Origin of the sequence: Spirosoma aerolatum, assembly GCF_002056795.1 — a bacterium.
In the GTDB taxonomy this organism is placed as follows: Bacteria; Bacteroidota; Bacteroidia; order Cytophagales; family Spirosomataceae; genus Spirosoma; species Spirosoma aerolatum.
Genome location: NZ_CP020104.1, coordinates 346,028 through 403,698, shown reverse-complemented (window position 1 = coordinate 403,698; position 57,671 = coordinate 346,028). Strand labels below are relative to the sequence as shown.

56 protein-coding genes and 1 pseudogene (2 of these 57 running past the window's edge) are annotated in these 57,671 nt (G+C 48.5%); 41 read left to right on the top strand and 16 right to left on the bottom strand.

Annotation, left to right across the window (positions count from 1 at the left end; translation table 11 throughout):
• A protein-coding gene (locus B5M13_RS01690; protein WP_080054015.1) for a S46 family peptidase crosses the window boundary here: on the bottom strand, window positions 1-949 show its beginning. Its footprint begins 1,187 nt before the window's first position; the window shows 949 of its 2,136 coding nt (coding positions 1-949); it begins with the start codon at window positions 947-949; the stop codon falls past the left edge of the window.
• Between the two features lie 533 nt (window positions 950-1,482).
• On the opposite strand from B5M13_RS01690, the gene B5M13_RS01685 reads away from it, so the two are divergent.
• Window positions 1,483-2,310: a hypothetical protein gene (locus B5M13_RS01685; RefSeq protein WP_245859681.1), complete on the top strand. Its 828-nt coding sequence runs from the start codon at window positions 1,483-1,485 to the stop codon at window positions 2,308-2,310.
• A gap of 52 nt (window positions 2,311-2,362) precedes the next feature.
• Here the strand turns inward: B5M13_RS01685 and B5M13_RS01680 are convergent, their stop codons facing one another.
• A complete protein-coding gene (locus B5M13_RS01680) occupies window positions 2,363-3,703 on the bottom strand; it encodes an NAD(P)/FAD-dependent oxidoreductase (RefSeq protein ID WP_080054013.1) in 1,341 nt (446 codons plus the stop codon).
• Between the two features lie 221 nt (window positions 3,704-3,924).
• Here B5M13_RS01680 and B5M13_RS01675 point away from each other — a divergent pair, with 221 nt between their 5' ends.
• The 4 genes from B5M13_RS01675 (at window position 3,925) to B5M13_RS01660 (ending at window position 10,730) form a co-directional block, all read left to right on the top strand.
• A complete protein-coding gene (locus B5M13_RS01675; protein ID WP_080054012.1) occupies window positions 3,925-6,303 on the top strand; it encodes a TonB-dependent receptor in 2,379 nt (792 codons plus the stop codon).
• Window positions 6,303-7,274: a DUF4249 domain-containing protein gene (locus B5M13_RS01670; protein ID WP_080054011.1), complete on the top strand. Its 972-nt coding sequence runs from the start codon at window positions 6,303-6,305 to the stop codon at window positions 7,272-7,274. Before B5M13_RS01675 ends, B5M13_RS01670 begins: the two co-directional genes overlap by 1 nt.
• A 64-nt stretch (window positions 7,275-7,338) precedes the next feature.
• Window positions 7,339-9,777, top strand: a complete 2,439-nt coding sequence (locus B5M13_RS01665) for a TonB-dependent receptor (RefSeq protein ID WP_080054010.1) — start codon at window positions 7,339-7,341, stop codon at window positions 9,775-9,777.
• A 2-nt stretch (window positions 9,778-9,779) separates the two neighbouring features.
• Window positions 9,780-10,730 (top strand): DUF4249 domain-containing protein, encoded by a 951-nt coding sequence (locus tag B5M13_RS01660; RefSeq protein ID WP_080054009.1) that lies wholly within the window; start codon window positions 9,780-9,782, stop codon window positions 10,728-10,730.
• Between the two features lie 99 nt (window positions 10,731-10,829).
• Here B5M13_RS01660 and B5M13_RS01655 read toward each other — a convergent pair whose 3' ends face one another.
• Window positions 10,830-11,933 carry a chorismate mutase gene (locus B5M13_RS01655; protein ID WP_020600888.1) on the bottom strand — a complete coding sequence of 368 codons (1,104 nt, stop codon included), beginning with the start codon at window positions 11,931-11,933 and terminating at the stop codon, window positions 10,830-10,832.
• Window positions 11,934-12,204: 271 nt separating this feature from the next.
• Here B5M13_RS01655 and B5M13_RS01650 point away from each other — a divergent pair, with 271 nt between their 5' ends.
• On the top strand, window positions 12,205-13,431 hold the full coding sequence (locus tag B5M13_RS01650; RefSeq protein WP_080054008.1) for a proline dehydrogenase family protein: 1,227 nt from the start codon (window positions 12,205-12,207) through the stop codon (window positions 13,429-13,431).
• 173 nt (window positions 13,432-13,604) lie between these two features.
• The gene (locus B5M13_RS01645) at window positions 13,605-14,420 is read left to right on the top strand and encodes a lipoprotein signal peptidase (RefSeq protein ID WP_080054007.1); all 816 of its coding nucleotides are present in this window, start codon (window positions 13,605-13,607) and stop codon (window positions 14,418-14,420) included.
• A 133-nt stretch (window positions 14,421-14,553) separates the two neighbouring features.
• On the opposite strand, the gene B5M13_RS01640 is transcribed toward B5M13_RS01645, so the two are convergent.
• Window positions 14,554-15,438, bottom strand: coding sequence for an OmpA/MotB family protein (locus B5M13_RS01640; RefSeq protein WP_080054006.1), 885 nt, complete (start codon window positions 15,436-15,438; stop codon window positions 14,554-14,556).
• Window positions 15,439-15,703: 265 nt separating this feature from the next.
• Between B5M13_RS01640 and B5M13_RS01635 the strand changes: the two genes are divergently transcribed.
• Window positions 15,704-16,831 (top strand): lactonase family protein, encoded by a 1,128-nt coding sequence (locus B5M13_RS01635; RefSeq protein ID WP_080054005.1) that lies wholly within the window; start codon window positions 15,704-15,706, stop codon window positions 16,829-16,831.
• An 80-nt stretch (window positions 16,832-16,911) separates the two neighbouring features.
• On the top strand, window positions 16,912-17,511 hold the full coding sequence (locus tag B5M13_RS01630) for a 3-keto-disaccharide hydrolase (protein ID WP_080054004.1): 600 nt from the start codon (window positions 16,912-16,914) through the stop codon (window positions 17,509-17,511).
• A 60-nt stretch (window positions 17,512-17,571) separates the two neighbouring features.
• Here B5M13_RS01630 and B5M13_RS01625 read toward each other — a convergent pair whose 3' ends face one another.
• A complete protein-coding gene (locus tag B5M13_RS01625) occupies window positions 17,572-18,669 on the bottom strand; it encodes an SMP-30/gluconolactonase/LRE family protein (RefSeq protein ID WP_080059753.1) in 1,098 nt (365 codons plus the stop codon).
• 73 nt (window positions 18,670-18,742) lie between these two features.
• Between B5M13_RS01625 and B5M13_RS01620 the strand changes: the two genes are divergently transcribed.
• Both B5M13_RS01620 and B5M13_RS01615 read left to right on the top strand, forming a co-directional pair.
• Window positions 18,743-19,573 (top strand): 3-keto-disaccharide hydrolase, encoded by an 831-nt coding sequence (locus tag B5M13_RS01620; RefSeq protein WP_080054003.1) that lies wholly within the window; start codon window positions 18,743-18,745, stop codon window positions 19,571-19,573.
• Window positions 19,574-19,709: 136 nt separating this feature from the next.
• On the top strand, window positions 19,710-20,357 hold the full coding sequence (locus B5M13_RS01615; protein ID WP_080054002.1) for a hypothetical protein: 648 nt from the start codon (window positions 19,710-19,712) through the stop codon (window positions 20,355-20,357).
• Between the two features lie 83 nt (window positions 20,358-20,440).
• Here B5M13_RS01615 and B5M13_RS01610 read toward each other — a convergent pair whose 3' ends face one another.
• From B5M13_RS01610 to B5M13_RS01595, 4 genes are all read right to left on the bottom strand, one after another.
• A complete protein-coding gene (locus tag B5M13_RS01610) occupies window positions 20,441-20,932 on the bottom strand; it encodes a DUF6265 family protein (RefSeq protein WP_080054001.1) in 492 nt (163 codons plus the stop codon).
• Window positions 20,933-20,977: 45 nt separating this feature from the next.
• Window positions 20,978-21,463, bottom strand: a complete 486-nt coding sequence (locus B5M13_RS01605) for a PIN domain-containing protein (protein WP_080054000.1) — start codon at window positions 21,461-21,463, stop codon at window positions 20,978-20,980.
• Entirely contained in the window at window positions 21,453-22,235 is a 783-nt protein-coding gene (locus B5M13_RS01600) for a hypothetical protein (protein ID WP_080053999.1), read from the bottom strand. The genes B5M13_RS01605 and B5M13_RS01600 overlap by 11 nt, the downstream gene beginning before the upstream one ends.
• Before the next feature lie 75 nt (window positions 22,236-22,310).
• Entirely contained in the window at window positions 22,311-23,123 is an 813-nt protein-coding gene (locus B5M13_RS01595; protein WP_080053998.1) for a LytR/AlgR family response regulator transcription factor, read from the bottom strand.
• Between the two features lie 386 nt (window positions 23,124-23,509).
• Between B5M13_RS01595 and B5M13_RS01590 the strand changes: the two genes are divergently transcribed.
• The 7 genes from B5M13_RS01590 to B5M13_RS01560 all read left to right on the top strand — a co-directional run bounded on the left by B5M13_RS01590 (window position 23,510) and on the right by B5M13_RS01560 (window position 31,901).
• Window positions 23,510-23,920, top strand: coding sequence for a T9SS type A sorting domain-containing protein (locus tag B5M13_RS01590; RefSeq protein WP_080053997.1), 411 nt, complete (start codon window positions 23,510-23,512; stop codon window positions 23,918-23,920).
• Between the two features lie 170 nt (window positions 23,921-24,090).
• Window positions 24,091-25,071, top strand: a complete 981-nt coding sequence (locus B5M13_RS01585) for a c-type cytochrome (protein ID WP_080053996.1) — start codon at window positions 24,091-24,093, stop codon at window positions 25,069-25,071.
• Between the two features lie 148 nt (window positions 25,072-25,219).
• A complete protein-coding gene (locus tag B5M13_RS01580; protein ID WP_080053995.1) occupies window positions 25,220-26,260 on the top strand; it encodes a sensor histidine kinase in 1,041 nt (346 codons plus the stop codon).
• Between the two features lie 142 nt (window positions 26,261-26,402).
• Window positions 26,403-27,935 carry a PKD domain-containing protein gene (locus tag B5M13_RS01575; protein ID WP_080053994.1) on the top strand — a complete coding sequence of 511 codons (1,533 nt, stop codon included), beginning with the start codon at window positions 26,403-26,405 and terminating at the stop codon, window positions 27,933-27,935.
• Window positions 27,936-28,048: 113 nt separating this feature from the next.
• Entirely contained in the window at window positions 28,049-29,392 is a 1,344-nt protein-coding gene (locus B5M13_RS33920; RefSeq protein WP_245859678.1) for a sensor histidine kinase, read from the top strand.
• A 109-nt stretch (window positions 29,393-29,501) separates the two neighbouring features.
• Window positions 29,502-30,650 (top strand): FAD-dependent monooxygenase, encoded by a 1,149-nt coding sequence (locus B5M13_RS01565; RefSeq protein ID WP_080053993.1) that lies wholly within the window; start codon window positions 29,502-29,504, stop codon window positions 30,648-30,650.
• Window positions 30,651-30,785: 135 nt separating this feature from the next.
• Window positions 30,786-31,901 carry a sensor histidine kinase gene (locus B5M13_RS01560; protein ID WP_080053992.1) on the top strand — a complete coding sequence of 372 codons (1,116 nt, stop codon included), beginning with the start codon at window positions 30,786-30,788 and terminating at the stop codon, window positions 31,899-31,901.
• Window positions 31,902-31,976: 75 nt separating this feature from the next.
• Here B5M13_RS01560 and B5M13_RS34570 read toward each other — a convergent pair whose 3' ends face one another.
• A complete protein-coding gene (locus B5M13_RS34570; RefSeq protein WP_394334326.1) occupies window positions 31,977-32,069 on the bottom strand; it encodes a hypothetical protein in 93 nt (30 codons plus the stop codon).
• A 242-nt stretch (window positions 32,070-32,311) separates the two neighbouring features.
• Complete coding sequence (locus B5M13_RS01555; RefSeq protein ID WP_155297159.1) at window positions 32,312-32,488, bottom strand: hypothetical protein; 177 nt, start codon at window positions 32,486-32,488, stop codon at window positions 32,312-32,314.
• Window positions 32,489-32,711: 223 nt separating this feature from the next.
• Between B5M13_RS01555 and B5M13_RS01550 the strand changes: the two genes are divergently transcribed.
• The 4 genes from B5M13_RS01550 to B5M13_RS01535 all read left to right on the top strand — a co-directional run bounded on the left by B5M13_RS01550 (window position 32,712) and on the right by B5M13_RS01535 (window position 35,688).
• Window positions 32,712-33,617, top strand: coding sequence for a DnaJ C-terminal domain-containing protein (locus tag B5M13_RS01550; RefSeq protein WP_080053990.1), 906 nt, complete (start codon window positions 32,712-32,714; stop codon window positions 33,615-33,617).
• Window positions 33,618-33,628: 11 nt separating this feature from the next.
• Window positions 33,629-33,931: a chaperone modulator CbpM gene (locus B5M13_RS01545; RefSeq protein WP_080053989.1), complete on the top strand. Its 303-nt coding sequence runs from the start codon at window positions 33,629-33,631 to the stop codon at window positions 33,929-33,931.
• Window positions 33,932-34,025: 94 nt separating this feature from the next.
• Window positions 34,026-34,505 (top strand): hypothetical protein, encoded by a 480-nt coding sequence (locus B5M13_RS01540; protein ID WP_080053988.1) that lies wholly within the window; start codon window positions 34,026-34,028, stop codon window positions 34,503-34,505.
• A 106-nt stretch (window positions 34,506-34,611) separates the two neighbouring features.
• Window positions 34,612-35,688 (top strand): DmpA family aminopeptidase, encoded by a 1,077-nt coding sequence (locus tag B5M13_RS01535; protein WP_080059751.1) that lies wholly within the window; start codon window positions 34,612-34,614, stop codon window positions 35,686-35,688.
• Window positions 35,689-35,694: 6 nt separating this feature from the next.
• On the opposite strand, the gene B5M13_RS01530 is transcribed toward B5M13_RS01535, so the two are convergent.
• From B5M13_RS01530 to B5M13_RS01520, 3 genes are all read right to left on the bottom strand, one after another.
• Window positions 35,695-36,255: a hypothetical protein gene (locus B5M13_RS01530; protein WP_080053987.1), complete on the bottom strand. Its 561-nt coding sequence runs from the start codon at window positions 36,253-36,255 to the stop codon at window positions 35,695-35,697.
• A 103-nt stretch (window positions 36,256-36,358) separates the two neighbouring features.
• Window positions 36,359-38,422 (bottom strand): OPT family oligopeptide transporter, encoded by a 2,064-nt coding sequence (locus B5M13_RS01525; protein ID WP_080053986.1) that lies wholly within the window; start codon window positions 38,420-38,422, stop codon window positions 36,359-36,361.
• An 81-nt stretch (window positions 38,423-38,503) separates the two neighbouring features.
• Complete coding sequence (locus B5M13_RS01520; protein ID WP_080053985.1) at window positions 38,504-39,172, bottom strand: AlbA family DNA-binding domain-containing protein; 669 nt, start codon at window positions 39,170-39,172, stop codon at window positions 38,504-38,506.
• A 191-nt stretch (window positions 39,173-39,363) separates the two neighbouring features.
• On the opposite strand from B5M13_RS01520, the gene B5M13_RS01515 reads away from it, so the two are divergent.
• Window positions 39,364-39,822 carry a sterol desaturase family protein gene (locus tag B5M13_RS01515; protein WP_080053984.1) on the top strand — a complete coding sequence of 153 codons (459 nt, stop codon included), beginning with the start codon at window positions 39,364-39,366 and terminating at the stop codon, window positions 39,820-39,822.
• A 90-nt stretch (window positions 39,823-39,912) separates the two neighbouring features.
• On the opposite strand, the gene B5M13_RS01510 is transcribed toward B5M13_RS01515, so the two are convergent.
• Window positions 39,913-40,134 (bottom strand): DUF2795 domain-containing protein, encoded by a 222-nt coding sequence (locus B5M13_RS01510; protein ID WP_009284883.1) that lies wholly within the window; start codon window positions 40,132-40,134, stop codon window positions 39,913-39,915.
• Window positions 40,135-40,372: 238 nt separating this feature from the next.
• Here B5M13_RS01510 and B5M13_RS01505 point away from each other — a divergent pair, with 238 nt between their 5' ends.
• Window positions 40,373-41,125 carry a copper homeostasis protein CutC gene (locus B5M13_RS01505; RefSeq protein WP_080053983.1) on the top strand — a complete coding sequence of 251 codons (753 nt, stop codon included), beginning with the start codon at window positions 40,373-40,375 and terminating at the stop codon, window positions 41,123-41,125.
• Here B5M13_RS01505 and purU read toward each other — a convergent pair.
• Window positions 41,099-41,953 carry a formyltetrahydrofolate deformylase gene (gene purU, locus B5M13_RS01500; RefSeq protein ID WP_080053982.1) on the bottom strand — a complete coding sequence of 285 codons (855 nt, stop codon included), beginning with the start codon at window positions 41,951-41,953 and terminating at the stop codon, window positions 41,099-41,101. The two genes, B5M13_RS01505 and purU, sit on opposite strands and share 27 nt — an antisense overlap.
• An 80-nt stretch (window positions 41,954-42,033) precedes the next feature.
• On the opposite strand from purU, the gene B5M13_RS01495 reads away from it, so the two are divergent.
• From B5M13_RS01495 to cysS, 17 genes and pseudogenes are all read left to right on the top strand, one after another.
• Entirely contained in the window at window positions 42,034-43,032 is a 999-nt protein-coding gene (locus B5M13_RS01495; protein ID WP_080053981.1) for an isoaspartyl peptidase/L-asparaginase family protein, read from the top strand.
• 86 nt (window positions 43,033-43,118) lie between these two features.
• Window positions 43,119-44,939, top strand: a complete 1,821-nt coding sequence (locus B5M13_RS01490; RefSeq protein WP_080053980.1) for a glycosyltransferase — start codon at window positions 43,119-43,121, stop codon at window positions 44,937-44,939.
• A gap of 76 nt (window positions 44,940-45,015) precedes the next feature.
• Entirely contained in the window at window positions 45,016-45,537 is a 522-nt protein-coding gene (gene mog / locus B5M13_RS01485) for a molybdopterin adenylyltransferase (protein ID WP_080053979.1), read from the top strand.
• 558 nt (window positions 45,538-46,095) lie between these two features.
• Complete coding sequence (locus B5M13_RS01480) at window positions 46,096-46,344, top strand: hypothetical protein (protein ID WP_080053978.1); 249 nt, start codon at window positions 46,096-46,098, stop codon at window positions 46,342-46,344.
• Window positions 46,332-46,799 carry a serine hydrolase gene (locus B5M13_RS01475; protein ID WP_080053977.1) on the top strand — a complete coding sequence of 156 codons (468 nt, stop codon included), beginning with the start codon at window positions 46,332-46,334 and terminating at the stop codon, window positions 46,797-46,799. Before B5M13_RS01480 ends, B5M13_RS01475 begins: the two co-directional genes overlap by 13 nt.
• Window positions 46,800-46,982: 183 nt before the next feature.
• Window positions 46,983-50,489: an ABC transporter permease gene (locus B5M13_RS01470; protein WP_080053976.1), complete on the top strand. Its 3,507-nt coding sequence runs from the start codon at window positions 46,983-46,985 to the stop codon at window positions 50,487-50,489.
• Window positions 50,490-50,765: 276 nt separating this feature from the next.
• Window positions 50,766-51,056 carry a hypothetical protein gene (locus B5M13_RS01465; RefSeq protein ID WP_155297157.1) on the top strand — a complete coding sequence of 97 codons (291 nt, stop codon included), beginning with the start codon at window positions 50,766-50,768 and terminating at the stop codon, window positions 51,054-51,056.
• Window positions 51,057-51,375: 319 nt separating this feature from the next.
• Window positions 51,376-51,750 carry a MerC domain-containing protein gene (locus tag B5M13_RS01460; RefSeq protein WP_080053974.1) on the top strand — a complete coding sequence of 125 codons (375 nt, stop codon included), beginning with the start codon at window positions 51,376-51,378 and terminating at the stop codon, window positions 51,748-51,750.
• Between the two features lie 111 nt (window positions 51,751-51,861).
• A pseudogene (locus B5M13_RS33220) lies at window positions 51,862-52,017 on the top strand (DUF3299 domain-containing protein); the annotation flags it as partial.
• Window positions 52,014-52,595 carry a DinB family protein gene (locus tag B5M13_RS01455; protein ID WP_080053973.1) on the top strand — a complete coding sequence of 194 codons (582 nt, stop codon included), beginning with the start codon at window positions 52,014-52,016 and terminating at the stop codon, window positions 52,593-52,595. The pseudogene B5M13_RS33220 and the gene B5M13_RS01455, both read left to right, overlap by 4 nt.
• 23 nt (window positions 52,596-52,618) lie before the next feature.
• A complete protein-coding gene (gene thrS / locus B5M13_RS01450) occupies window positions 52,619-54,595 on the top strand; it encodes a threonine--tRNA ligase (RefSeq protein ID WP_080053972.1) in 1,977 nt (658 codons plus the stop codon).
• Window positions 54,588-55,052 carry a phosphoribosyl-AMP cyclohydrolase gene (locus B5M13_RS01445; RefSeq protein ID WP_080053971.1) on the top strand — a complete coding sequence of 155 codons (465 nt, stop codon included), beginning with the start codon at window positions 54,588-54,590 and terminating at the stop codon, window positions 55,050-55,052. The genes thrS and B5M13_RS01445 overlap by 8 nt, the downstream gene beginning before the upstream one ends.
• Complete coding sequence (locus B5M13_RS01440; RefSeq protein WP_170061075.1) at window positions 55,045-55,506, top strand: Fur family transcriptional regulator; 462 nt, start codon at window positions 55,045-55,047, stop codon at window positions 55,504-55,506. The genes B5M13_RS01445 and B5M13_RS01440 overlap by 8 nt, the downstream gene beginning before the upstream one ends.
• A gap of 23 nt (window positions 55,507-55,529) precedes the next feature.
• Entirely contained in the window at window positions 55,530-55,907 is a 378-nt protein-coding gene (locus B5M13_RS01435; RefSeq protein WP_080053969.1) for a SaoD/DsrE family protein, read from the top strand.
• 103 nt (window positions 55,908-56,010) lie between these two features.
• Window positions 56,011-56,616, top strand: a complete 606-nt coding sequence (gene folE, locus B5M13_RS01430) for a GTP cyclohydrolase I FolE (RefSeq protein ID WP_245859674.1) — start codon at window positions 56,011-56,013, stop codon at window positions 56,614-56,616.
• A gap of 191 nt (window positions 56,617-56,807) precedes the next feature.
• Window positions 56,808-57,608 (top strand): hypothetical protein, encoded by an 801-nt coding sequence (locus B5M13_RS01425; protein ID WP_080053967.1) that lies wholly within the window; start codon window positions 56,808-56,810, stop codon window positions 57,606-57,608.
• Window position 57,609: 1 nt separating this feature from the next.
• On the top strand, window positions 57,610-57,671 hold the beginning of the coding sequence (gene cysS, locus B5M13_RS01420) for a cysteine--tRNA ligase (RefSeq protein ID WP_080053966.1). Its footprint extends 1,438 nt past the window's final position; the window shows 62 of its 1,500 coding nt (coding positions 1-62); the start codon lies at window positions 57,610-57,612; its stop codon lies off the right edge, out of view.

The following is a 57,671-nucleotide window of genomic DNA, read 5'->3' as shown; positions in this document are numbered from 1 at the left end:
TGTCGCTTTTGGCCGTTGCATTGTAAGCCTGCAACGCGGCCGAACGATTACGAAGCAGTTGAATCGTAGCCGGGGTTTGTAAATCGCGGTCAAATTCGAGTTCGGCAACAGTTTTGAGTCGTTCGGTATGGCCGGGGTTCCCAATCACAAAAATGGGTTCACCATCCCGGACGCCGTTGGGGTTAAACTTAAAATAATGCGCGGTTTGCAGTGGCTTACCATTATCATATACCCGGAAAAACGAGCAGTCGAGGGCGTAGCGAGGGTACGTAAAATTGTCGTAATCTCCACCGAAAAAGCCAAGCTGCAATTCAGGCATGAACACCAGCCGGACGTCCGTATACCGTTTGAACCCGTAGAGCGAGTACCGACCTCCGTTGTAGAACGTAATGGTTTGCAGTTCCAGCCCTTTCCAGCCTTCTTTCTGATTGTATTCCTGCTTAATGTCGGAAAATACCTGTTCACGAGCCTGCAACTGTGCCTGCTCCGAATTGGCAGTATTCATCGCGTCCTGCACACGTTTGGTGATGTCCTCAATTTTCACCAACTGATCGACGAACAAACCGTCTACTTTTCGCTCTTCGGCTGCTGTTTTTGCCCAGAATCCGGTCGCATTCAGGTCTTCGCCTTTACGCGTAACGCCCGTTCCTGACTCGCGGGCACAGTGGTGATTGGTCATGACCAGACCATTGGCCGACACAAACGAGGCCGAGCAGTAATCGGCAAATCGCAGCGAAGCGAGTCGTGCTTCATCGAACCATTGCTGATCGGCTTTGAAGTTGTATGTTTTCTGAAAAAAGTCGGAAGGTGGATTATCAAACGTCCACATCTTGCCCAAATCGAGCGGCCCTCCTTTAGTGGTGTCAGATATGGATTGAGCAGGCAACGAAGCGGCCAGAAAAACCAGGGCATTTGCCAGTACAAAGGTACGCAAGGTTAGATAACGCATGGACGTAAATGTCAAACGATTAATTACAAAACGCGAATATGCGACAAACGTTTGGTTATCGACGTTAATCCCTGTTGTCCCGACAACTTTAACCAAAGATTAATGAGGAGACCTTAATCGATTTCGTCAGCGCATGATCCAACCAATGATTTTACAAAAAAAGGATGTAAAGCTATGAAAACGTTAAAATGGTTTGGATACATAACAGCTCTTATGCTGGCTCTGACGGTCAGTAGCTGCACTACATACTATAGCAGACCGGCGTATAATACAGGTCGTCATTACGGATACCACCGTCACCATACTCCTCCCCCACCCCCTCGGCCTTATGGTGGCAACTGGGGGTATGGACGCCCTGGATGGTAATTTGACTAGTTTATGCAGTACAAATAAAAAGGTAGTCACTGATCAATGTGGCTACCTTTTCATTTGTAGGTGTTTAGGGAACTTTATACGGGCAATACGTCTTTTGTATCATGTGTTTCCTACCTACGTTTAGGTAACCGCCATTCACTATACCGTAATTGTACTTCATGGACCTTAAAGCTCTACTGTCTGGTATTGTCTTTTGTTGCTGGTTGCAACCTGTTCTCGCTCAAACATTACCTCCCCAACGTACGGTTAAGCTTGGCAAAATGCGTGGTAGCCTTTACTTCACATGGGGCTATAATCGCGAATCGTATTCCCGCAGCACCATCCACTTTCGCAATACAACCACTGATAATTACGATTTTACGTTTATAAAAGCCAGCGCACACGACCGGGCCGACATGAAAGACTTTTATCGGCTCGATAATCTGACGGTTCCCCAGTACGACATGAACCTCGGCTATTTCTTCAATGACAGGCACGATCTGGGTATTGAACTAAGCTGGGACCACCTGAAATACATCGTGACCGACAATCAGGTTATCCATGTACAGGGGCAGATACGGGGCCATCAGATCGATAAAGACACGCTCGTTACACCCGATTTTGTGCATTTACAACACACCAACGGCAACAATTACCTGATGCTCAACCTGGTGAAGCGCCATAAACTCTGGCAAACTAAACATCTTCAACTGAGTGCGATCGGGAAGGTTGGCGGTGGAGCCCTTATTTCGTACACCATTTCGACCATACTGGGCAATCAGCAAGAGGGTCCGTTCCATTTTCATGGTGTCGTAGCCGCCATGAGTGGTGGTTTAAAACTGGATATCTTCCGGTATTTTTTCCTGCAAACTGATGTGCAAGGTGCCTGGGCCGATTATACGAATACGCGGCTGGGTGCCGATCAGCAGGGGTTGGCTACGCATCATTTCTATTCGTTGCAATACAAATATGCCTTTGGGTTCAATTTGCCGCTCGGTAAACGATAGTGTTTCGTGCTCGTCCGCGATATAATCGCAGACGAGCACATATAAATAGCCTTTAGCTCATTTCGTTGTGCGCTAAGATCTCCTGCCCTACTTTATCGTCTTTGCGGACAAACGGGCGGATAATGATACGTGTCCCCCGCTGGTAGGTGAATAATCGGTAGATCCAGTTGCTGAACACAATCAGTTTGCTGCGGAAACCAACCAGATACCAGATATGCACGAATAACCAGGCCATCCAGGCAATAAATCCGCCCAGATGTAATTTTCCAGGCAAATCGGCTACAGCCCGACTGCGGCCTACAATAGCCAGTGAACCTTTGTCGAAGTATTCGAAAGGTGTCGTTGGCTCGTTTTTCAGCAGGTGTTTCAGGTTTTTGGCTAAGTGTTTGCCCTGTTGAATGGCTGGCTGCGCTACGCCCGGATGCCCTTTTGGATAGTCTTTCAGCTTCATAAAGGCAATATCGCCAATGGCAAATACATCAGTCAGCCCCTGAACCCGGTTGATCGGGTCGACCAGAATACGGCCTTTCTCAATCGCATCAGCCGGAATCCCATCCATGAGTGCCCCCGTTACACCAGCCGCCCAGACCAGCGTTTGTGTTTTGATTTGTTCACCACTTTTAAACGTCACCGTTTCACCATCGTACGAGTCAACCAGCGTATTCAGTTTAACAATAACACCCAAATCTTCCAGATAGCGTTGTGCTTTTTGCCCGGCTTCGTCCGACATGGGAGGCAGTACTTTACCAAGCCCTTCGACCACAATAATGCTCATCTCGCTGAAATTCAGACCCGGATAATCGCAGGGAAGCACATGTTTACGCATCTCGGCCAGAGAACCAGCCATTTCAACCCCTGTTGGTCCAGCCCCAGCAATAACAAAGGTTAACAAACTTTTCCGTTCTTCGGGGTCAGTCGTCACGCTGGCCTGTTCAAAACATTGTAAAAACTGACTTCGAACGTTGAGGGCTTCGGGGATGGTTTTTAGGGGAAACGAATATTTCTGAATCTGCTCGTTGCCGAAAAAATTAGACTTGGCCCCTGTCGCAATGACCAGATAATCGTAATGCAGGTCGCCAATAAGGGTAGTTATCGTTTTCGTTTCAGGATCAATTTTGCTGACCCGTACCATCCGATAATGAAAATCGTCGTAGCCATCAAACATTTTTCGGAATGGTTCAGCAATAGCGTCGGGCTCCAGACCAGCCGTGGCTACCTGATACAGCAATGGCCAGAAACCGTTATAATTCTGTTTGTCGAAAAGCACCACCTGCACATCGGCATCGCGCAGCGCCTTGGCTAAGTTCATACCACCAAAGCCGCCCCCAATGATGACAACGCGCGGTTTTGACGTATCGGGTATATTGAGCGAAAGTTTATCAAACGTAAGCATAGCTATTCAGGTCTTTACACGACAGGTGCCGTCGATTGTATTACCGTTCTTACCGTTCTTTTGTTTAGTAATCGACTAAAAAACAGCCGTATGGATTCTGTTGAAGCACCTGTTCTTTCTCACTTGTATAACATAATTTAGCCATCTAAACGTTTTACAGTCTACAGACTCAGCGCCCGCTAGCTCATTTTGTTCGCTTTACTCATTTAGTCGTCTGGTCGATGCTCGTACGTCTCCAAAGTCTGCTTATTCTTTTCCTGTTTCCCTGTCATTTATTCGCCCAGTCGGGCAATCGATTTACGGTTAGCGGCTACGTGCGTGAGTCAGGCAGTCTGGAGGCCCTGATCGGTGTCAATGTATATTTGCCGGGCACAACTACAGGCACCACAACGAATACCTACGGCTTTTATTCACTGACATTACCCGCCCAGGATAGCGTTCGTCTGGCCTATTCATTTGTTGGTTATGAAACCGTAGCTTACACAATACCCCTGCGGGCAAATCAGACCCGGAATATTCTCCTGGCACCCGGTCAGGCACTGTCGGAGGTTGAAATAAAGGCAGGCAATACTGTCGAGAAGGTGAGTGAAAGCCCACGTATGAGCACCATTGACGTTCCCGTAGCTCAAATCAAGAAAATAACCGCTTTCCTGGGCGAAAAAGATGTACTCAAAGTACTTCAGTTGATGCCTGGCGTCCAGAAAGGGTCCGAAGGACAAACCGGTATCTACGTGCGCGGGGGTGGTCCCGATCAAAACCTGATCATTCTGGACGATGCGGTTGTCTACAATGCCAACCACCTGTTCGGGTTCTTCTCCGTTTTCAATGGCGATGCGATCAAAAGTGTTGAATTAATAAAAGGCGGGTTTCCGGCCCGGTATGGTGGGCGTCTCTCATCGGTTATCGATCTGAACATGAAAGATGGGAATCGGGAGAAATTGCACGGTGAGGGCGGCATTGGACTCATTGCCTCGCGACTGGTTCTGGAGGGACCGCTGACAAAAAATAGAAAGCCGGGCGAGCGTTCTGGTTCGTTTCTGATCTCAGGCCGACGAACGTATCTTGATTTTGTAGGCGCGCCCGTCATCAATGCCCAGACCAATGGTCAACTGAATGCCGGGTATTACTTCTATGACCTGAACGCCAAAGCCAACTACGATCTGACGTCCAAAGACAAAATCTACCTCAGTGGCTATTTTGGCCGCGATCGCTTTTATGCCGACGATAAAGTACTGAATACGGATACGGGCCTACGCTGGGGCAATGCAACCGGAACCCTACGCTGGAATCACCTGTTCAATCAGAAGCTGTTTTCGAATCTATCGCTGATCTTCAGTGATTATAAATTCCAGATTTCGTCGGTCGAAAAAAGTACACAGGATACGGCGGTTTACTCACTGTTCTACAATTCGGGCATCCGGGATCTATCGCTCAAGTACGATTTCGATTTTTACCCAACCCCTCAGCACTCTGTCCGGGCAGGCATTCAGGGCATTTATCACCGCTTTACTCCCAGTGCGGTCGTTCTTCAAAATGCCACCATCCGGCAATCGATCGATAACGCGACGAATATTGATGTCCTGGAATCGGGTGTGTATATGGAGGATACCTGGCGCCCGTCGACCCGCTGGCGGCTGAATGGTGGCGTCCGACTGAGCTACTTTTGGGGGCAGAATATTAACTACCTCCGGCCCGAACCCCGCCTTTCGGTCGCTTATACCCTAAAACCGGATCTATCGGTCAAAGCGTCGTATGCCCTGATGAATCAGTACGTTCACTTGCTATCGAATACGGGTATTGGTCTGCCTACCGATTTATGGGTACCTACCACCGACCGGGTAAAACCCCAGCAATCGCAACAGGTAGCCGCTGGCATCGCCAAAGATTTTACTAATAGTGGGCTAACGCTGACCATTGAAGGGTATTACAAGCAGATGAACAATATCATCAACTACAAGGAAGGCGCCAGCTTTTTACTCATCAACGACCCTACGAATGCGAACAGCGTACGCTGGGAAGATAATGTGACGGCAGGAAGGGGTTGGTCGTACGGGGCCGAATTTTTGCTGCAAAAGAAAGTGGGGCGTTTCTCGGGCTGGGCGGGCTATACCCTTTCGTGGACCCAATGGCAGTTTGCCGAACTGAATGGCGGACAACCGTATTATCCTCGCTACGACCGCCGACACGATATTTCACTGGTCGGTATTTATGAACTAAACAAACGAATTACGTTATCAGCCCTGTGGGTATACGGTACCGGCAATGCCCTGACTATACCCGTTGGGCGCTATGATACCTATCGGCTCGATAACTCGCTCATTTATACGCCCCGCACTTCGGACGATTATGGTAGCCAGAAAAACACGTTCCGAGCCGAACCCTATCATCGGTTTGATGTAAGCATCCAATTTCACAAACAGAAAAAACACCACGAACGAACCTGGGAATTCAGCGCCTACAACCTGTATAACCGTCGAAACCCGTTCTTTTACCGACTCGAATCCGTAGCCGCCACAGCAACGACCCCCTCCCGGACTGCCCTGTTCCGCTATTCAGTCTTCCCGATTGTTCCGGCAATTAGCTATAATTTTAAATTCTGATGGCTCTATTCGTTCGTTTCTACAACCCATTTCCGGTACTCATTACCTGCCTGATTAGTCTGTTTCTGCTTAACAACTGCACTGGCCTGCGAAACGAAGTAGATCCAGGTGAATTAGGTGTTGATCCGCCCAAACTGGTCGTAAGTTGCTTTTTATCGCCACAGGATGTGGCTTTAACGGCAAACGTAACCCGCTCCCGAACCATAGTAGGCGACAGTATCAGCCAATATATGTCAGGCACATCGGTGTCAAACGCTACCGTTATACTATCAGAAGGCGGTCGGTCCGTACAGCTTCTTTACAGGAACACGCTTTTCCCCGGCGACTCAGTCCGTCTTTATTACAGCGCCGATGCCAAATTACTGCCTATTATTGCGGGGCATACCTATAAACTGACCGTAACGACGGCCGATGGACAGAAAGCAACCAGTGCCTGTACCATTCCGTATGCGGTCAAGCCTACCTCCGTCAAATTAGACTCTAACGCCAACGCCATTCTTAACCGAAATCAGAACCAGCGGTATTTTGTACGGGCAAGCTGGCAGGACTCTGCTGGTCAGACGAACTTCTATCAGGTATCTGGGAGTTTCCAATATGTGATTAATTGTAGCAGTTGCAGCCGAACAGACGGTACCAGCAACCTTTCTTTTGATGACGACAACCGAGGGCTTTTTTCGGACGAAGGCGTCGACGGTACTACGATGATGTCAGGAAGGGCGTATTTAACATCTAATCAGCCGTCTGGCAATCAGGATCTTGACTTCTATCACCGCTATCGTATAGCAGTCGTATCGGTTAATCTAATGACCGTCGATCAATCATATTATCGGTATCGGGAAGCAATCATCCGGCAGAATCGTTCACGCAACAACCCCTTTGCCGAACCAGTTCTGATTCCTAGTAATATCGACGGTGGGCTCGGTTGTTTTGCGGGCTATAACAACTCGGTCTTATCGCTACGATTGAAATAAAAAAAACTTCATATATCACAACGGTTAAGTTGATGTTAGGGTCTATAGTACTTATTGATCCTCTATGCGTCTACCTTTAGTTTCTTTTATCTGCACCCTGCTTTCCTTTGGTCCTATTCGCGCCCAAAACACCCCGAATCTTTTTACAATCAGCGGTTATGTACGCGAAACGGGGAGTCAGGAAGCACTCATCGGTGTCAATGTTTATCTGCCAGGCACCTCCACTGGTACCACCACTAATACGTACGGGTTTTATTCCCTAACGCTCCCTGCCCAGGATAGCCTGCATCTGGCTTTTTCGTTTGTAGGCTACGAGCCCATCCAGCATACCGTTGGTTTTCGCCAAAACCGAGCACTCAGCGTATCGCTAACGCCCGGACGAATTCTGTCGGAGGTAGAGGTCAAAGCGAGTCGCACGGAAGAAAAAGTAAGCGAGAGTCCACAGATGAGTCGGATCGATGTGCCTGTGGCCCAAATCAAAAAGATTCCGGCGTTTCTGGGCGAAAAAGATGTCCTGAAAGTATTGCAACTCATGCCGGGTGTACAGAAAGGCTCTGAAGGGCAGACGGGAATCTATGTCCGTGGTGGTGGCCCTGACCAGAACCTGATCATTCTGGACGAAGCAACAGTTTACAACGCCAACCACTTGTTTGGCTTCTTTTCGGTGTTCAATGGCGATGCCTTAAAAAGTGTTGAGTTGACCAAAGGCGGCTTTCCTGCCCGTTATGGGGGCCGATTGTCGTCAGTCATTGAACTGAATATGAAAGATGGCAATAAAGAACGGCTCCACGGAGAGGGCGGAATCGGCCTCATTGCCAGTCGGCTAACGCTGGAAGGCCCTTTTGCCAAAAACAAAAAGACGGGCCAGCCTGCTGGGAGTTTTTTACTATCGGGACGGCGAACTTATCTGGATGTGCTTGCTGCGCCGTTGATTAGTGCTCAAAGTGATGGTCAAACCAAAGCAGGTTATTACTTCTATGACTTCAATGCCAAAGCGAATTACGACTTCGGACCGAATAACAAACTTTACTTGAGTGGTTATTTTGGTCGGGATCGTTTTTACTCCAGCGAGAAAGGCGGAGGCAACGATGTAGGCATCGGTTGGGGGAATGCAACCGGTACACTTCGCTGGAATCACCTGTTCAATCAGAAATTATTTGCAAATCTGTCGCTGATCTACAGCAATTACCAATTCCAGATTTCGGCCGATACGCGTACGGCCGATACGCTCAACACTTCACTTCGGTATACATCCGGCATTCGCGACTTATCGACCAAACTCGATTTCGACTATTACCTTTCTCCCCGACACTCAATACGTTTTGGGGCGCAAACGATTTTTCACCAGTTTACGCCCAGTGCTCTGGTCGTACAGAACACTTCAGCCAATGAATTCCGACGAGATGTTGAAGCCATTTACGGTACAGAAATGGGGCTATATGCCGAAGACACCTGGCGCCCTACTGATCGCTGGCGGGTAAATGGCGGTATGCGCGTAAGTGTGTTTACCCAGGGCAACACGAACTATCTACGTCCTGAACCCCGGCTATCAGCCTCTTACCAGTTGCGGCCAAGTCTTTCCGTTAAGGCTTCATACGCAACGATGAATCAGTATATCCACCTGCTGAGCAACACCGGCATCGGCCTACCAACGGATTTATGGGTGCCAACCACCGACCGGGTTGCCCCTCAGCAATCCAGGCAGGTCGCCGTTGGACTTGCCAAGGACTTTGCCGACAATTTTGTACTGGGCAAAGGCTTCGCACTTACCGTTGAAGGGTACTATAAAACCATGCAGAACATCATCAATTACAAGGAAGGGGCAAGCTTTCTGCTAATCGATGATCCGACGTCGGCCGAGCGGGTTCGTTGGGAAGATAACGTAACCGCCGGAAAGGGCTGGAGTTATGGTGCCGAAGTGCTTCTTCAGCGCAAAACAGGGCGGCTTTCGGGTTGGGTGGGTTATACGCTCTCGTGGACAAAGTGGCAATTTCCTGAACTCAACGGCGGGCGTCCTTTCTTCCCCCGTTACGACCGGCGGCATGATATATCGGTGGTCGGTATTTATGAACTAAGTAAGCGCATCACGTTGTCGGGCACGTGGGTGTATGGCACCGGAAACGCCCTGACGGTACCCATTGCCAACTACCGGGCCTACCGTAATTCGCCGGGCCTTGCAACGATTTATGCGAATAATGTTCCGACCCTTATTGCTCCATTATTCGACTCAGGGACATCCGTTAGCGACTATAGTCAGCAGAAAAATAGTTTCCGGGCCGAAGCCTATCATCGGTTTGACGTAGCGATCCAGTTTCACAAACAAAAGAAACACCACGAGCGAACCTGGGAGTTTAGTCTCTATAATGCCTACAACCGTCGGAATCCTTTCTTCTACCAACTCGAATCGGTAAGCCAGGGCCAGGGTCAACCAAGCCGTACAGGCCTCTTCCGCTATTCTGTATTCCCAGTTGTGCCTTCGGTCAGCTATAATTTCAAATTTTGATCATGAAACTCAACTTACTTATATACCTGGTGTTTGCCAGCCTGTTTGCAGCCTGTACGAGTCTACGCCAGGAAGTAAACCCAGTAGGGCTCGAACAGGACTCCGAAAAACTGGTAGTGGCCTGTTTTATATCTCCTCAGGATACGGTGCTGGCAGCCCGCGTAACGCATTCCCTGCCGATCTTAGGAACAACCAATGATCTGTATTCAGACATACCAAATGCCACCGTTACGTTATCGGATGGTAACCGCACTATTCTCTTAAAAAGTAAGCAAACTGCCAATGCGTTCGGCAACACATCCCTTTCTTACAGCGCAGCCGCTACCGAATTGCCTATTGTTGTAGGGAAGACATATACATTAACCGTACAGGTGCCTGATGGACGTAAAGTTATAGGAACCTGTACGGTACCGAATGCCATACCGCTTACACAAATGACCTTAGACTCGGGAATAACCACTGAATATGGCGATAGACGAAAGAGTTATTACGCCCGATTGCAGTGGCGCGACCCTGCTGGACAAGCCAATTTTTACCGGGTTGCCGGCAATAATGAATACAAGCAGCGATTTCCGGTTTTAAACTCCTCAAATAACTATGTTCGCGATACACTTATGTCCTTTAGAGGTGACTGGTATTTTGAGAATGGCTCAACCATTACCGACATTGGTCGCGACGGGCAGGAAATTGTTTCGGTGCGTGGCCGTTTATCTCCGTTCTCCTATACCTTGATGAATGGAATATGGGTCGGAGTACCTCCATCTGGCCGAATAGACGGCTACCTGCTAAACCTCGACGAAAATTATTACCGGTACCACGATGCCGTAGAACGACAGAATAAAGTAAGGGACAATCCCTTTGCGGAACCCGTTCTGATACCAACCAATATCCAGGGCGGACTTGGTTGTTTTGGCGCTTATAACCGTTCGACGCTTACGATAATGGTTAAATAAGTTGCGATATAGAAAGCAAAAGGCTGTGGAGTACGTGTAGTAGTTTAAAACTCACTACCCGTATTCCACAGCCTTTCTTTAGTTTATTCAACCCACTAACTACGCACTTTGCGCGGTGTTATGAATGATTTCGGTCTGCTTCCGAATCGACTCCATGTGGATAATCTTATAGATTTCTTCCACCAGTTCAGGATACAAACCTAGTTTTTTACCTAATTCGGTACGCGTTTTAAGGATTTCTTTCCACCGCTCAGGCTGGAACAGCGTCACGTTATTATCACGCTTGTATTCGGCCAGCCGCTCAACCAGCGCCATACGGGCAGCCAGCATTTCGACAATCTGACGGTCTACGTTATCGATACTACGACGCGACTGTTCGGTAAAGCTCTGAAACTCCAGGTTCTGCGATTCAACCTGACGAATTTCCAGGTGATCAAGCATGTCACCAAAAGCGGCTGGGGTCAATTGCTGAGCAGCATCACTCCACGCTTTGTCGGGGTCAATGTGCGATTCGACAATCAGACCGTCGTAGTTGAGGTCCATAGCCATCTGAGCCAACTCGTTCAGATACGCTCGCTTACCCGCCATGTGGCTTGGATCGCCGATAATTGGTAACTGTGGAAAAATCGATTTCAGCTCGATTGCCATCTGCCACATGGGCACATTCCGGTATTTGCTGGATTCGCCCGTTGCAAAGCCCCGGTGAATAGCCGCCAGTTTCTTGATGCCTGCTCCAGCAATCCGCTCAAACGCACCAACCCACAGAGCCAGATCAGGGTTTACCGGGTTCTTGATCAATACGGGTACATCAACCCCCCGAAGCGCATCGGCAATTTCCTGTACATTAAATGGATTGACGGTGGTACGAGCACCAATCCACAGAATATCGACACCATATTTCAGCGCCAGTTCGATATGTTCGGGAGTCGCTACCTCTACCGCAACTGGCAAACCCGTTTCGGCTTTTGCCCGCTGAAGCCAGGGAAGAGCCGCTTCGCCCATACCTTCAAAACTCCCCGGACGTGTCCGAGGCTTCCATACACCCGCACGAAGGGCATGTACTGCTCCCAATGTACTCAATTGGCGAGCCGTTTCAACTAACTGATCTTCGGTTTCAGCGCTACAGGGCCCCGCAATGATCAGAGGTTTGCCGTTGGTCTCAATCCACGATCCAAGCGGCTCTACAGCTAATTCTACTTTCATACTAATCAGGTATTCTAAGAGTATTGGTTATACTCTATGGGGAACTTTCAATTTAAATTTGTGGTATATTTGCATTGGGAACCGGCTGTCAGTCAAGCCGGTTCCCTAATTTGTCTAAAACCGTTTTTGTTTGTCAAACTAAGTCGCGCCGGAATTTTAACCGTTTGATTTAAAATTCGTTTATATTTCGGCCGTGTAACCGACACGCACTTAAGCTATGCAAGTAGCACCGCCCAAACGGAGCACTGATATGTCGAACCGAAGTAATCTAATGCCGGAGACTATCCAGGGTCAATCCGATCGAAAACCAAGCTCGGAACGCCCCATTTCATTTGAGGATACTTCGATTGCTTTTTCGTCCCAGTCGGACTTCAAACTCCGAAAGACCTACTGGTTATTTGCGTTGATGAATCAGGGATGGCTGGTAAATTTAGGTACTTTTTTTATAAAGATTGCCTTACGCCTACATCTTCCCATTAAATTCCTGATTAAAAACACAATTTTCGAGCAATTCTGTGGTGGTGAGAGTATTCGCGATTGCGAAACAACCATCCGACACCTCCACAACGTGCATGTTGGCACCATTCTCGATTACTCAGTAGAGGGAGAAGATACTGAAAAAAGTTTCGACGAAACTGCCCTCGAAATCCTCCGCACGATCGAACGTGCCAGCGAATCGAAAGACATCCCATTTTCAGTTTTTAAAGTGACCGGTATTGCCTCAACCGAACTCCTCGAAGCGGTTCAGATAGGCGATTCGCTCAACAAAACCCAGAAGGCCGAATTCGACCGGGTAATGCAACGGGTCGATATGCTTTGCCGACGGGCTTATGAACGCAACGTCCGCATTTTTATCGATGCGGAGGAAAGCTGGATTCAGGATACGATTGACACGTTAGCCTACGAAATGATGGACCGTTATAACCACGAACGTCCCATCGTTTATAACACTTACCAGATGTATCGTTGGGAAAGCCTTTCTCATCTTCAGCGCGATACGGCTGAAGCTCAGGCAAAGGGGTATTACCTGGGCGTAAAACTGGTACGGGGGGCCTACATGGAAAAAGAACGGCTACGAGCCCATGAAGATGAGTATCAGGACCCTATTCAGGCCACCAAAGATGATACTGACCATGACTTCAATGCCGCCATCGATTTCTGCCTTGAACACCGGGATATTATTTCGGTCTGCCTGGGCACGCACAATGAAGAAAGCTGCCAATATTGCGTACAGGAAATGAGCCGACTGGGCATTGCTCCCAACGACCCCCATATTTTCTTTGCGCAGTTGCTGGGCATGAGTGACAACATCTCGTTTAACCTGGCGAATAAAGGGTACAATGTGGCCAAATATGTGCCCTATGGGCCTATTGACGCCGTGATGCCTTACTTGTTCCGGCGAGCCGATGAGAATAAGTCGATTGCCGGACAAAGTAGCCGGGAGTTTACCTTAGTCAGTAATGAGTTGAAACGCCGGAAGGATTGTCGCTCGAAATAAGTAAATAGCTACGGGTGTAGTCGATGATTGGCAAGAATAGTCAGGACTGAAACGACAACGCTTGCCAATCATTGACTACACCTGACTATTTTTGGCAGTTTTTATGACTGGCACAGCAAACCGGGAACTCGCCCGGCCGTGAAAACGGTCCCTGCTGTGCCTACTTTTTTATTATGATTCAAAAAAATCCCCTTAAATTTTTTCTACTGACACTCGCTTTGATTGCGCTGGATCAGGGCGTGAAGCTGGCTGTTCATTTCTACATGGCTCCAGGCTTTGCCGGCCAGATAAAACTAGCTGGCGACTGGCTGAAACTGCATTACGTGCTGAACCCAGGCATGGCGTTCGGGATGCAGTTAGGGCATGAATACGGGAAATTACTACTTAGTATATTCCGACTGTTCGCCATGGTAGGTATCGGTTATTACCTGGTTAATCTGGCGCATCGTGGTGCCCCAAACGGATTATTGTGGGCGATGGCCATGATTCTGGCGGGAGCCGTTGGCAACGTGATCGACAGCACCTTTTACGGCGTTTTTCTGCATAATGCGCCTTATGGCTCGCCAACGCCCTGGTTTCATGGTCAGGTCATCGATATGATCTTTGTGGATGTGTGGGAGGGGTTTATTCCCGACTGGGTGCCTGTATGGGGAGGCCAATATTACTCCACGCCCATTTTCAACATTGCGGATTCCTGCATTTTCATTGGCGTCTGCCTGATTTTGTTCTTCCAGCGTCGATTCTTTGGCGAACAGCATGTGGAAGACAGTATGTTACCCGTTTCAGGCCCTGACCCTATCGAAGCATCGGTCCTGCCAGCTGCTGACTATCTTCAGGAAGAACAGGAGTCACCCGCAGTCGATTCAGAGTCAGAAACCACTAATTTATCAGACGAAGAAGCCCAGCCAGATGCTGAAACCGTCTTACCAACGGATACGGATAAGGACTCTTCAGAGCAACCCAGTCATACTGATTCGGAACGAGAGTAAGTTAGCACTTACTCGAAAACCCCTCGCTCCTCAGGAGGACAACGATTGGAATACATATTCAAACAGGTTCAATAAAAAATCCCGGTTGATGTCATCAACCGGGATTTTTTATTGAACCTGTTTGAATCAAACCTTATTTGCTTCCACCAGCCTGGCCGCTCGACAGCAGATTGAAGAACTGATCCAGTTTTGGCGTGATGATGATCTCAGTCCGGCGGTTTTGCTGACGACCAGCATCCGTTGTGTTATCATCTTTCGGAGCGAACTCTGAGCGACCACCAGCAGTCATACGTTCAGGAGCCACAGCAAATTTCTTTTGCAGCGTCCGAACGACCGAAGTAGCTCGCAAAGCGCTCAAATCCCAGTTATCTTTGATCGACGCAGTTGAGATAGGTACGATGTCGGTATGACCTTCAACCAGAATATCCAGCTCCTTGTGATCATTTACCACTTTAGCCACTTTGCCCAATACCGTTTCGGCAGCAGGTAGAACCTCGTAGCTACCCGATTTGAACAAAAGCTTGTCCGACAGAGACACATACACAACCCCTTTTTTCACTTCAACCTGTACGTCCTGATCGTTGATGTCGTCCAGCGAACGTTTCAGGCTCATCACCAACGCCAGGTTCAACGAATCTTTACGCTGAATACTTGAGTTGAGGTTATTAACGTACTTCGTTTGTTCGTTCAGTGTTTCGAGCGATTTTTTGATGCTCTCCGCACCTGATTTACTAACAATCGACAAATCCGACATCCGGTCCAGGAGGTTGGTATTGGTCTTTTTCAGATAGTCGATCTGAGCCTGTAAATCACTAACCTGTTTGTCTTTACCTTGCAGATCCGTGTCTTTAGCCGACAATTGGGTACGTAGATCAGCCGTCAATTTGTCACAGTCGGCCAGGGAAGATACGGCCTTGTCACGAGCATCCTGTAGGGCTTTCATTTCGGCTAGCCGCTTCTTACTGTTACAGGAAGCCAGCATTACTACTGCCGAAAAAAGAATCAAAATTCGTTTCATACTGATAAGAGAAAATAGTAACGGTAACGAAAAAGTTAGGTTAAAACGATACCTACTGTTGATAGACAGAATCGTTTCGCAAAGTTAAGGGATTCTGCTTAATCGTTTTACAACTATTGTTTCATGTAAACCTATAAAATTGCACTATTTCTTTATCAGGCGGTTTCTGCAAAAGCAAATCTCAAATTCTGCAAGATGACATGATTTAGTCTTAACGGTAGTTTATGCACTTTATACACTTATTAGTCCGACTCATCCTTGTTTTATGAATAAGCTATTGGCTACTATTTTAGTAAGTGCCAGTTTGACAGCTCAGGCTCAGACCGGCAAAGAAATCATGTACATTGGTACGTACTCGTTAAGAGGTAGTGAGGGTATCTATGTGTTTGAATTCGACCGGAAGGCGGGTACCATGCACCAGATTCAGGCCGTTTCAAACGTAAAAAGTCCATCCTTTCTGGCAATACATCCAACGGGCAAATATCTGTACTCCGTCAACGAAGGGGCCGATAAAGGAGCAGGTGGCGTAAGCTCTTATTCGATCGATAAGGCTACGGGCAAACTTCAGTTTATGAACAGTCAATCGTCGCTAAGCGCGGGGCCCTGCCATGTGAGTGTTGACCATACAGGCAAAACCGCTTTTGTATCCAATTATGGCGGGGGTAGCCTGGCCGTATTACCCATCAAAGCCGATGGCACTCTGGGGGAGTCGACCGATAAAGTGCAGGATGAAGGCACTGGTCCTAATGCACAACGTCAGGAAAAAGCCCATGTCCATTCGGCAACGCTAGCCCCTGACAACCGATTTGTTTATGTTGCTGATCTGGGCACCGATAAGCTGAATATCTTTGAAATCGACGTAGCGAATAGTAAGGTCAAGCCAGCTTCAACACCCTATGTGAGTGTAAAGCCCGGTTCAGGTCCACGGCATTTTACGTTTCATCCCAATGGCAAATACGCCTATCTGGTTGAAGAACTGACCTCTACGGTAGCTTCTTTTTCCCGCGATGCCAAAACGGGCAAACTAACGCTGATGCAGGATAATGTACCAACACTACCTGCCAACTTTAGCGGTCAGAATACCAGTGCTGACATTCATATTGACCCATCCGGCAAATTTCTGTATCAGTCGAATCGGGGCTTTAACGGCCTGGCGATCCTGGCTGTTGGAAAAGATGGAAAGCTGACTAAAGTGGGTGAGCAACCGACGGAAGGCAAAACTCCCCGTAATTTCCTGATCGACCCGAAAGGAGAATTTGTATTCGTGGCCCATCAGGATACGGACAACATCACGATTTTCAGACGCGATCAGAAAACAGGCCTGTTAACTTACACCGGTCAGTCTGTCAAAGTACCCGCTCCGGTTTGTGTGCTTATGGCTAGTTCCCATTAACCATAGCCAGAGAGCTTCTGATCGCCGTTTTATCTGTAATTTCGAACCCAGAACCCCAAACATTAAACCTGTAATTTCTAATGACCAAAGTACTTACGGCCGGATTGCTGCTCATTCTGTTTATAATGGCAGCCCCCGCTAAAAAAACCATTAGCCTGTTCAATGGAAAAAATCTGGACGGCTGGAAAATCTACGGCACTGAAAAGTGGTACGTTGAAGATGGCAACCTGGTATGCGAAAGCGGTCCCGACAAAAAATACGGCTACCTGGCTACCGAAAAATTTTATAAGAACTTCGACCTAACGCTGGAATTCAAACAGGAAGCTAACGGCAACAGTGGCGTCTTTTTCCGGTCAACCATCGAAGGCACTAAAGTCAGTGGCTGGCAGGTTGAAGTAGCTCCCCCCAACCACGATACGGGCGGCATTTATGAATCCTACGGCCGGGGCTGGCTGGTTCAGATTCCTGACGAAAAAGAAACGATTCTAAAACCCGAACAATGGAACAAAATGCGGATTCGGGTTGAAGGTGACCATGTTCAGACCTACCTCAATGGTAAAGAGATGGTCGATATGCACGACGAAAAGATTGGTCAGGCCGACGGTTCTATTGCCCTGCAAATTCACGATGGCGGGGGAATTAAAGTCCGCTGGCGCAATCTGGAACTGAAACCATTATAACTGTAATTCCCTGGTCCGCATAGTTAATACTTAACGAATTATGCGGACCAGAGGTCCACGTTACAAATCTACATACGACATGGTGTGTACTTTGTCGGCTTTCGTATTAACGAATTTCTTCTCGGGCTTGTCGTAGTCTGTAATGTAAAGTCGATTCCCTTTCAAAAGAACCTCAGCGGGTTGGTCAATTTTACCAGTTCCGCCTTCTGTATCGCCATTTTGAACAAGTGTGCTCACCTTACCATTGGGCGTAACGGTCATCACAGCATTCATTCGGGAGTTGCATAGGTAAATTTTATCAGTCTTCCGGTCGATGATCAATCCATCCACACAGGCAATTTTTTGATCGGTATTCACCACTTCTTTTGACGCTAAAGAGCCATCTGGCTTCAATGTCAGTTTGTAGAGCGTCCCGTCGCCGAACGAACCCGTATAAAAAGTGCCTTTACTGTCGTAATCCAGGCCATCGGCTCCGTTATCAACACCCGTTTCATTAACCTGCGTCGTAAATGTAGCCAGAATGTGCGGGTCCATCGTTTTAGGCTTCAGAGCAACAGGGCCTTTGGCGAGTTCATCCATTGTGAAATGGAACACCGCACTACCTTTGTCGTTGTCAGGCATGTCCCACTGGCTATCGGTTACGTAAATTGTATTCCCTTTCCAGACTACAGCGTTTGACAAGCCAAAGCCAGTTACCACAGGCTCAATTCCAACGATCTGGCTACCCTTCATGCGAATCCGCATCAGCCGCGACTTGTAATCTTTATCGTTTTCATACTGATTGTCAGCATAATACAGATTACCGTCAGGTCCGAAAGCCAAATCCATCGGGCAGGCGTGTTTTGTGTCGGGATGGGCTGGTAAACTGGCAAAAAACCGAACAGAGTCTTTGGCGAATTTTACAATAACACCAGGATAGCTGTTATCGGCCAGATTAGGAACCGACAGGTAAACCGATCCATCGGGTGCCAGAGCCATTCCATCGGGCGTATTGTACTTGTCGGGTAGTGTATAGAGTAACTTCGGATTACCAACGGTCGATACCTCTTCTTTGGCGCTATCCAAATTGCCCGTATCCAATCCTTTTGCATTTTCTTTCTTCTGACAACCAGCGGCCAGACCAAGGCCGAGTAGAAGCACGATCAAAGACTGTTTCATATCCATACGTTGTGTAAATCATATATCCCGACGTAAACCGTCTGTTCGCTAAATTGTTGTACATCTTCGTTCTATGAAAGTATATGTCCTGGCATCCTGCCTGAGTTTGTTTTACGGTTCAATACTGGGTCAAAGCAGGGAAAAAGCAACCGGCTGGCAATCCCTATTCAACGGAAAAGATTTGAGGGGCTGGGAAACCTATCTCGATCGACCTTATTCGGCAGATAAGCAAGCGCCAAAACCAGCCCCGATTGGCCTCAACAACGATCCCAACCATGTTTTCTCTGTGGTGATGGCCGATGGGCAACCTGCCTTACGGATTTCAGGCCAAACATTTGGGGGCATCAATACACTGGCCGAGTTTGAGAACTACCATTTCCGGGCCGAATTCAAATGGGGAACCCAAAAGTGGCCACCCAAACTTGATCAGCCGCGCGATAGTGGTTTGCTCTACCATAGCGTTGGATCGCATGGAACACCTATGCTCTGGATGGAGTCGTTCGAGTTCCAAATTCAGGAGGGAGATTGTGGTGACTATTGGGGGGTGATGAATGTACTGGCCGATATTCCGGCCACGAAAAACGACAAGGGAAAATTCATTTATCAGCCCGAAGCTACGCCAATTACCTTTCAGGATAAAACCCCTAATGGCCGCACCTGCCTAAAAAATCCCGACAATGAAAAACCATCGGGCCAATGGAATGTCGTTGAATTATATTGCCTGGGCGACACCTGTCTGCACGTTATGAACGGCAAAGTCAATCTCATGCTGGTACATACACGTCATGTCGTCAACGGCGAAATCGTGCCCCTCACGAAAGGTAAGATTCAGATTCAGTCAGAAGGGGCAGAGGTATTTTACCGAAACATTCAGATTCGCCCCATTAGCCAGTTACCGCACTAGCAGGATTTGCCCGAACTACGTAGCTTGTGGTTTACGTTTTGATCTACTCCAGTTATACACTTTTCAACTCCCGTTACAAACTAGCGCTGGCTATCGGGGCATGTGTTCATGTAATTTTGAGCAAGACAACAACTACATGAACGCATTTTATACGCCAGTCCTCGGATTGGTAGCTACCCTGATTATGACACAATCCATTGCCCAGAAAACGCCAAGATCTGTCGCCGGAGAATACTACCTCACAGGCGTCCGTGAAGTTGGATCCGGGATCAAACTAAACCCGGATTCTACATTTGAATTTTTCTTCGCCTACGGCGCCCTCGACCGTATGGGAAAAGGAACCTGGAAACTCCAGGGCGACCAGATTATCCTGAATAGCCGCCCAAAACCGGATAAAGACTTTGTCCTGGTAAAAAGTAGAACAGTTCCGGGCAATCAGCTTACGATCCGTATTGTTGACACCAATAAGCAATTGTTGAGTTATATCCTGGTTGGTGTTAAAAATGGAGCCGATATTCAACAGGGCACCACCAACACCAATGGGCAGGTGCATTTTAATAAACATCCCGTTGATGCCCTTATGCTCCAGTTTGAGTTCTGCCCAGAACGCTATTCTATTTTTCAGATCGCTCATCAAGAACACAACGACTTCGAATTCCGGTTCGAACCCTGGGTGATGGATGTTTTCTTCGAGAATCTGGCCCTTACCATCGGCGACAACGAATTGAAAGGACCACATCCGTTGCTGGACCCCAACAAATCATATTCATTCGTGCATAATTAAGTTAAAAACGTCGGCACGAGCCCTACGGAGAATAAATGTTTATTCTCCGTAGGGCTCGTGCCGACGTTTTTAACCAATACGATCTAGTTGACGCGTTTGAAAACAAAAAGGTCGCTGAACGCCCAGTTTCCATCTTTGGGCTGGCCGCGCTGAATCACTAACTGATTGGCTCCGCGTTTTTCGTAAATGATGCGGATAGAGCCATCCTCTTTCTCGAACAAAGCCCGGTTAGAACTGGCTTCAATAAACCGATAGCGATCCGATTTATCTTTTTCTTCCTGCCCGATCAGGCCCGGCTTAAAATGTTTAACCAGTACGATTGGCCCTTCGCTGGTTTGTTCAAAGATCAACATCTCGTACATCGTCACCTTGTTGTCTTTCATCATTCGCATGAAGCCCGACAGGTTATCACCAACAGGGGCAATCCAGGCGGCTTCAATAGGTCCTCCGTTAAAGGTACCCAGCCAGCGACCTTCCATAAACGCGACATCGGCCAGAGAGCCCGTTTTTTTACCTGTTTGTGCCTGAACCGAAAGCGTAATCAGAAGACAGAATAGGAAATAGAGTTTTTTCATAGGGATTTAGAAATACTGGTATCCTAAGGCCGTCGACTGCTGAATCTACCGTAAATCCAAAATTCCAAATGCTTCTGATGGTGGCGTTTTTAGATTCAGAAACTCAAATTTTGGTCCGGCATTCTGCGAACGTAGCAAGCCATAAATTTTCTGACTTTCAACGTCTGACGACAGGTAATACAGAACGGATGCTTCTACATCGGCTTGGGCAAACAGCTTAGTATCATTAGGAATAATCATCCGGCTGATCAGTTCAAGCTTATTACGATGCCGAAATACCAGCCGGGCAAACTCGCCAGTCCGCCGAGCGTGGCTAATATTGAAAGGCAAAATTTGAAGATTTTTCAACGGTAATTCGGAAATATCTCCTCCAACGCAATATTCAGCGATTGAAATGGTGGAGATGAGCATAATCATTTCCTGCTGAAGAAAATAACGGAAATACCCATCAGCATGAGAATATAACGGATCTTCGTCGTTCAGAAAGCGTAGAAAAAAGCTCGTATCCAGCAGTACAGATTTAGGCGTCATAGTTTCCTCGCAAGTCACGTAACCAGGTATCGGAATTGACAGAGCCTAGCCAGTTCTTCTTAGCTTTAGTACGTAGCGATTGTAAATAGGCCTCGTCGTAATTGGGATGATAATCGACCAGTTCAACAAATCGAAGTTCCGAGCGGTCCAGTTCCCCGGTCTCCGTGTGCTGCTTTCCCAGCACCCGAACGCCAAACGTTCGATACAGGATATTACCTTCCAGCTTTTCTAAAATGGCAATTGGCGTTTTGATAATAACCACGCCATAGTCGTCTGTTTGCAGGTGAATATTGGCCCTATCTTTTCCACCGGCATTGGTCACCCGACCATACAAATAGAATTCAGCTTCGGCCCAGACGGCTTCGGTCCGATACAACTTCGTAGTGCGATCAATCCGTAATTCGCTGGTGTTTGGCTCGGATGTACGAATAATGAAGGTATAGCCGCGTTGTACGGCCATTTCCTGAAACTCTTCAAACGCTTTGGCCGTAGCTGATTCCAGAAAATCAATGTTCTGCCGCTGGCTGATCTGACCAATCAGCGCATTGAATCCAATAATGTACTGAACGGCAGTCTTAAAAATATGGCGCACAGAACCGCCCTGGATTTGGTAACTGATCGTTGGTCGATCTTTCCGGTCGGCTGGAAATAGCAAGCATTCCACCTGTTCAAGGACAGCCATCACCTCACGAATATCATAGGTGTCAGGAGTCAGATCAAGGTTGCCTTTGGTGCCAGTTACGCGTATTTCGATAAAGCCGGTTTTTTCCACGGCGTAAAGCTACTAAAAAGGTTTACTGTATGACAATTCTATACCAAACGCCTATATAGTATACACCGTTTTTCTCTATTTCCCCATCCATTTCTTAAACTCCGTGGCGCGTTCGCGGCTTACCAGCACTTCGTCGTCGGTAGCGGGTTTGAGGGTCAGTTTGAGCTTATTGTTAAAGTATGGGTGAATCTGCTGGACGGTGTTGATGTGTACGATAAACTGCCGGTTGGCCCGAAAAAACTGCGATGGATCAAGCATATTTTCGAGTTCATCGAGCGGGTAATCCAGCGAAAATTTCTGATTGCTTGTCGTACGGAACAGGCTTACCCCTTCTTCTGAATAAAAATAAGCAATGTCGCTGACCTCAACCGGGACCCACTGTTGCAGATGTTTCACCAGAAACCGGCGCCGGTAATCGCTGGGCTGAATCTGCTGGCGGAGTTGTTGTACCAGTGCGTCAATGTCGACCGTACCCAGGTGATTGTTTTTTGTTTCTCCCGACTCAGTAGTCGTTCCGCCTTTCGTCCGGCGGTATTTAGTCAGGCTGGCTTCCAGCTCGTGCCGTTTGATCGGCTTCAATAAATAATCGATACTATTGACTTTGAAGGCCTTAAGCGCATACTCATCGTAGGAAGTCGTGAAGATAACGGGCGCACTGACGGTTGTCTGCTCGAAAATCTCAAAGCTTTGTCCGTCGGCCAGTTCAATATCCATCAGAATCAGATCGGGAGCCAGCGGTTGGCCAGGACCATTGGCATTGAGCCAGGCCACCGACGACCGAACACTAGCTTCGGTACCTACAATCGTAATAGTAGGGTCTACGTCCTGCAATAATTTGGTGAGTTTGCGAACGGCTAATTCCTCGTCTTCAATCAGCAGTACGTTCATTGGTTAAAAGAGTTAAGATGATTGCGTATTTGGGAGACTAAAAATACATGACAGACTAGCCAATCTGCAACCCGCAGTTGTATTAAACCCACAAATCATTGTTCGAAACGGTATGAACCTGTGATGAACCGTCAGTTCTAAGGCACTAATCGCATGATAATGTGCCGAAACTACCGCCCCAATTAACCTATACTTTCCCTCCAACGCTAATCTAACTTACTAAAGATCAGCGAATATCAATTGAAAGCGTGATTTATGCGGTTCAACCCTGAATCCTAACGCTTCGGCTAACAATCTGTTTAGCAGCGCATTGTGACGCTATAGCTTTGCAACGTTCTTTTTAACCGCTATGGCGAATCATAAACAACAAATAACTTCTGAAAGTCATGAAAACAATTGCCACAACACTCCTTGCTGCTGTACTGCTGAGTACATCTGCGTTTGCAAAACACGCACCTCACCTACCAAAGTCTCCGGTATCGGTTGGCCCAACAGCTATTACAAATTCGTATAAAGTAGCTATTTACCCATCGGCAGTACCATCGAAAGTAAATGTGATGGTTGAACGCGAACCGGGTAAAGCTATGGAGATTTCATTATTGGATTCGGATGGGTTTACCCTCGCCACAAAGTACATCAATAAAAAAGAAGGTAACGTTCACGTAAAATTCGATTTATCAGAATTGAACGATGGTGCTTACCAGATCCAGGTCGTTTCGGGTAACGACAAGAGTGTACATGCGATGAGCATTAACACACCAGTTGCTCAGCCATCGCGTACCATTTCGGTGAAATAAGACACGGGTTATAAAATTCAGCTAGCAAAAAGGCCGTTTCACAACGGCCTTTTTTCAGTTCAGCCCAATAGAATACCGCTTCATCCGAAACCGAACTGGTACATAGATGTTTAGCCCGCAATTTTGCCTCGGTCTTAACGGCCATGTTCCTCTTTAAACAGACAAATACAATGAAAAAAGCTCTTAAAATTGTCGGCCTTATCCTAGGCTGCGTCCTTGTGGCGTTACTTGGCTTCGGCGCTTATGTCTCCATTGTGGGCGTCCCTACCTACGACCCGCCTACTATTCCTGCCATTACGGTTGAAAGCACACCAGCCCGTGTAGCTCGTGGTGAAGTCATTGCCCAGATTCAGTGCATGTCGTGCCATGCCGACAAAAACAACCGCCTGACCGGCAAATACCTGGCCGAAGTACCAGCCATTTTCGGCAAGCTCTACTCCAAAAATATTACGCAGGATAAAGAAAAAGGCATTGGTAAATGGACCGACGGTGAACTGATGTATTTCCTGCGTACAGGCATACGACGGGATGGCTCGTATGCACCGGTTATGCCTCAGTATCCGAACATGGCCGACGAAGACCTGAAATCGGTGATTGCCTGGCTTCGCTCCGACCGTTTCCCGGTACAACCATCGAACCAGGAAGCCCCGGCTTCCGAATTTTCGTTGTTCTCAAAAGTACTGGCAAATACCATTATGAAGCCGCTTCCCTACAAGGGTCAGGTAGTAGCTTTCCCCGATAGCGCCAATCTGGTGGCCCTTGGCCGCTACACAGCCGACGCCATTGGCGATTGCTATGCCTGCCACTCAGGCGACCTGATTGACCAGGACAAAGTCCATCCCGAAAAAACCAAAGGGTATTATGGCGGTGGTATCGAAATGGTGGGCGAAGGCGGCAAAAAAGTAATAACCGCCAATCTGACCTTTGACGAAAAAACGGGCATTGGTCGCCGGTATACGAAAGAGCAGTTTATTCGGGCCGTGAAGTTTGGCGTACGGCCCGACGGTAGTATTCTCAAATATCCGATGGAGCCCAAAATGGTTTTATCTGATCGGGAAGTGGGCGCTATCTATGAATACCTGAAAACGGTGCCGAAAATCAATCACGACATCGCGCAAAAAACAGCCGAACTCCAATTGGCAGAGAAGTAACTCCCCTTTTTACGAACTACGACGAATGATGTCGATGGATGGCTATCGCCGGAATTACCTGCGAAAGTCAGATCGTACCTCATTCGTCGTAGTTCGTAAATTACTATTTTTAACCTCGCTTTAATGTAGACTTTCTTTCTAGGCACGCATGAAACAATGGTATACTCTCGACCGCTACGACATTCTGGTCATGCTGTTGAGCTATCCGGCGGTATTCATTGCGAACTATCTGATTCTGGGCACTCGCTATTTCGATGATCTGGCCCTATTCATTCCGGTAACTACTGGGGTAACGATTCTGTATATAGCCTTTGCCTGGCTCATGGACACCTGGATGAAGTATATGCGTTACTGCTATACCGAACTCGATCAGGCGCTTCGGCGCATCCTCTACTGTCTAATTTTCTACATCATTGTCACGGCGCTATTGGTTTGCCTGATTTTTCTGCTGTATGATTGGTTTGAGGTTCCTGGCTATCGTTATGATCCCGTTATTTTTCGGTGGACATTGCTGATTGGGTTTATCTGCAACCTGCTTTCCATCGGCGTTTTTGAATCCATCTACTCCTACCAGAAATGGAAAGAGAGTGTAAAACGGGAATATGAGTTAAAGGAGTTGCATGTACAGCGACAACTCGATATGCTAAAGCAGCAGGTCAATCCGCACTTCCTGTTCAACAGCCTCAATTCGCTGGTTTCGCTGATTGGTGAGAATCCGGCGCAAGCTGAGCAGTTTGCCGAAGAACTTAGCTCCGTGTATCGGTATATTCTCCGGGCCGGTGAACAGAATCTGACCGATCTGACAACGGAAATGACCTTTGTGGATTCGTATTATCACCTGCTGAAAACCCGACATGGCTCCGGACTTATTCTGACCGTTTCCGTTGATAAACGATTCGATACCTACCAACTCCCCCCGCTAACACTTCAGCTTTTACTCGAAAATGCCGTAAAGCACAATATCGTTTTGGCCGATCAACCGCTAACGATCAGTATTGAAACGGATGAACGGGGCTTTTTGATCGTTCGAAATACCTTACAGAAAAAACAGGCGCGGGTGTTATCCAATGGCGTTGGTCTGAGCAACATCCTGGCGAAGTATCAGATGCTCGGCCAGTCGATGCCAACCGTTCAGGAAACGAATGGGCAGTTTGTGGTCAGATTGCCGCTTATCAATGTCGATTCATAGGCTGTTTTTTACAGTTTACCTCCAACAACGCCAGTTCAACCACGGCTTTTTCCGTTTCAGCCGGTTCCTTATTCCAGGTCGCAATGTGTGCCAATACCTTTGTTGCCGTTAAACAACAAATCTCCGCACGAGCGGCCTCTTCATGAAACCAACACCAACGTACCCAACACTGGCCCTCCCGGCCCACATTACCTTTGCCCCGGCAGTAGTGGCCCTGAAACTGCTCATCTCGTTTCTGATGGCCAGCCTCTTCTTCCTGACCAGTTGCAAGAAAGAAACCGAAGTCAACCCATCGGGTTCGCTTACAGCCAATGCCGGTCCCGATCAATCGGTACAGGTTGGCCAGACCGTCAATCTCGACGGGTCAGCTTCCAACGACAGTCAGGGTAAGCCTTTATCGTACCAATGGACGCTGGTGCGTAAACCCGCTAAAAGCACCGTTACCCTGAGCGACGCGGCTTCGTTCAAACCCACCTTCAAACCCGACGAAATTGGCGAGTATGAACTGGAACTGGCCGTGACCAGCACCAATGGTAAAAGTACCGACAAAGTACTCGTAACAGCCTCCGTAGCTGAACCTCTGGCGATTACGGCGAACATCACCGTTAAAACCACCCTGATCGACCGCGTTCTGAATCCTGACCTGCCCGATTATATCGTAACGAAAAGTATCGATGTCAACAACGAATTGACGATCAATCCGGGAGTAGTCATTGCCTTCGAACGTGATGTACGGATGAATGTCAACGATGGCGGTGGTTTACTGATCGCCAAAGGAACGGCAGAGAATAAAATAAAATTTGTGGGTGTACAGAAAACCAAAGGCTATTGGATAGGCGTGTCGCTCTACTCAGGCAGCAACGCCAACACGATGGAATATGTAGAGGTAATGCACGCAGGCAGCCGCACAGTATATAGCACCACCAAAGCCGCCCTGTTCATGTCGGGAGGAAGTCATGCTCAGATTGCGCTGAAAAACTGTCTGTTCTCGCAAAACGATGGCTACGGCCTGTATGTGCTGGATGGTGGCATTCTCCGGGAGTTCGCCCAGAACAGCTTTACCAGCAATACGGAAGCGGGTATCCTGCTGAATGCCGAAAACGTAGCCAAGCTTGATGCCACTTCAACCTTCACGGGCGGCAATGGCCGTAACATTGTCGACATTACGCCCTCGGGTATCAAAGGCACTAATGAGGTGGCCTGGAACGGTTTCAATGACAAAACGCCCTACCGGATCAGTGGTGACTTTTCGGTCGACGCAGGCTGGAAACTAGCGCCTGGTGTTATCATTGAAATGAACCGCGATGCTGTTATCCGAATCAACACAGCCGGATATCTATCGGCCAAAGGGACAACGACGAACAAGATTGTCTTCGCAGGGGCCGACCGCTCAGCCCCCTACTGGAAAGGTATTATCTGCTACTCGCAGGACAGCAAGAATGAACTGCAATATGCTGAAGTTAGCAACGCTGGCAGCAGTGTGATCGTATCGGCTAAAAAAGCCAGCATTGCGATCTACGGCACGAAAGCCTTGATGTCGGTTAAAAATACAAAAATCAGTGGTAGTGGTGGGTATGGTGTGTTCGTCAGCTATGGGGCTTCGGCCAATACCGACCTCAATACAGCCAATACCTTTGAGGCAAATGCCCAGACCAACGTATTGATCGAGAAATAATTGGCGCCCTCTGCTCATCTGGCTTCGCTATCATTGAGTCATTAAGCAATGTATGACTACTTATGACCTTCAATGACAGCGAAGCCAGATGACCTTGAATGACATGTTACCTTATGACCTTCCAGATTTGGGGCGCGGTTTTTACAGGCATGGTACTCTCGATCATGTTGATGAACATAGTCCAGTGGACTACGTATCGGGATCGAAACTATGGCCTGTATACATTATACATGCTGGCCTGGCTGTTTTATTTTGGCCTGCGCGTATATACATTCCGCGATTGGTTTTCCCTGGAGACCAATCATTTTGTTCGGGCAGTCGCACCCATGGGGGCCTATTATATTTATTTCGACTTCATCGACTCTATTCTCGATCTACGTCATCGGCTACCCAATTTTTACCGCCAGTTGCAACGAATAAAGGTTGGCATTGTCATTTACATTGGTATTCATCTTTTACTCTGCTACGGGCCATCATTATGGAATCCAGTCCTCTACGAAGTAACGTTTATTATGATGCGTTTAGCGATGGCCGTTCTGGGTGTCTATGGCATTCAGCAAATGCTATCGTTATGCGATCCCGTTTCACGTATGTATGCCATCGGTACCGGTTTTCTGCTGGTCGGCGGACTCACATCCATGTTTCTATCGATGGTCAGACCTTATGAAGACTGGGCCGGGCCGTTCTGGATGGTATCGCTGACTTATATGCAAACTGGTATTATTGCCGAACTGGTCTGTTTCTCGCTGGGCCTAAGCTATCGCCAGCGCCGGGCGGCCGTTCGTAATGCGATGATTGAACAGGAACTTATGCACGAGCGGGAAAAACACCATCGCGACCAATTGGAGGCTGAACTGGTGATGCAACGTCTGGAACAGGAAAAAACGGAGGTACATATCCGGGCGTTACAAGCACAGATTAACCCGCATTTTCTGTTCAATAGCCTGAACTCGCTGAGTGCGCTGATTGACGATGATACGCAACAAGCTAGTATTTTTCTGGATGAACTCAGCTCGGTATATCGATATATGCTCCGGGCGAATGACCAGATTCTGATCCCACTGGCCTCTGAACTGGCGTTTATCCGCTCATACTGTCATTTGCTGCAAACGCGGCATGGTCAGGCACTTCGGGTAGAATGGGCGGTTTCGCCTGTACTACTGGCGCTCCAGTTGCCTCCACTCACCTTGCAGTTACTGGTCGAAAATGCTGTGAAACACAATGTAATTCTAGCTGACTACCCGCTAACAATTGCCATTTCGACCAATGAGAACAATCAGCTACAGGTCCGAAACAATGTACAGCGAAAAACCGTACGTGTAGCCTCCAATGGAGTGGGTTTAGCCAACATATGGTCAAAATATCAGATATTAAATCAACCCATTCCAACCATTCAGGAAGATAGGGGTCTATTTATTGTGACACTGCCGCTTATTGAAAAAGAGTGTTCAGTATAAATAGGCGAATGCATGGTTTTAGTAAAAGATAAGCGTATGAAAGTTTGTCAAATCGTTAATATTTAACCACCTAACGATTCCTCACAGCTAAAGAGTAGTAACACGACGTATGAAAAAAAATTCTTCTTTCACTATCGTTGGCGGTGGTATTGCCGGTTTAACCACAGCCATTGCTCTTAACCGCAAAAACATCCCCACCACGGTTTTTGAAGCGTCTCCAACTATTCAGCCATCAGGTGCAGGCCTGGCGCTGGCAGCTAATGCCATCAAAGCGTTTCAGCGACTGGGCATTGCCGATCAGATTATCCACGCAGGCCGTCAGCTTGAGGCATTTACCATCCTCGATGAACAAGGCGACAAAATTACCCGTACCGATAGTCGAATCGTTAGCAAACGCTTTGGGGTTAATAATTTCAGCATCCATAGGGCCGATCTGCACAAGATTCTCCTGACCCAACTCCCTCCCCATAGCGTTCATACCGGCAAACGAACCATTCATATTCACCCTCAACCCGATGGCATTACGGTTTACTTCGACGACGGCACCAGTCATAAAACGGACTATTTGCTCGTGGCCGATGGTATACGTTCGCCGATTCGGCAGCAACTTATACCGGGTTGGCTACCTCGTTACGCGGGTTATACCTGCTGGCGGGCCGTTGTCAATCTACCAGGAAATACATTACAGGAGGCTACCGAAACCTGGGGTACTAAAGGACGGGTTGGCGTTGTTCCTATGGCGAACGATCAGGTGTACTGGTTCGCCTGCGTTAATGCCCCTGCCAAATCGGACGAAATGCGTCAGATGACGGTTCAAAAACTTGCCGACCGTTTTGCCCATTATCATGCGCCTATTCCTGAATTAATAGCGCAAACGCCCAACGAGTCGCTGATCTGGAACGATATTGTTGATCTGAAACCATTGAACAGCTACGTTTTCGGCCGAGCCGTTCTACTTGGTGATGCTGCCCACGCTACAACCCCCAATATGGGCCAGGGTGCTTGTCAGGCTATTGAAGATGCGGTTATTCTGGCCGATGAATTAGCCAAAAATCAGTCGCCGGAATCCGCGTTTGCGGCCTTCGATCATCGACGATTACAGCGTACTCATTACATTACCAATACATCCTGGCGTATTGGCCAGCTTGCCCAAACCAGCAGTCCCGTACTGGCTTTCCTGCGGAATGGATTGTTTCGGCATTTACCAGACAGTCTGAATCAACGTCGGTTAGAAACGCTCTATGCTGTAGATTTTTAGCTGTACCGTTTATCTCAACCCTGTAAGATTGAGGTAACTAATACTACCATCGCGTAGCCTATAGCCTCAGAAATGTATCTTTCATCAGTTTAAAACTTACATTATCTTTACTGAAAACGCCCGAACTGCTTCACGTTGAACACGATTAATGACAAATGGCTGCGTGTAGTTGGTATTACACTGATACTAGCATTTAGTATAACCGGCAATGGTTTTCATAGACAGCCGCTGACGGGTGACATTCTACTCCGCATCTTCATCAGTCTGGTCTCCATTACGGTAACCTGGCACGTCATTCGGGCAATCGTATTCTATTTCCGACAGAAATATTTTTCCAAAAAAGACATTTGGAAGCGGCTAATCCTAACGTTTCTGGCAGGGAGCGTAGCAACAACAGTAAGTCTTTGGCTAACAGGCGCCATTCGATACTGGTTTACCCATGGCACCCTACTGGGCTATCATTCGTACGGTCATACAGCCAGTATTACGATTAATAAAGCGACGATTGCCCTGAATCTGTACGGGTTCGATTTTGTACAGGCAGCCGTTAATTTTATCTTTTTTCAGACGATTTACGAAACCTTGTTTTTTGCCCGCGATTCGGCACTTTACCAGAAAAAGCTGAGGCTGTCGGAGCAGGAACAGGAAAAACTACGTACGGCCAATTTACAAAGTCAGCTCGATGCGCTGAAGCAGCAGGTCAATCCGCATTTTCTATTCAATAGTCTGAATGTGCTGGACTCGCTCATTGAGGATGATCCTAAACAGGCACGAGTATTTCTGGAAGAGCTCAGTACGGTGTACCGCTACTTACTCCGCGCCAACGATCAGCACCTGACTGAGCTGGGTTCTGAGTTGGATTTTATTCAGTCGTATTACCACTTGCTGAAAACCCGGCATGGCTCAGGATTGACGATGAACGTAACCATTGATGACCGCTATCAAACATACCGTCTTCCTCCCCTTACGCTCCAGCTTCTGGTCGAGAATGCCGTTAAGCACAACATTGTTCTTCCTGACCAACCTCTTAGCATCGACATTCTGACCGATGCGCAATCGCATCTACAAGTCCGTAATAATGTACAGCGGAAAACCGTACGTGTAGCCTCCAATGGCGTTGGCCTGACCAATATTCTGACCAAATATCAGATGCTCAATCAGCCTGAACCCATCATTCAGGAAACCGATGGGCAGTTTGTCGTAACACTCCCGCTGATCGCCAACGGCATCGAGCAGACCACAAAGATTTGATTAATAACCGAGTACACCTCTAAAATCTTCCAGCCAAATCACTTTAATTCGGGGGTATTCACGCTTGCTAAGAATCTAAAAGTCAGAATCATTACTAACCAGATAATCTGCTCCCGATGCAAAAGCTATATCGGCAAACTTATTATCATCGGGATCATTTTCTATCATTGACCATTTAAAATAAGCCTCTATATGAATCACGTGAGGGGGCTACAGACAATAACTTTAATACATTCTGAACTAATGAAGGCGCATAAAATTCGCTCAGCATTTCTTCATACTCATTATAATTTCCTGACTGACAACCCATTCAAAAGCCTTTTCCATAAATGCCTGGTATAACCAGTAATGCTCACTTGAGCGAGGGGTAGCAGCAATCAGATAGTTTGTGTCAATAACAACCCGCATACTTATCGACGAGTACGTTGTGACTTATTCAGGATACGATCAAAATCAGCTTGCGTGTACTTTTTTTCAGCGATAATTTTATCAACTTCTGACTCGACTAATCCATTATAATAATTCATTAGTAACTGGTGTACTTTATCCAGTTCTTCAGGCTGCATTGGCCGGTCGAAAAGACGCATCAGCGAAACTTGTACTGAATTAGGTTGGTGCATCCGAATGACATAGTATTCATCAGGTTTATTTTAGAAACAAATCTAATAAGAAAATCTGCGCTGGCCTGTTTGCAAAAAGCTATGGCTAGTTAATGGGTAAGAATAAGCATTTTAGCTCTTAAATAGTCAACCTTCCCGGCCACTTTTGTGTTTATAGAGTTGATTATAACTCTATTTATTCCCACCCAACATGGACTTTATCGACTATTACAGCGTTCTGGGCGTACCGAAAACAGCATCGGACGACGACATCAAGAAAGCCTACCGGAAACTGGCCCGGAAACACCATCCCGACCTCAATCCGAACGATGCAGAGGCCAATAAAAAATTTCAACAGATCAACGAAGCCAACGAGGTTCTGAGCGATCCTGAGAAACGTAAGAAATATGATCAGTATGGCAAAGACTGGCAACATGCCGAGCAATTTGAGCAAGCCCGGCAGCAACAACAGCAATCCCGTCAGCAGTATGCCCAAAGCGATACGGGCGACTACGATTTTTCGGATGGTTTTGGTGGCGCTGGTTTCTCCGATTTCTTTTCGTCGTTGTTCGGTCAGGAAGCTGGAGCACGGGGCGGCCGACGTACGCAGTTCAAAGGTCAGGATTATCAGGCCGATCTTCACCTGAACTTACAGGAAGCCTATACTACTCATAAGCAGACCATGACGGTGAATGGCAAAGCGATCCGCATCACGGTACCAGCGGGTATTGAGGATGGGCAGAAAATCAAACTGGCGGGTTATGGTGCGCCGGGTGTAAACGGTGGACCAAACGGCGATTTGTACATTACCTTCGTCATTGACGAAGATCCCCGCTACAAACGAAAAGGCAATGATCTGTACATTAATGAAGAGATCGACTTGTACACGGCTCTGCTGGGCGGAGAGCGCGTGGTCGATACAATGGGCGGAAAGGTCAAGCTAACGGTGAAGCCCGAAACGCAAAATGGCACCAAAGTGCGACTGAAAGGCAAAGGGTTTCCCGTATATAAGCAAGACGGCAATTTCGGTGATCTCTACATTACCTGGCAAGTGAAACTCCCTACTAACCTGACCGATCAGCAGAAAGAGCTGTTCCGCCAGTTATCAACCCTTTAACACCTTGACCTATGCAAACCCAGCATCTGATATCCGTTCTTGACTTCTGTACTTATCACCACATTGAAATTACATTTGTGGAGACACTGGCCGATAACGGACTGATCGACATAACCACCGTTGAACAGGCTACGTATGTACAGCCAGAGCAACTGGGCCGATTGGAGAAATTTGTTCGCCTGCATCAGGACTTAGCCATTCATGCCGAGAATATGGACGTAGTAAATGATCTCCTGGATCGTGTCGAGAGCCTTCAGCATGAACTCAGGCAGGTACGTAACCGATTGATTTTCTACGAGTCAGGTCAACGATAAAGCATAACTAACCAATACGTAAAATGGTCAGGAATAGCCCTTTCTGGCCATTTTACGTATTTCTTCTCTCAACAAAAAGGTTATCTCGTTTCTGATGAAACAAAGCACCTATTTAACGCGCCTGCTTATCACATTGATTGCTCTTGGAGCCTCGCTGACCGCCTGTCAGCAACAAGCTAAACATACCGAATCAGCCTCGGCAGAGGACTCATCGACGGCAAAATCAGCTACGCAACCCGATACGTTATGCTTTCAGCAGATAGAAGGGAAAGACTCGACGCTGTTGCAAGTAGTCAGAAATGGATCAGCTATAACAGGTCGATTAGACGTACTCCCTTTTGAGAAAGATCGAGCTTCAGGAACACTAAAGGGAACAGAATCCGGCAATCAGATCACGGCTGACTGGCAACGTTCGGGCGAAGGGATGACACAAATCTATGAAGTAGTCTTCACCCTGACAGGCAATTCCATTACCTGGCGGGAAGGGGAACGTATTGAAAAACATGGAAAGTGGATTTTGAAAGACCCTGCCCAAGGCTACGACTACACGCTGATGAAAACAGATTGCCACTGAATCAAGCTTTTTTTTGTTGGTTTATCCTAAATTGGTCAAAACAAACGTCTGTTGTCAGATGCTGGCTCCTACCCGTTTTTACCAACTTCTTTTCTTCGCCTTTTTTATGAACGCTGCCATGGCGCAAATGCCCAAACGTCCTCGCGACTATGGAATCCGGTTTGGTGTATTGCCAACGGGGCCACTCAATGCTATCACCGATGTGCCAGGTGTTCGGGTAGGCCAGGTTACACTTAAACAAGGTCCGAACGTTCGAACAGGTGTGACCGCCATCCTGCCTCACGAGGGAAACCAGTTTCAGCAGAAAAGTCCGGCAGCCATCTACATCGGCAATGGTTTTGGAAAACTTACAGGTTTCAGTCAGGTGGACGAACTGGGCACCCTCGAAACGCCCATCGTGCTGACGAATACACTCAGCGTTCCTACAGCCGCCGACGCACTGATCGACTATACACTATCACAACCGGGCAACGAACAGGTGCGCTCCGTAAACTCGGTAGTGGGCGAAACCAACGACGGGTTTCTAAACGACATTCGTGGGCGACACGTTACCAAACAACATGTGCTGGATGCGCTCAAACAAGCCAAATCGGGGCCAGTTGAGGAAGGGAATGTAGGGGCAGGCACCGGCACCGTTTGCTTTGGTTTCAAAGGAGGAATAGGCACAGCGTCGCGTAAGCTACCTGCTTCATTGGGTGGTTATACCGTCGGTGCATTAGTGCAGACTAATTTCGGTGGTGTACTGCAAATTGCGGGCGTTCCCGTCGGAGTAGCCCTAGGAAAATATTCGTTCAAAGAAAACCTTGATGGCTCCTGTATGATGGTTGTCCTGACCGATGCGCCATTGGATGCCCGTAACCTCAAACGACTAGCCAAGCGTGCCTTTATGGGGCTCGCCCAAACGGGTGGTATTGCCTCCAACGGTAGTGGCGACTACGTAATTGCGGTATCGACCGCCTATCGCATTCCCCATGACACCAGCAGCCCGTTCGATGACCTAAAACTGCTGCGAAACGACAACACTTCACCCCTATTTCTAGCCGCTATTGAAGCGACAGAAGAGGCCATTACTAATTCACTATTTGCCGCGCAAACGCTTACCGGCGACCAGGGGCATCGGGTTGAACAATTGCCTGTCGATAAAGTGATTGAGATAGTAAAGAAAGCAGGGCAGGCTAAGTAAGCCGTTCTATCCCAATTGTGTCTGTCGCCTACTGATAACCCACCGAACAAATCCATACACGATCAGGCCTAAAACAACGGCAAAAGCAGCCCATTTCAGATTGGTCAATACCGAACAGATCGACGCTACTGCGGTTGAGGTTTCAGGATAGCATTTGAGCAAATACACGATGCAGAGATTCTCCAGCAGATCGAATGCCCAAATCCAGATCGGAACAATATTCACAAACTGGAATGGTGCGTAGCTTCGGTTTCGAAATAGCAGCGAAAGAATTATGCACAATAGAAATGTATAAATAAGCGGATAGGCCAGATCATCCGTCAATTCTCCCCTGGCGTACAACGCACGAGCCTCTGGACCATACTCAGACACCATCTGCATAACTCGGCCTGGGTCATACCCAATCAGCAAATCGATTGGCCCCAGTGACTTACCAGCCAACGCATTCATGTCAGCTTCGAGGTGTTTAAAGATATAGGCCGGGAACGGGATGTAAAGAGCTAATCCCAGCAAAAGCGTTTTCCAGGACGCAATTCGGTAGAAGAAGGAAGAGAGTGCAGGTAACATGGTTATGAAAAGAGGTTAAGGCCAAAAGCAAAACCGCGATTTACTTTACTGGTACTTAACCTCTTACGATACCTACGGCGTTATACTTTAGACGCTGCCGAACCTAGGAATGCCTATTCTCAGCGACACGCCACAAGATAGCTGCCAGACCTAAAAAGGCGACAGCACCCAACAGCTCATAGCCTCCTTCGCCCAAAGCGCCTGCCAAAGCTGGCTCAACGGTTAGTGATATCAAGACGTTATAAACGGATTCGTTCACCGACAATAGCGCAACGACTACACCGGCCAGCGCTCCTCCGGCAACTAAGCCTGTAGCAAACAGATTCCCTTTCCCAAGATCAGCATCTTCTTCTACGATTCCTTTACGCTTGGCATTCCAGTCGACGATGGCTTTCACCAGGCCACCCGCAAAAATGGGCAGCGTGGTCGAAAGCGGCAGATAAAGCCCTACAGCAAAAGCTAAGGCACTTACCCCAACCAGCTCGAAAACAAAGGCAATAAAAGCCCCGGCCAGTACAAATTGCCAATCCAGATTAAACGAGAGCAACCCTTTGATGAGCGTAGCCATCAACGTGCCCTGTGGAGCAGGAAATTTATCGGAACCAATCGCATGGGTAATCCCCTGCGCCACTAAATCCGGTGTAGGCGTATCCAGAATTTTGACCGTGGCCCCAACCACCAGCGACGAAACAATAACGCCGATAAACAACGCCATCTGCTGATATTTTGGCGTAGCCCCGACCAGATAACCTGTTTTCAAATCCTGCGAGGTTCCTCCGGCATTGGCAGCCGCTACGCAAATCATACTGCCTACTACCAGTACGGCTGGCTCATAGAGTTTGCCCGTAAGCCCAAAGCCGATAAATACCAGCGACGTACCCATTATGGTGGCAATGGTCATGCCCGACACAGGCGACGAACTTGACCCAATCAAACCCACAATCCGGCTGGCCACCGTAACGAAGAAAAAACCGAAAACAATGACCAGTATGGCAATGAGTAATTTAGTCAGGACAGAATCGCCCGGAATTTGCGGGAGTATGACCATAAGGGCCGCCAAGGCGATACTACCGATAACGACAATCCGAACGTTCAGATCCTGCTCAGTACGGGCGGTACGGTTGCTTTCGCTCATGTTTTCTTCCTGCTCCATGGCCGTAACCGACGATCGGCTGAAACTCTGCCGAAACGACGACACAATGGTCGGAATGGTTTTGATCAGAGTCATAAACCCACCAGCCGTAACCGCACCGGCACCAATTTGGCGGATATACGCCCGGTAGATGGCTACGGCTGTATCGTTAAAGCTATGCGTTGTGGGATTCCACCCACCGGGGCCACCTGCGGTCTGAAGATTCGCCAGATAACCCAGTTTTTGCAATTGTAAGGCAATGGTGTCACCAGGTACAACCGATGCCAGTAACGGAATCAGGCCGAGCCAGGCCAGAATACCACCCCCCACCAGCACCGCCGAGATCCGAAAGCCGATGATGTAGCCTACGCCTAGATACTCTGGTGTGATTTCACCGGCTACCTGTGCCGACGGAAAATAGCGGTTGGCCTGTCTGGTAGCCCAAACGGGGACTTCGGCAATTACATGCAGTACCTTTTGCAGAAACGCATACAACAGTGCTACGCCTAATCCCTGATACGCGGTTTTGGCAAAATCACCCCCTTTTTCACCTGCAATCAGTACGGAAGCACAGGCTGTTCCTTCAGGATAAGGGAGCGTTCCGTGTTCCTGCACAATCAGAGACCGACGCAGTGGAATCATCATAAGCGTTCCGATCAATCCGCCCAGAATAGCCAGGGTCAGAATGGTCCAGTAATTAAAAAAGTCGGCCCCGCTCCCATTCGTCAGGAACAGAAATCCCGGCATTGTAAACACCACCCCCGAGGCAATACTTTCTCCAGCCGACCCTGTTGTCTGAATGATGTTGTTTTCCAGAATGGTTGTATTCAGAAACTTCCGGCCGAGCGAAATGGACAATACAGCAATCGGAATGGAAGCGGATACAGACAAACCCGCTTTGAGTGATAAATAAACGGTGGCCGCTCCGAACAATACGCCAAATACGGCCCCGGTAATAACGGCCTTGAGCGTAAATTCTGCGGGTGATTGACTGGCAGGAACGAAGGGTTTATGAACAGCGGCTGTTTTGGCCATAGTTGTTGACTTTGTGATACGTAACGGGTAAGCATCACAAAGTACGCTTTTCTTCAATCCTACCGAAGCGATTCCTCGATTTTACTGCAAAACCCGCGTGGTGTATCGATCCACAACATCGCTGGGATGAATCTCCAGCACATTGGCTAGCACCAGCAGCACAAGCGTTCGGGAAGCTATCCGACGCGATATGCCCGCTATAGAGGCAAATAAATCGACCGTAATACTATTGTGTTCTCCCAGATGCTGCATCAGCATACGCTCCTTTTCGCCATAGCTGAAGCGAATGTTTCGTTCGGCCTGCTCGCCTTTCAAAATCTCGCGCACTTCGCGGCTGGCCTGCACCGACTTATCCCCTACGCGTACGTAGGCCTTTTTATCATCAGGATTGGCAGGGTCGGGAATGATGTAATGGGGGCGTGTGGGGCTGCGCGGCACGCGAATCACAAGCACTTCGCGCTCGTCGTAAAGTTGTACACGCTCGATGGTGTAGGAAATTCGCGGAAAACAATATTTGTTGATAGCCCGGACGAGCAGGTATTCGTCCTCATCGGCATATTTCAATCCCGGAATCGACTTGTCGTCAGCGACGCCGATGAGCATGATACCGCCATTTGTATTAGCGAAGGCTACCACGCCCCGAATGATTTTCTCGGGATGATTTGTTTTCAGCTTGAACTCTAAATTGCTACCCTCTCCCCGTTTAACCAGGTTCTTGAGTGCCTGATAGTCCATAACCGATGGGTTCATCTGGTGAGCACCGAATTGCGATAAAGATACGGCTTTTCTCTAAACTTGCAAGACGATCACCGACATCTCTATTTTTCGTTAAAAACTGTGCCGATCTGTCTCAACTTTTCGACTCAGCAAACCGTTAGCAAGAAATAAGACGTACGAAAAAGCAGTAGTCTTTTTACTAATTCTAATCAGATAACATAAAAATGCTGGTAAACGTTGCGTTGGTTTTAGGGACTTTCCTGTTCATGGAAGGTGTTGCATGGTTTACACATAAGTACGTGATGCATGGCTTCCTATGGAGCTGGCACCGCGATCATCACAATCATCATCAAGGCTTTTTTGAGCGAAACGATTTATTCGCAGTAGTGTTTAGCCTGACGGCAATAGGCCTGATTTTAATTGGTGTAGAAGTCCCGGCACTAAGCTTTTTAACCTGGATTGGGGCGGGTGTTACGCTCTATGGGTTCTTCTATTTTGTCTTTCACGATGTTATCGTTCATCGGCGGGTAAAAGTAAAAATCAACACCGACGGACGATATATGCAGCGGATTATGCGGGCACACTATATTCACCATAAAGTGCACACGAAAGAGGGGGCCGAAGCCTTCGGCTTTTTATACGCACCTAAAAAATACGATCGGCCGGTGAAGAGTAAAAAATAAAGCGCCAGCCTGCCGCATCACCACGCTATAAAAAAGGCGTAACCCTCGTGAATGGATTACGCCTTTTTTATTTGGAATAGCTCGAACAACTCAGTATTCATCTTCATTGAAGAAGAAGTCGTCTTTGGTTGGATAATCTGGCCAGATTTCTTCAATACTTTCGTAAGGCTGACCGTCATCTTCGAGCTCCTGTAAATTTTCAACTACTTCGAGGGGCGCACCAGAGCGAATTGAATAGTCAATCAACTCATCTTTAGTGGCAGGCCAGGGGGCATCTTCCAGGTAAGACGCAAGTTCGAGTGTCCAGTACATAGTGTGTTCGTCTTTTATGTCTATTTTTTTAATAAGGGTGCAAAAGTAAAAAAACCGTTAATATGCAAGCTATTTTACGCAAAAATGTTCGTTACCGTTGCTCCCATTGGGATTTAGGCGATTAACGCGAAATTATTTCTTTTGTTTCAAGTTAAAAATGTACTCTTTAAAGTTCCAGGTTGCCAGTTCTACTTAGTGCTTCCCTAGGCTGGCACCCCAAACGTTAAAACCGAAAAGTATGCTCGTCGAAATCTGTGCTTATTCCCTTACGTCCTGCCTAACCGCTCAACAGGCTGGCGCCGGACGAATCGAACTATGTGGTGGCCTTCCCGAAGGTGGTACTACCCCCAGTGCTGGGCTTATCCAACTAGCGCGAAAGCAGGTAGACATTCCTCTGTACGTTATGATTCGACCAAGGGGAGGTGATTTTCTGTATTCCGATCATGAACTGGACGTTATGAAAGCCGATATACAGATGGCTAAATCATTAGGAGCCAATGGCCTTGTACTCGGCTTGCTGAATGCCGATGGTACGGTTGACGAGGAGCGAACAAGTCACCTGATCGAATTAGCCAGCCCATTGCCTGTTACATTCCACCGGGCTTTCGACATGACCCGTGACCCGCTTGACGCGTTGGAAGCTGTGATCCGAACCGGTGCCGAACGCATTCTTACATCGGGTCAGCAACCGACCGCAGAGCAAGGTATAGATGTGCTTCGGCAGCTTACCCAACAGGCAGCCAGACGCATCGAAATTATGGCAGGGGCCGGGGTTAATGCCAGCAATGCAGCCCGATTGATCGAAGCCGGTGTGGATGCCTTACATCTGAGTGGTGGTCAGAAAGAAGATAGTCTCATGCGTTATCGGCAGCCGTCTGTATCCATGGCATCAGCTATTCCTGGCGAATACGACCATATAGAAGCGAATACAGAAAAAATCCGAGCAGTGATCCAAATCACCGCGTTACAGAACAATAGCCCGGTTACCTGAAATAAATACCCGATCGTTAAAAACCAGTTTAAGAGCCTGTGAAAGCACTATTTTTTCGACGTCCTTACCTTCCGTAGCCATATCGGCGGCTGTATGCCGATGATCTACTTCTTTCACATTCTGAGCAATAATAGGGCCTTCATCCAGGTCATTGTTGACAAAGTGAGCCGTTGCCCCGATAATTTTAACTCCTCGTTCATAAGCCTGTCGGTAGGGATTAGCCCCAATGAAAGCGGGTAAAAACGAGTGGTGTATGTTGACAATTCGATTCGGAAAATGATTCACAAATTCGGGTGTTAGTACCCGCATATATTTGGCCAGCACTACGTATTCGGGTTCATAAATCGCCATAGTTCGCAGAATAGCCGCTTCGTGTTCTTCGCGGGTTTTACCCTCATGCGAAATGTAATGGAAAGGTATGCCAAACTTGCTGACCAGCGGTTGTAAAACATTATAATTACTGACAACGGCTAGAATATCGGCATCAAGTTCATCAAACGCGTAGCGAATCAGCAGTTCACCCAGGCAATGGTGCTCTTTCGTAACCATAACGACAATAGCTTTTTTTCGCTTCGGATTTAGCCGAAACATAATTTTTTCGCTATTGGCCGAATCGGGCAGCGTCGTTTTTAGCTCATGCAATAAGGCATCATTATCAAACGTGCCTTCAAATTCGGTGCGCATAAAAAACTGTCCGGATGGACTTACATATTCGTCATTGTGGATAATATTCAGATTGTGCCGAAACAGTATACCCGTTACATGATAAATCAGGCCTTTACTATCGGGCCCGTCCATGAGTAATATATGCTTGTCTGACTGAGTCATACTTCCTTTTGAATAAATTGACTAAAAGTAGCGATTACCAACGGTTTATTCCTTTATTTTGGGCCATAAGCCTTCATCCCATGGTAAATCGACGTCGTTTTCTGACGCTTAGCTCACTAGCTGGTCTGCTTCCATCATTCTCGTTTCGCTCGCCACAATCGCCTGTTGATAAGGCAGCCATTACACCTTTATCAACTAACTCTACACCTGCTACTAAGGGCCCACTGATCATATCTACCTGGAAGCAGCCTAAAGCAAATGCTGCCGCACAAGCGGTATTAGACAAGGAAGGCCGAGCCCTAGATGCTGTAGAAGCAGGCGTTCGCGTGCCCGAAGCCGACCCAAACGACATGAGTGTGGGCTATGGCGGACGACCTGACCGCGACGGGCGCGTTACTCTGGATGCCTGCATCATGGATGAAAAAGGGAATGCAGGATCGGTCACTTTTCTGGAACATATCATGCATCCTATTTCGGTAGCCCGTGCTGTTATGGAAAAAACCCCCCACGTCATGCTTAGTGGCGAAGGCGCGTTGAATTTTGCGATTTCGCAAGGCTTCAAGAAAGAAAATCTACTAACCCCAAAAGCCGAAAAAGAATGGCGTGAGTGGCTCAAAACGGCCAAATACAAACCCATCGCCAATATTGAACGGCATGATACCATCGGCATGTTGGCGATCGACGGTCTGGGTAACATTTCGGGGGCCTGCACAACGAGTGGACTAGCCTATAAGATGCGTGGACGAGTAGGTGATTCGCCTATCATCGGAGCAGGTTTGTTTGTTGACAACGAAATTGGTGGGGCCTGTGCCACGGGCTTAGGCGAATTAGTTATGCGTACCTGTGGCTCGTTTCTGGTAGTTGAATTGATGCGCCAGGGTCGAACACCCCAGCAAGCTTGTGAAGAAGCGGCCATGCGTATCGTTAAAAAGCAGGATTACAAAGACATACAGGTTGGGTTCATCGCCATTAATAAGCAGGGAGACTATGGAGCTTACAGCATTCAGCCAGGTTTCAATTACACCCTATCGCACCAAAAGAAAACACAGGTTACCGACGCAAAATCATATTTGAAATAAACAAGTTTTTCTTTTATTGTTTATAGTACTTAATTGCCGTCCCAAATCGGCATTATCCGTACTGAACTATTAAAATTGAGAAAACATTGGAATCGGGATTTTCAACATCGAAGCGGAAACTCCTACTCGAAATCGCCTGGGAGGTATGTAATCAGGTAGGAGGAATTTATACGGTTATCCGGTCGAAAGTGCCAGCAATGGTCGAAAAATGGGATGATAACTATGTGGCTCTTGGCCCTTATTTCCCGCAACGATCGGCTGCCGAATTTGAACCCATCACTGACGCTGACGAAACAGAAATTGGGCAAACTGTCCGAAAAATGCGACAGTTAGGCTACGGAGTAGAATACGGTTACTGGCTCGTTACGGGCCGCCCCAGGGTGGTTCTGTTCGATATTAATAGTATCAGTGTTGAACAGCTCAATGAGATCAAAACGCAGTTGTGGCTGAAGCACCAGCTTTCTACCCTGAATGTCGAAGACCTTGTGAATCAGACCATTGCTTTTGGCGAAATGGTCCGATTGTTTATTACGCTCCTCGCCGAAGATCACGCTCGTCGGGTCGATTTTGTTGCGCATTTTCATGAGTGGATGGCCAGTACTGGTCTGCCCGACTTACGTCGCGACAATGTTAAAGTAGCCACGGTCTTTACCACGCATGCTACGATGCTCGGACGGTATCTGGCGCAGAACGAATCCGGTTTCTACGGCAAGCTTCCCTTCTTCGACTGGAAGCGTGAAGCTCAGCATTATGGTATTGAGACCCAGGCAACTATCGAGCGACTGGCGGCTCTGCAATCGCACGTGTTTACGACAGTGAGTGATGTAACGGCCCGCGAGTGTGAAGTTTTCCTGGGCCGAAATCCTGATCTGGTTCTGCCTAATGGCCTAAACGTTACCCGATTTGCTGCCGTTCACGAATTTCAGAATCTACACGTCCAGTACAAGCAGAAGATTCATGAGTTTGTGATGGGGCATTTTTTTCAGAGCTATTCGTTCGATCTGGAAAAAACACTGTACTTCTTCACTTCGGGTCGCTTCGAGTTTTCCAATAAAGGCTATGACCTGACGCTCGAAGCCCTTGCCCGATTGAATTACCGAATGCGTCAGGCCAACATGGATACCACGATTGTGATGTTTATGGTTACCAAACAGCCGTACACATCCATCAATCCTGACGTTCTTCATTCGCGTGCGTTACTCGATGAAATCCAGGATACCTGCGAAAGTATTGAGAAACAGGTTGGCGAACGGCTCTTTCATGCGGCTGCATCCAATACGCAAAGTACAACGCTCCCTGATCTGAACAGCTTTGTTGATGAGTATTGGCGGCTTCGTCTCCGTCGGACAGTACAAAGCTGGAAAACAAAACATCTTCCACCTTTTGTCACGCACAATCTGGTACAGGAAGATGATATGACCCGCTTTATCCGGCAGGCCAATCTGGTCAATAATGAATATGACCGGGTTAAGATCGTTTATCACCCCGATTTTATTGCTTCTACAAATCCCTTGTTTGGCCTGGATTATAGCCAGTTTGTTCGAGGATGTCACCTTGGCATATTCCCAAGCTATTACGAGCCGTGGGGCTATACGCCATTAGAATGCGTAGTGCGCGGCATTCCAACCGTTACGAGCGACCAGTCGGGCTTTGGCGATTTCATCATGCAAATCATGCGTGACTACGAAAACCGGGGTATTTATGTGATCAACCGCCGAACGCAGTCGTTCAACGAAGCCGCCGACCAACTGGCCGACGTACTTTACCGTTTTGTCAGAATGGCGCAGCGCGACCGTATCAAACAACGAAATCTGGTCGAAAGCATTGCCGACGTATTTGACTGGAGCAGCCTCCGCTCGTATTACGATACAGCCCATGACCTGGCGCTAAAGCGGAAGAAACCCTAATTTTATGTATGGTGTATGATATACGATGTATGTCTTTCAATTATCTACACTATACATCATACACTCTATATCATAGATGACTAAAATCGGTATCATCAACGTTTCTGACCGGGCCAGTGCGGGCATTTATGAAGACATCCCTGGTAAAGCGGTAGTGAGCCTGTTGACCGAATGGCTAACCTGCCCCTGGGAGCCCGTCTACCGGATTATTCCTGACGAACAGGACCAGCTCGAAGCTACCCTGATTGAGTTAGCCGATAAAGAAAGCTGTTGTCTGGTTGTAACCACTGGGGGCACAGGCCCAGCCCCCCGCGATGTAACGCCCGAAGCCACTGAAGCTGTGTGCCATAAAATGATGCCGGGTTTCGGCGAATTGATGCGTCAGGAAAGCTTAAAATACGTTCCTACGGCCATTCTGTCGCGCCAAACAGCGGGGATTCGGAATCAAACGCTCATCCTTAATCTACCCGGTAAGCCCAAGGCCATTGGTCAGTGTCTGTCGGTTGTTTTTCCTGCTATCCCCTATTGCATTGATCTTATAGGCGGACCATACCTCACAACGGATCAAGTTAAGATGACAGTTTTTCGACCGCAGTGACGATCCCAACCCTATACTTCAGTTTGTAATTTACTTTTGTAGAAGCCCTGCAACCATTCATCGTTTATGTTCAACAGAATGATCTATAAGGGCTAGCCTATTGATACCTACTAGAAGGGGTAGCGACTTGACAAATAGTCGCTACCCCTGTTTTTGTCTTTGCTCGCAACGACTTGGAAAAATGAATGGGTAGCCTAACTACTGTTTCAGCAAACGCCCGAATTACAGATCCCCGAATATCTCATCGTCTCAAGAGCGACTTTGTCAATGAATACCGCATCAGAGAAGTGATCCGGACATATAGGACCCAGCCTTTATTCATATAACCCTATTTGGCATTGCTTACGACTCAGGCTTCAAGTTAACGACTACATTTAATCACACGTTTAGGCAATTCACTGAAAAAAGCCCCGCTGATTACAAAAAGTCCCTACAAATAGGTTCCATATTATAAAATGGCACTTGTTAAGTCTGCTTTGCCGGTATCTTCATGCAACGAGTCAGGCCGTTTTTCGTCTTGTCTTATAAAAAACAGGTATGACATCAAGCAGAGAATTTATGAAGCAGACCGGGCTGACCGCAGCTAATCCGATGGCAACGAAGTTCCCGATAAACGCCCCGGCAGGCGTAGAGGATCAACGGTTCCAGCCATTACACGAGGCCATTTCTTCCCATGCTACGTTCTTGAAAATTCCAAGACTTTTTGCCGCAGTGGTTGAGGATGGCCGAGTTGGTTTTCTCCATACGGAAGGCTTCGCGGACATGGAGAAAAAACGCCCGTCAGGCGTGACCATATCTTCCCCGTAGCTTCGATCAGCAAGACATTTGCCGCCGTCACCCGGATGCGATACGAACAGGAGGGCAAGATCAGCCTGGACGATTACATCTTGGATTACCCGTTCCTGCCGATTGGTTTTACGCCCAAACGGTTGCAAACCCCCAATATAAAGATCAAGCATGTACTGAGTCATACCTCGGAAGGGGAACCCGGATCGCATTTCATGTATAACGGCAATCGCTATAGTTTTGTGTACGGCGTTTTTGAAAAGATGAGTGGCAATACCAAGCACTATGAAGCATTTGCCGAAGAAATCACCAAAAAGATCATCCGACCGCTACAACTGACAAGCACCTTGCCCGGTGACCTGGCCGACAAGAATAATCCAGCCATTTCCCGGATCGTGACCACCCCAAGGGTATGGCGAACAGGGGGTAAAACATGCCTGTACGGTGCTGGGCAAGTATTACCTCAAGCAGGGTGAAATAGAAAAGGGCAGATCGTATCTATGGCGTGGGGCTTTATACAACCCTGGTGATGCAGCCCCCAAATAACTGCGATGCAATCGCGGTAGGTAGAAGATGAAGTAGACTACCTTAAACGGCTCGATAAATAAGAGTAGTCACCCAGAATAACCAGACCATGGCTCCTGACAATTCCTAAACACGTGAGACCCAATTTTTTTCATAGTAGCCTAGCCGATCTGGCCGCCCTGGGAACCTTATTCTCAGGGCTGACGCTCGCCCTGCTGGTGGGATTTGCTAAAAGGCCTGGCCAACCGGCAAACCTGTTTTTAAGTTTGGCCCTTGGCGCCATCGTCCTAAAAACTGGTGGGATTTCATCGGCTTTTTTACCGGCCCTGGGGCCGTTATTATTTTTTTATACCAAGCACCTGACACAGCCGGAGTGGCGGTTGCAACGAAACGATTGGCTGCATTTTTGTCCGCTGCTGGTCGGATGTTGGATGCCGGTCTGGCTCGTGTTCATGTCGGTCACCATTTACTTGTACTCCGCTCACCGACTGATACAAGCGTTCTATGGCCGACTGCAACCCGTGCTGATGGACAGGCCGCGTTTTGCGTTCCGCAGGCTGGACAAAGCCTTGGCCCTGCTGGGCTGGTTCTGCTTGTTAACGCTCGTGAGTGAGTCGTTCTTTCTGGCGATTGCATTTGTCCTGATGGGAATGGCCGTAGAGGTGATCCTCAAATCAGATGGCCCTGTCAAGCTAACAATGCCAGGCTCTGATCGATCGGATGCCAGGCAGAAAGGCCGAAAGCTAAAGGAAGCGGTGGCGGCAAACCACCTTTACGAGGATGCCGAACTGACATTGACCACGCTGGCGGTGAAACTGGCGATTCATCCCCATGAGTTGTCGCGGATCATCAACGTAGGGCTCGACAAGAACTTCAGCGATTTTATTAATGAATTTCGAATCCGTGAAATTGCTCGAAAAATGCGTGATCCGGCCTACGATCGGCTCACGCTGCTGGGTATTGCCTATGAGTCGGGCTTTAATTCCAAAACGACGTTCAACCGGGTGTTCAAACAGATGACAGGCCAAACCCCGGTCGAATACAAAAACAGCGTAAAAAAAGAGGTACCAATTGATAAATTGGCACCTCGGTCGCCGATCCAGCCGCTACTATTGCGTTCAGAAAGCCCGCCCACCAGGGCTATTGACATCTCAAACCGCCATAGCTCTAGTTTACATCCCCTTATGCTTCGCAACTATGTTAAAATCGCCTGGCGCAATCTGCTGCGCAGCAAGTCCTTTTCGGCCATCAACATCGTTGGCTTGTCCGTTGGCATGACCTGCTGTATGTTGCTGATGCTCTACATCCGCAGTGAACTCTCGTTCGATAAACACCAGCAGTATGCTCCGGATTTATATCTGGTAAAAAGCGACATAATTTATCCGACGGGTACCCAGGAGCAGAGTCCAAGGCAATCATCGCCTTATGCGGCTGCCCTGAAAGCAGCGTTTCCGGAAGTGGTGCAAGTGACCCGCTTAAAGCAGAATTTCAGCGAAAGTAAAACGTTACTTCAGCTCCAGCAGCCGGGCAAACGGAGCCAATCGGTTTACGAAACCAACGGCTATCAGGTCGACTCGACCTTTTTTGATGTGTTTTCGTATCACTTTACGGAAGGAGATGCGAAAACCGCGTTGCAGGATGTTCATTCGATTGTACTCTCCGATGCCCTAGCCCACAAACTGTTTGGGACTGCACCAGCGCTTAATAACCTGATTCGGATTAACGGCTCGATCGGGAATGGTGAAACCTTCAAGGTGACGGGTGTATTCCGGGATGAAAGTGCCCGTTCACACATCGACGCCCATTTTTTTGTGCCCATGATGGCGGGTTGGGTTGGTGGCTTTCTGCGGGAACAACCACAGAATTTCTATTACAACAACATGTTTTTCACCTACCTGCGCCTTCGCCCAGGCAGCGATGCCGAACGATTGACTGCGAAACTGCCCGCCTTTATTGAAAAATATGCCCGAGAAGGACTCAAATCGGCTGGCTTCGACAAGCGGATTTCGTTGGTTGCCGTGCCTGATCTGCACTTATATGGATCGATCCAGGAAATTGTGACCCCCACAACCAGTAAGGCCTACCTCTATATTCTGGCCTCTATTGCGCTGTTTACGCTACTCATTGCCTGTATCAATTTTATGAATTTAGCCACCGCCCGGTCGGCCAAACGAGCCGCCGAAGTGGGCATTCGCAAAGTGATGGGTGCCGGACGAGGACTCTTGATTCGACAATTTCTGGGCGAGTCGATGGTCGTATCCATGCTGGCTTTCGTGTTTGCCGTTGGGCTGGTTGCCCTGTTGTTGCCGGTCTTTAATCAACTAACCGGAAAACAATTGGCCTTTGCCGACCTGCTCGGCCCGACTACGATAGGTGCGTTTATCGGGCTAGCTTTACTAACCGGCATGGTGGCGGGTAGTTATCCTGCTTTCTACTTATCAGTGTTCAATCCGGTGCATGTGCTGAAGGGGCGCTTTGCCAACTCGATTTCTGCGATCGCCCTGCGCCGGAGCCTGGTGGTATTCCAATTCGTCATTTCCATTGGGTTGGTGGTGGCCACCCTGGTCATTCAGCAACAGATGCGTTTTCTGAGGAATCAGCCCCTTGGTTTTACCAAAGATCAGCAACTGATTATTCCCCTCCGAAGCGATGACGCACACAAAGCGTATACGGCCTTGCGCAACCAGATCCAGCAGAGCAATCAGGTTATTGAAGCGGCAGGCGCTAAGTTTTATCCGGGTATTATCAGCCCAAGTGATGTTGGCTTATATCGTCCCGATCAAAACGCGGGTCAGGTTCAGTACGTGAAGACAAACTTTGTCGACCAGAATTTCATGCACCTGATGGGCTTTCAGTTATTAAAAGGTCGGCTGTTTTCAACTGCGTTCCCAGCCGATAGCAATTCCCGAATTGTGGTTAATGAGGCTGCCTTACGCAAGTTGGGTGTTCCTCTGCAAAAAGCCATTGGCTATAAACTCAACTATGGCGATGAAGCTAAACCGTCGTCGCTGGAGATTGTGGGGGTAGTTCGGGATTTTCATTTTGAAGACCTTCACCAGCCGATTCAGCCTTACGCCTTTCTGCTGATGCCGAACCCATTCTATTATAATTACCTGATTGTTCATGTCAATACCGCTCAGGTAGGCAATGTGCTTGCCTTTGTGGAACAAAAATGGAAAACACTACTTCCCGATGAACCGTTTGAATATTCCTTTCTGGATGAAGATTTTCAGCGTAATTATCAGGCAGATGGGCGTACGTCCAGTATTGTCAGCTACTTCACCCTCATCGCTATTTTAATTTCGTGCCTGGGTTTATTTGGGCTGGCGGCTTTCGCAGCCCAACAGCGGACGAAAGAAATCGGGGTTCGCAAAGTTCTGGGTGCATCGGTTGGTAGTATTGTTGGCTTGCTCTCGAAAGACTTTGTCAAGTTAGTGCTGGTCGCCATTTTCATTGCTTCTCCACTAGCCTGGTATGTGATGGATAGATGGTTACAGAGCTTTGCCTACAAGATTACGCTGTCGGGGTGGGTATTTGCACTGGCGGGCTTGCTAGCAGTGGGCATCGCTCTATTGACCGTCAGTTTTCAGGCCATTAAAGCAGCCCTGGTCAATCCCGTGAAGAGTTTGCGAAGCGAGTAAAGGGCAATCAAGTGTCATTTTCAGGAAACGCCCGAATAAAGATGCATACAATTTTAAACTAGTTTTGGAAGCCACCCCTGTAGCGGCAGCCTTACAACGTCGGTTTATTCAGGCAGGCCGCTCAGGCGTCTCTGCAACGAGGAGTTGCTTTGTTTGGTCCTTATCCGTATTCGGAATTGCGGATTGCCAAAGTGACCCGGTATAAAGAGCCTATTTGTCGCTTCCGGGTCAGATTTTCATTTCAGAATGGCAGGGCTTCCCCAAAGGTTCTGCCGGATGCGTTTGTTGTTGACATTATGGCCAGTAAGTTGGTCGATGTTGGGTAATCAGAAACCGGTGCCCGTGAACGAGTTTGTTCCGGTGGTCTTGGTGGATGCGGAGGGAAAGACAGTCTATCGGCGGCTCGTGCGCGTTGGCCGTGATTTGCCACCTATGGTCTATCTGCCTAAACTGGCTAAGGCCGTAGCGGTGGTCGTTGACCCACTCGGTGCCTGGCCGGAGGTGGTTAAAAAAGAAACCGGAAAGAATTACTGTCCGACTAAGTTAGCGCCGAATCAACGGGTATAACCATTGAAAGACAGTATTCAATAAAGAGTAATCAGGGCGCTTCAACGTGGCGTTGTACCGCCAGATTCTACAAAAAGCTGTGCCGTTCGTGCAAAAACGATGGTAGCTATCCCTTCCGGCAGAGGAGGCTGGTAGAATTAACCTACTATCAGCGACAATATGTTTTGGGCCAAACTGACAGCCGGGCAGCAAGCAGCGTTTGAGGAGGCTAAGTAGGTTTGCATTCGGCTGAGGATAAGCCCATCTGTTTTTGCAACATCGTTGCAAAAACAGATGGGCTTACTTACTTTTGTCCAGTTACTAAACGCGAATTACTTCCATGGTCAATCTGCTCCAGAAGCGCGACGACCTGATCGGCATCACCGGGTCGATTCTCTGCATCATTCATTGTCTGATCACGCCTGTGCTGGTCATGAGTTCCACGCTGCTACAGTACGACACGCTGCGCGCCAGCTTCCTCAGCCTGGATTACCTCTTCATCGGCATTAACGTTTTGGCCGTCTGGTCGGCCAGCCGCCATAGCACGTCGACTATCGCCCGTTTTTTATGGCTGTTTCTAGGTCTTTTTGCCACAGGGCTGCTGCTCGAAGAGGTGCACGCAGGGTTTGAGTACCTCGCTTACGCAGCTTCGCTGGGGCTGGTCATCACGCACCTGCTGAACATTCGGTATTGCCGCACTCATCACGCCCACTAATGCAGCTATGAAACGCTTCAGGCTTTTGGTATTCGGTCTGCTGCTGCCCGGTTTGGCATCGGTGCCCGAAGTCATCAGCTGGTATCGGCTGCAGGATGTGCAGTTAAATAAGAATCGGTCATGGCCCTCAAGTTCAAAAAACTGCCTCGCTGGTTCCGAACCGATGAACGACGGACCTTATCAGGTACATTACGGCTCAATGACGATAACATCTACGAGTTAAACTATATCCTGGACGGGGCCGAACTACAGCCCGACAACTCATGAGCGTCATAATTCGTACCTGCCTTTTATTGTTTTTTCTGGTCGGCTCGCTACGGCCCGGTTATACACAGGACCAGATGGCAGCAACCCAGGGTGAAGCCGAGACCTACAGCCAAACCTACGTAGCCCGTTACCGCCGGGAACTAACCGACGTCTGGTGGCAGTCGGAGAAACACTCGCTGGCCCTGGCCGAACAGATGCCTGCCGAGTATTACCCGTTTCGACTCACAGACTCGACGATGACCTTCAGCGAGCAGTGGCGCCATTGTATACTGTACACCTGCAACCAGCTATCGGAGCGGTTGGGCCTGGAAAACCCCTACCAGCGTCGGACGCTGCCTACACAAATGACCAAAGACCAGGTGCTCACGGAGTTAAAAGCGTTTTATACCCATGTGCAAGCTTGTATTGTAACCCTGCCCGTGCATCAGTTCTATCGGATGACGGCCTTCCCTGACGGGCTGATTCCCGGCTGGCGGTTGTTCTTCGCGATGGAGAACCATATCATCTACCATAGAGGCCAGTGTGAAGTCTATCTGCGGCTGAAAGGCATTACCCCCAAAAGCTATGACGGCTGGTAGCAGCCCTTATTTGATACCTATTTATGACAACCACCGACGATATCATAATTGCCCTGCCCGACGGGCAAACCCGTTCCTGGAATTCACCGCCTACCGGCCTTACCATTGCCCGGTCTATCAGCGAAGGACTGGCCCGCAATGTGCTGGCAGCCGATGTAAACGGTCAGATTTGGGATGCGACCCGCCCCATCGATCAGAACACGGCCGGGCCGGTTCGGGTACGTTTGCTGACCTGGGCCGATGAGGAAGGAAAAGCCGCGTTCTGGCACACAACGGCCCACCTGCTGGCCTACGCCCTGGAGGAACTCTACCCCGGCGTTCGCTTCGGCACCGGCCCGGCTGTCGAGCGGGGATTTTATTACGATGTGGATTTCGGCGACTATGCGTTTTCGGAAGCCGATTTTCCCAACGTCGAAGCCAAAATGCTCGAACTGGCCCGCAACCGATTCCCGAACCTGCGCCGGAACGTATCCAAAGAGGAGGCTACCCGTTTTTTCACCGAAAAACAGGACCCCTACAAACTCGAACTAATCGACGGCCTGGCCGACGGTACCATTACGTTCTACGAAACGGGTGCTTATACCGACCTTTGCGCTGGTCCACACATCCCCGATACGTCGCCCATCAAAGCCGTCAAGCTGATGGCGGTGGCGGGGGCATACTGGCGGGGAAACGACCAGAACAAGATGCTGACACGGGTTTACGGCATCAGTTTTCCCAAAAAAGCGGAGTTGGATGCTTACCTGACTGCTTTGGAGGAGGCTAAGCAGCGCGATCATCGCAAACTGGGCCGCGAACTGGACCTCTTCACCTTCGATGAACTGGTGGGGATGGGGCTGCCCCTGTGGATGCCGCGTGGCGAAGCGCTCCGGCAGAACCTGATCAATTTTCTGCGTCGGGTGCAAACCCGCGTGGGCTATCAGCACGTGGCTTCACCCCACATCGGCAAGAAAAACCTGTACGTCACCTCGGGCCATTACGCCAAATACGGGCAGGATTCGTTCCAGCCCATTCAAACGCCGGAGGCCGACGAGGAGTTTTTTCTGAAGCCGATGAACTGCCCCCACCACTGCCAGTTATACAAAGCCCGCCCGCACAGCTATCGTGAACTGCCCGTAAAATACGCCGAATTTGGCACCGTCTATCGCTACGAGCAGTCGGGTGAGTTGCACGGACTGACGCGGGTGCGGGGCTTCACGCAGGACGATGCGCACATTTACTGCCGCCCTGACCAGCTAAAAACCGAGTTTCTGCGGGTGGTCGACCTGGTGAAATATGTGTATGCCACTCTGGGTTTCACCGAATTCCAGACCCAGATTTCCCTGCGCGACTCGACTAATAAAGCCAAGTATCTCGGCACGGATGCTATGTGGGACATGGCCGAACGGGCCATTGTGGAAGCCACCCGCGAGCGGGGCATGAAAACCGTTACGAAAGAAGGGGAAGCGGCTTTTTATGGTCCGAAGCTGGATTTCATGGTGCGCGATGCCATTGGACGTACCTGGCAGATTGGCACCATTCAGGTGGATTACATGATGCCCGAAAACTTCGACCTGACCTACGTGGGGCCCGATAACGAGCGGTTACGGCCCGTAATGATTCACCGCGCCCTGTTTGGGTCGATGGAACGGTTTATTGCCCTGCTGCTTGAAAGTACCGGTGGCAACCTGCCCACCTGGCTCGCACCCGAACCCGTCCGGATTTTGCCGGTCTCGGAGAAGTATAACGACTACGCGCAGACGGTGAAGAATTACCTGCTCGATGAACTCGAACTACTGGCCGTTGTGGATGAGCGTGGCGAGAAAGTGGGCCGCAAAATCCGCGATGCCGAGGTGCTCAAAACGCCGTTTATGCTGGTGGTGGGTGAGACCGAACAAACCGAAGGCAGCGTATCGGTGCGGCAGCATGGCGGTACTGATCTGGGACAGCTATCGCTTGCCGATGCAGCCAATCTGATCGCGGGTGCTACAAGGCTCAAACTCCCTAAATTCGATGGTTAACCGGCTGCTCTCGTCCCTGCTAACCGATCTGGAAGAAACCACCACCCTGCAACTCCAGTTTGCGAAACGGGGGGGGCTGTTGCCGGTGGCCGTGCAGGAAAGCCGCACGGGGCAGATTCTGATGCTGGCCTCTGTCAACGCCGAAGCGCTGTCTTACTCGCTCACCCACCGCCGGGCCGCGTTCTGGAGTACTTCGCGTAATGAGCTGTGGGTGAAAGGGCTGACATCCGGCGATACGTTGCGGCTCGACGCGGTGCTGGTCGATTGCGATCAGGATGCGCTGGTGTATCAGGTGACGCTTGAAGGCGATGGGGTTTGCCACACCTACGGACCCGACGGCAAGCACCGAAAAGCCTGTTTCTACCGCCAGCTTAACCCTGATACGGAAACGCTGGATTTCCTGCCGGGTACATCTGTTCCGACGACTACTTCTCTGGCTTATTCCAACCATGACTGAGGCTGAACACCTGCTGCACCAAAACGGTATCCGCATCACCGCTATCCGGACGGCGGTGCTTCGCCTGTTTATGCAATCCAGGAAAGCATTTACCCATGCTGATCTGGAACGTGCGTTCGACAACCAGTTAGACCGGGTTAGCTTGTACCGTTGTCTGCTGACGCTGACCGAGGCCGGCATTATTCAGAAATTCATTGACTACGGGGGCAACAGCTTGTATTTCTATGAGGTACTCACCTCCGCTAACAGGCATCCGCACTTTAAATGTTCGCACTGCGAAACGATTGTTTGCCTGCCAGCCCTGCCCGAAGCGTATCTGAATGCCCTGACCGACTACCAGATTGATACCTTTCACCTGCTGGTGGAAGGTACCTGCAACGCCTGCCGGCAGGCGTTGGCAGGGGAGGAGCACGATCCGCAGCAACGTTGCCCGAGGACCAAAAGCAGTGACTAGTTACCTAAACTACGAATTGATTCATGAAAGTAGCCTACATTTTTAAAACCAACATGGCTTCCACGTTCCAGCTGGCAACCATGATTTTGCCACAACTGGAACAAAACACGCATGGTGTAGAGGTGGTTGGCATGTTCTTTTTTGATGACAATGCCTTTGTGCTGAGAAAAGGAGACGCCATCGGCGAACGCCTGAACAAAATAGCCCGGGAACAGGGAATGCTGATTATGGCCTGTGATCAATGTGCCCTCAGGCGTGACCTGGCTGAGGGGGCCTTCGAGCAATGTGGCACGGGGAGTGTAAAACCCAAAAATATGATTGAAGTAGGACAGGTAGGCTGTTTTCCCCAGCTATATGGTGCATTGGGGGGAAATATGCCAAACCTGGTTATTACACTTTGAAAAAGTGCTGAAACCGTACATGACAACCCATTCAAATAGCATGGTAATAGACGAACAACTTCTGGAAAGAAGCCAGTATGACCTTAACGGGGATCACCACGTAATGACTTCCGCAGACACCCCGTTAAGAAAAGACGCTTTCGTGAAATCCGATGAGGAAAAAATAGCTGCCATCGAAAAACTCTTTGGGGGCATCATGGAAGAACTGGGACTTGATCTGACTGACGACAGTCTTCGTGGCACGCCTTACCGCGTGGCGAAGATGTATGTCAAAGAAATTTTCCAGGGGTTAAATCCAAAGAACAAGCCATCACTTTCGGTTTTTGAGAATAAATACCAATACAGCAAAATGCTGGTAGAAAAGGATATTACATTCTCGTCGGCCTGTGAGCATCATTTTCTGCCCATTATAGGCAAAGCGCATATAGGCTATATTTCGTCGGGGATGGTGATTGGTTTATCCAAGATCAACCGCGTGGTAGAGTACTACGGCAAAAGACCGCAGGTCCAGGAGCGCATGACGTTACAAATATTCAATGAGCTTAAAGAGGCCCTGCAAACCGATGATGTCATTGTGGTGATAGAAGCGGAACACCTTTGCGTGTCGACAAGAGGTGTGAACGACAAAACCAGTAAAACCACTACGCTGGAATATGGCGGTCGATTCAACGACATTGACTTACGGAATGAGTTCTACGGACTCCTGTAAAAAGACTCTGGCGTTCTTGAAGAGTGGTTAGGAACAATCACGATGTATTCGTTTCTTCACCATAACGTATCTGACAGAATAGTCTGTCAGCCTGGGATATAAATAGCTGAGCTGAATATAGCATCCTGATGAGCCGTATTTTCTGAGAGTAGGAAGATCACGACCGCTTAAACCTTAACATTTGACGTTATATGCTACTGGAAAAGGAAATAGGGGCTTTACAAGAAGGGGGAGTCCCCATCGAACGTTTAGTACAAGCGGCTTACCCCAATGCGGCTACCGGGGAATCTGTCACTCAGAAATATTTGGGCTTTCTGGCTGATGAGTATAAATCCGACTTAACGAAAATGCTTTTTGCCACCTCGCTTTGTTCGGATGACATTAATGTGTCAACTGATTTCAGGAAGGTGTTGAGTCGGCCTTTTTCAATGGGCGGCTTAGGCGGTTTCCCGTTCTCAGGCTTTACGGGCATGGTTGCTTTTGCCCACCACATCCCAGACGACGGAGATGCGTTCATCTTTTACGGTCCGCACATTGGCATTACTGATTCAGGGGAACTGGGAAGAATGATACGCCCCGGCCAGTCAAAATTAAGCAATAGCTGCGGTGCCTTAATGCTTGCCCTGGAGCGTATGCAACAAACAGAAGAGGTCTATGTCCCACATGTTGTTGACTACGACTACCAACAAATGCTTTTAGAAAATACCCTGATGCCTTTTAAGCATGAAATCGTAAATGCTGAGGATCCCAAAAAGGAAATTACCGAAAAGGCTTATTTCAAAATCCATAAGCAGATCAACCGCCTGGTACGTATGTCAAAACAGGAGTTTGCCTGTAATCGAATATTCCTGCTGGGTGGTATCATCATCAACACCAGTCCTGGGTATCACGATTATGTGGATATCAGAAGCTTCACGGTGTACAACGTTTCAGATCTGGAAGCCATTAACCCTACTTCAATCTTAAATTCCAAAGCATTCAAAGAACTCTGATATGGGATTTTCAAGCCCTGACATTTATCTGAAAAATTCGCTTTCCGGGCAAAAAGAACTGTT

Bases quoted from the DNA above. Each gene is read 5' to 3' on its own strand.
- B5M13_RS01685 (WP_245859681.1), top strand. From the start codon at position 1,483: ATGGACCTTAAAGCTCTACTGTCTGGTATTGTCTTTTGTTGCTGGTTG.
- B5M13_RS01680 (WP_080054013.1), bottom strand. From the start codon at position 3,703: ATGCTTACGTTTGATAAACTTTCGCTCAATATACCCGATACGTCAAAA.
- B5M13_RS01675 (WP_080054012.1), top strand. From the start codon at position 3,925: ATGCTCGTACGTCTCCAAAGTCTGCTTATTCTTTTCCTGTTTCCCTGT.
- B5M13_RS01670 (WP_080054011.1), top strand. From the start codon at position 6,303: ATGGCTCTATTCGTTCGTTTCTACAACCCATTTCCGGTACTCATTACC.
- B5M13_RS01665 (WP_080054010.1), top strand. From the start codon at position 7,339: ATGCGTCTACCTTTAGTTTCTTTTATCTGCACCCTGCTTTCCTTTGGT.
- B5M13_RS01660 (WP_080054009.1), top strand. From the start codon at position 9,780: ATGAAACTCAACTTACTTATATACCTGGTGTTTGCCAGCCTGTTTGCA.
- B5M13_RS01655 (WP_020600888.1), bottom strand. From the start codon at position 11,933: ATGAAAGTAGAATTAGCTGTAGAGCCGCTTGGATCGTGGATTGAGACC.
- B5M13_RS01650 (WP_080054008.1), top strand. From the start codon at position 12,205: ATGCCGGAGACTATCCAGGGTCAATCCGATCGAAAACCAAGCTCGGAA.
- B5M13_RS01645 (WP_080054007.1), top strand. From the start codon at position 13,605: ATGATTCAAAAAAATCCCCTTAAATTTTTTCTACTGACACTCGCTTTG.
- B5M13_RS01640 (WP_080054006.1), bottom strand. From the start codon at position 15,438: ATGAAACGAATTTTGATTCTTTTTTCGGCAGTAGTAATGCTGGCTTCC.
- B5M13_RS01635 (WP_080054005.1), top strand. From the start codon at position 15,704: ATGAATAAGCTATTGGCTACTATTTTAGTAAGTGCCAGTTTGACAGCT.
- B5M13_RS01630 (WP_080054004.1), top strand. From the start codon at position 16,912: ATGACCAAAGTACTTACGGCCGGATTGCTGCTCATTCTGTTTATAATG.
- B5M13_RS01625 (WP_080059753.1), bottom strand. From the start codon at position 18,669: ATGAAACAGTCTTTGATCGTGCTTCTACTCGGCCTTGGTCTGGCCGCT.
- B5M13_RS01620 (WP_080054003.1), top strand. From the start codon at position 18,743: ATGAAAGTATATGTCCTGGCATCCTGCCTGAGTTTGTTTTACGGTTCA.
- B5M13_RS01615 (WP_080054002.1), top strand. From the start codon at position 19,710: ATGAACGCATTTTATACGCCAGTCCTCGGATTGGTAGCTACCCTGATT.
- B5M13_RS01610 (WP_080054001.1), bottom strand. From the start codon at position 20,932: ATGAAAAAACTCTATTTCCTATTCTGTCTTCTGATTACGCTTTCGGTT.
- B5M13_RS01605 (WP_080054000.1), bottom strand. From the start codon at position 21,463: ATGACGCCTAAATCTGTACTGCTGGATACGAGCTTTTTTCTACGCTTT.
- B5M13_RS01595 (WP_080053998.1), bottom strand. From the start codon at position 23,123: ATGAACGTACTGCTGATTGAAGACGAGGAATTAGCCGTTCGCAAACTC.
- B5M13_RS01590 (WP_080053997.1), top strand. From the start codon at position 23,510: ATGAAAACAATTGCCACAACACTCCTTGCTGCTGTACTGCTGAGTACA.
- B5M13_RS01585 (WP_080053996.1), top strand. From the start codon at position 24,091: ATGAAAAAAGCTCTTAAAATTGTCGGCCTTATCCTAGGCTGCGTCCTT.
- B5M13_RS01580 (WP_080053995.1), top strand. From the start codon at position 25,220: ATGAAACAATGGTATACTCTCGACCGCTACGACATTCTGGTCATGCTG.
- B5M13_RS01575 (WP_080053994.1), top strand. From the start codon at position 26,403: ATGAAACCAACACCAACGTACCCAACACTGGCCCTCCCGGCCCACATT.
- B5M13_RS33920 (WP_245859678.1), top strand. From the start codon at position 28,049: ATGACCTTCCAGATTTGGGGCGCGGTTTTTACAGGCATGGTACTCTCG.
- B5M13_RS01565 (WP_080053993.1), top strand. From the start codon at position 29,502: ATGAAAAAAAATTCTTCTTTCACTATCGTTGGCGGTGGTATTGCCGGT.
- B5M13_RS34570 (WP_394334326.1), bottom strand. From the start codon at position 32,069: ATGATAGAAAATGATCCCGATGATAATAAGTTTGCCGATATAGCTTTT.
- B5M13_RS01555 (WP_155297159.1), bottom strand. From the start codon at position 32,488: ATGCGTCTTTTCGACCGGCCAATGCAGCCTGAAGAACTGGATAAAGTA.
- B5M13_RS01550 (WP_080053990.1), top strand. From the start codon at position 32,712: ATGGACTTTATCGACTATTACAGCGTTCTGGGCGTACCGAAAACAGCA.
- B5M13_RS01545 (WP_080053989.1), top strand. From the start codon at position 33,629: ATGCAAACCCAGCATCTGATATCCGTTCTTGACTTCTGTACTTATCAC.
- B5M13_RS01540 (WP_080053988.1), top strand. From the start codon at position 34,026: ATGAAACAAAGCACCTATTTAACGCGCCTGCTTATCACATTGATTGCT.
- B5M13_RS01535 (WP_080059751.1), top strand. From the start codon at position 34,612: ATGAACGCTGCCATGGCGCAAATGCCCAAACGTCCTCGCGACTATGGA.
- B5M13_RS01530 (WP_080053987.1), bottom strand. From the start codon at position 36,255: ATGTTACCTGCACTCTCTTCCTTCTTCTACCGAATTGCGTCCTGGAAA.
- B5M13_RS01525 (WP_080053986.1), bottom strand. From the start codon at position 38,422: ATGGCCAAAACAGCCGCTGTTCATAAACCCTTCGTTCCTGCCAGTCAA.
- B5M13_RS01520 (WP_080053985.1), bottom strand. From the start codon at position 39,172: ATGAACCCATCGGTTATGGACTATCAGGCACTCAAGAACCTGGTTAAA.
- B5M13_RS01515 (WP_080053984.1), top strand. From the start codon at position 39,364: ATGCTGGTAAACGTTGCGTTGGTTTTAGGGACTTTCCTGTTCATGGAA.
- B5M13_RS01510 (WP_009284883.1), bottom strand. From the start codon at position 40,134: ATGTACTGGACACTCGAACTTGCGTCTTACCTGGAAGATGCCCCCTGG.
- B5M13_RS01505 (WP_080053983.1), top strand. From the start codon at position 40,373: ATGCTCGTCGAAATCTGTGCTTATTCCCTTACGTCCTGCCTAACCGCT.
- purU (WP_080053982.1), bottom strand. From the start codon at position 41,953: ATGACTCAGTCAGACAAGCATATATTACTCATGGACGGGCCCGATAGT.
- B5M13_RS01495 (WP_080053981.1), top strand. From the start codon at position 42,034: ATGGTAAATCGACGTCGTTTTCTGACGCTTAGCTCACTAGCTGGTCTG.
- mog (WP_080053979.1), top strand. From the start codon at position 45,016: ATGACTAAAATCGGTATCATCAACGTTTCTGACCGGGCCAGTGCGGGC.
- B5M13_RS01480 (WP_080053978.1), top strand. From the start codon at position 46,096: ATGAAGCAGACCGGGCTGACCGCAGCTAATCCGATGGCAACGAAGTTC.
- B5M13_RS01465 (WP_155297157.1), top strand. From the start codon at position 50,766: ATGCGTTTGTTGTTGACATTATGGCCAGTAAGTTGGTCGATGTTGGGT.
- B5M13_RS01460 (WP_080053974.1), top strand. From the start codon at position 51,376: ATGGTCAATCTGCTCCAGAAGCGCGACGACCTGATCGGCATCACCGGG.
- B5M13_RS01455 (WP_080053973.1), top strand. From the start codon at position 52,014: ATGAGCGTCATAATTCGTACCTGCCTTTTATTGTTTTTTCTGGTCGGC.
- thrS (WP_080053972.1), top strand. From the start codon at position 52,619: ATGACAACCACCGACGATATCATAATTGCCCTGCCCGACGGGCAAACC.
- B5M13_RS01445 (WP_080053971.1), top strand. From the start codon at position 54,588: ATGGTTAACCGGCTGCTCTCGTCCCTGCTAACCGATCTGGAAGAAACC.
- B5M13_RS01440 (WP_170061075.1), top strand. From the start codon at position 55,045: ATGACTGAGGCTGAACACCTGCTGCACCAAAACGGTATCCGCATCACC.
- B5M13_RS01435 (WP_080053969.1), top strand. From the start codon at position 55,530: ATGAAAGTAGCCTACATTTTTAAAACCAACATGGCTTCCACGTTCCAG.
- folE (WP_245859674.1), top strand. From the start codon at position 56,011: ATGACTTCCGCAGACACCCCGTTAAGAAAAGACGCTTTCGTGAAATCC.
- B5M13_RS01425 (WP_080053967.1), top strand. From the start codon at position 56,808: ATGCTACTGGAAAAGGAAATAGGGGCTTTACAAGAAGGGGGAGTCCCC.